The sequence below is a fragment of the Streptomyces sp. NPDC006372 genome (assembly GCF_040612515.1).
Classification (GTDB): Bacteria; Actinomycetota; Actinomycetes; order Streptomycetales; family Streptomycetaceae; genus Streptomyces.
Genome location: NZ_JBEXQJ010000029.1, coordinates 57,672 through 115,342, shown reverse-complemented (window position 1 = coordinate 115,342; position 57,671 = coordinate 57,672). Strand labels below are relative to the sequence as shown.

Below are 57,671 nucleotides of genomic sequence, written 5' to 3'. Positions count from 1 at the left end.
CCCCGATTCTCCTCAACGAACTGCCTTACGGAGCCTGACAGATGCAGCGTCATCTCATCTCGGCCGCCGACCTCACCCGCGACGACGCCGTCCTGATCCTCGACACCGCCGAGGAGATGGCCCGGGTCGCCGACCGGCCGATCAAGAAGCTGCCGACCCTGCGCGGCCGCACGATCGTCAACCTCTTCTTCGAGGACTCCACCCGGACCCGGATCTCCTTCGAGGCCGCCGAGAAGCGGCTGTCCGCGGACGTCATCAACTTCTCCGCCAAGGGCTCCAGCGTCTCCAAGGGCGAGTCCCTGAAGGACACCGCCCAGACGCTGGAGGCCATGGGCGTCGACGCCGTCGTCATCCGGCACGGCGCCTCGGGCGCCCCGTACCGGCTGGCGAACTCCGGCTGGATCGACGCGGCCGTCGTCAACGCCGGCGACGGCACCCACCAGCACCCCACCCAGGCCCTGCTGGACGCCTTCACCATGCGCCGCCGCCTGATCGGCCCGGACGCCGGTCTCGGCCAGGACCTCGCCGGCCGGCGCATCACGATCGTCGGCGACGTCCTGCACAGCCGTGTCGCCCGCTCCAACGTCGACCTGCTGCACACCCTCGGCGCCGAGGTCACCCTCGTCGCCCCGCCCACCCTGCTGCCCGTCGGCATCGAGAGCTGGCCCTGCGAGGTGTCGTACGACCTCGACAGCACCCTCTCCAAGTCCGACGCGGTGATGATGCTGCGCGTCCAGCGCGAGCGCATGAACGCCGCCTTCTTCCCGACCGAGCGCGAGTACTCCCGGCGCTACGGCCTCGACGGCGACCGCATGGCGCGGATGCCCGAGCACGCCGTCGTGATGCACCCCGGGCCGATGGTCCGCGGGATGGAGATCACCGCCGAGGTCGCCGACTCCGACCGCTGCACCGTGGTCGAGCAGGTCACCAACGGGGTGTCCATCCGGATGGCCGTCCTCTACCTGCTGCTGGGCGGAAACGAACCCGCCGTCACCCACACCCGTACCGAGGAGAAGTAAGACTCATGAGCAAGATCCTGATCCGCGGTGCGAAGGTGCTGGGCGGCGAGCCGCAGGACGTGCTGATCGACGGCGGGACCATCGCCGAGGTGGGCACGGGGCTGTCCGCCGAGGGCGCCGAGGTCGTCGAGGCCGAGGGCAAGGTGCTGCTGCCGGGCCTGGTCGACCTGCACACCCATCTGCGCGAGCCCGGCCGCGAGGACTCCGAGACCGTCCTCACCGGCACCCGAGCCGCCGCCTCCGGCGGCTACACCACCGTCTTCGCCATGGCCAACACCTTCCCGGTCGCCGACACCGCCGGGGTCGTCGAGCAGGTCTGGCGGCTCGGCAAGGAGCACGGCTACTGCGACGTCCAGCCGATCGGTGCCGTCACCGTCGGCCTGGAGGGCAAGAAGCTCGCCGAGCTGGGCGCCATGCACGAGTCGGCCGCCGGGGTCACCGTCTTCTCCGACGACGGCAAGTGCGTCCACGACGCCGTGATCATGCGCCGGTCCCTGGAGTACGTGAAGGCCTTCGGCGGCGTGATCGCCCAGCACGCCCAGGAGCCGCGGCTGACCGAGGGCGCCGAGATGAACGAGGGCGTCGTCTCCGCCGAGCTGGGGCTGGGGGGCTGGCCGGCGGTGGCCGAAGAATCGATCATCGCCCGGGATGTCCTGCTCGCCGAGCACGTCGGCTCCCGCGTCCACATCTGCCACCTGTCGACCGCCGGGTCCGTGGAGATCGTCCGCTGGGCCAAGTCCCGCGGCATCGCCGTCACCGCCGAGGTCACCCCGCACCACCTGCTCCTCACCGACGAGTTGGTCCGTACGTACAACCCCGTCTACAAGGTCAACCCGCCGCTGCGCACCGAGCGCGACGTCATGGCCCTGCGCGAGGCGCTCGCCGACGGCACGATCGACATCGTCGCCACCGACCACGCCCCGCACCCGCACGAGGACAAGGACTGCGAGTGGGCCGCGGCCGCCATGGGCATGGTGGGCCTGGAGACCGCCCTGTCGGTGGTGCAGGAGACCATGGTCGAAACAGGCCTGCTGGACTGGGCCGGCGTCGCCGACCGGATGTCCGTCAAGCCCGCGCAGATCGGACAGGCCACGGGCCACGGCCGTCCCGTCTCGGCAGGTGAGCCCGCCAACCTCACCCTGGTCGACACGGCATACCGTGGGCTGGTGGAACCCGCGGGCTTCGCCTCGCGCAGCCGCAACACCCCCTACGAGGGCCGCGAGCTGCCGGGCCGTGTGACGCACACGTGGCTGCGGGGCAAGGCCACGCTCGTCGACGGGAAGCTCACGTGAACCCTGCACTTCTGCTGGCCGCCGAGAAGGAATCGGCGCAAGTGACCGACTGGGCCGCCCGCATCGGCTGGGTCGTCGGCCTCGCCCTGTTCGTCGCGCTCGTCTACTGGCTGATGCGCGAGGGCTGGAAGTGGCGCGGCACCCTCCAGGGCGACCTGCCCGAGCTGCCCACCACCCCCGACGAGACGGGCCCGGCCCGGCTCACCCTGAGCGGCCGCTACCACGGCTCCACCACCGCAGGGCAGTGGCTCGACCGGATCGTCGCGCACGGTCTGGGCACCCGCAGCCGCGCCGAGCTGACCCTCACGGACGCCGGACTGGACGTCGTACGCCCCGGGGCGGACGACTTCTTCGTCCCGGCCGCGCAGCTCCGCGAGGCCCGGCTGGACAAGGGCATCGCCGGCAAGGTGCTCACCGAGGGCGGCCTGCTCGTCGTCACCTGGCAGCACGGCGACCGGCTGATCGACTCCGGGTTCCGCTCCGACCACGCGGCCGAGCACAACGAGTGGGTCGAGACCGTCAACTCCATGATCGAAACGAACACCAGGGAAGGCGCCGAACGATGACCACCTCCACCAGGGGAGCCGACAAAACTCCCGCCGTACTCGTCCTGGAGGACGGCCGGATCTTCCGCGGCCGCGCCTACGGGGCCGTGGGGGAGACCTTCGGCGAGGCGGTCTTCTCCACCGGCATGACCGGCTACCAGGAGACCCTCACCGACCCCTCGTACCACCGCCAGGTCGTGGTGATGACCGCCCCGCACGTCGGCAACACCGGCGTGAACGACGAGGACCCCGAGTCCAAGCGCATCTGGGTCTCCGGGTACGTCGTCCGCGACCCCGCGCGCGTGCCGTCCAACTGGCGCTCCCGGCGCACGCTGGACGAGGAGCTCGCCGCGCAGGGCGTGGTCGGCATCTCCGGCATCGACACCCGCGCCCTCACCCGGCACCTGCGCGAGCGCGGCGCCATGCGCGTCGGCATCTTCAGCGGCGACGCCGTCCAGGACGACGGCGCGCTCCTCGCACGCGTGCAGGAAGCCCCGCAGATGAAGGGCGCCGACCTGTCCGCCGAGGTCGCCACCACCGAGGCGTACGTCGTCCCGGCCCACGGCGAGAAGAAGTTCACCGTCGCCGCCGTCGACCTCGGCATCAAGGGCATGACCCCGCACCGCATGGCCGAGCGCGGCATCGAGGTGCACGTGCTCCCGGCGACCGCGACCGTCGAGGACGTGTACGCGGTGAACCCGGACGGCGTGTTCTTCTCCAACGGCCCGGGCGACCCGGCCACCGCCGACCACCCCGTCTCCGTCATGCAGGGCGTCCTGGAGCGCGGCACGCCGCTGTTCGGCATCTGCTTCGGCAACCAGATCCTCGGCCGCGCGCTCGGCTTCGGCACCTACAAGCTGAAGTACGGCCACCGCGGCATCAACCAGCCGGTGCAGGACCGTACGACCGGCAAGGTCGAGGTCACCGCGCACAACCACGGCTTCGCCGTCGACGCCCCGCTCGAGAAGGTCTCCGAGACCCCGTTCGGCCGCGCCGAGGTGTCGCACGTCTGCCTGAACGACAACGTGGTGGAGGGGCTCCAGCTCCTCGACCGCCCCGCCTTCAGCGTCCAGTACCACCCCGAAGCGGCAGCCGGCCCGCACGACGCCGCCTACCTGTTCGACCGCTTCGTTTCCCTGATGGAGGGCCAGCGTGCCTAAGCGCACCGATATCCAGTCCGTCCTGGTCATCGGCTCCGGCCCGATCGTCATCGGCCAGGCCGCCGAGTTCGACTACTCCGGCACCCAGGCGTGCCGCGTCCTGAAGGCCGAGGGCCTCAGGGTCGTCCTGGTGAACTCCAACCCGGCGACGATCATGACCGACCCGGAGATCGCCGACGCCACCTACGTGGAGCCGATCACCCCCGAGTTCGTCGAGAAGATCATCGTCAAGGAGCGCCCCGACGCGCTGCTGCCCACCCTAGGCGGCCAGACGGCCCTCAACACGGCCATCTCGCTGCACGAGGCGGGCACGCTGGAGAAGTACGGTGTCGAGCTCATCGGCGCCAACGTCGAGGCCATCAACAAGGGCGAGGACCGCGACCTCTTCAAGGAGGTCGTCGAGGCCGTCCGCGGCAAGATCGGGCACGGCGAGTCCGCCCGCTCGGTGATCTGCCACTCCATGGAGGACGTGCTCCAGGGCGTCGAGACCCTCGGTGGCTACCCCGTCGTCGTCCGCCCCTCCTTCACCATGGGCGGCGCCGGCTCCGGCTTCGCCCACGACGAGGAGGAACTGCGCCGCATCGCCGGCCAGGGCCTCACGCTCTCCCCGACCACCGAGGTGCTCCTGGAGGAGTCCATCCTCGGCTGGAAGGAGTACGAGCTGGAGCTGATGCGCGACAAGCACGACAACGTCGTGGTCGTCTGCTCCATCGAGAACTTCGACCCCATGGGCGTGCACACCGGTGACTCGATCACGGTCGCCCCAGCGATGACGCTCACCGACCGCGAGTACCAGACCCTGCGCGACATCGGCATCGCCGTCATCCGCGAGGTCGGCGTCGACACCGGTGGCTGCAACATCCAGTTCGCCGTGAACCCCGACGACGGCCGCGTCATCGTCATCGAGATGAACCCGCGCGTCTCCCGCTCCTCGGCGCTCGCCTCCAAGGCGACCGGCTTCCCGATCGCCAAGATCGCCGCCAAGCTCGCCGTCGGCTACACGCTGGACGAGATCCCGAACGACATCACGCAGGAGACCCCGGCCTCCTTCGAGCCGACGCTCGACTACGTGGTCGTGAAGGCCCCGCGCTTCGCCTTCGAGAAGTTCCCGAGCGCGGACTCCACCCTCACCACCACCATGAAGTCGGTCGGCGAGGCCATGGCCATCGGCCGCAACTTCACCGAGGCCTTCCAGAAGGCCCTGCGCTCGCTGGAGAAGAAGGGCAGCCAGTTCACCTTCGTCGGCGAGCCCGGCGACAAGGACGAGCTGCTGCGCGAGGCTGTCCGACCCACCGATGGCCGGATCAACACCGTCATGCAGGCCATCCGCGCCGGCGCCACGCCCGAGGAGGTCTTCGAGTACACGAAGATCGACCCCTGGTTCGTCGACCAGCTCTTCCTGATCAAGGAGATCGCCGACGAACTGGCCGAGGCGCCCGAGCTGACCGCCGACCTGCTCGCCGAGGCCAAGCGGCACGGCTTCTCCGACTCGCAGATCGGCGAGATCCGCGGCCTGCGCGAGGATGTCGTCCGCGAGGTCCGGCACGCGCTGGGCATCCGCCCGGTCTACAAGACGGTCGACACCTGCGCCGCCGAGTTCGCCGCGAAGACGCCGTACTTCTACTCGTCCTACGACGAGGAGACCGAGGTCGCTCGCCGCGAGAAGCCCGCGGTGATCATCCTGGGCTCCGGCCCGAACCGCATCGGCCAGGGCATCGAGTTCGACTACTCCTGCGTCCACGCCTCCTTCGCGCTGAGCGACGCGGGCTACGAGACGGTGATGGTCAACTGCAACCCGGAGACCGTCTCCACCGACTACGACACCTCCGACCGCCTGTACTTCGAGCCGCTGACGCTGGAAGACGTGCTGGAGATCGTGCACGCCGAGCAGCAGGCCGGACCGGTCGCGGGCGTCGTCGTCCAGCTCGGCGGCCAGACCCCGCTGGGCCTGTCGCAGGCGCTGAAGGACAACGGCGTACCGATCGTGGGCACCTCCCCGGAGGCCATCCACGCCGCCGAGGACCGGGGCGCCTTCGGCCGTGTGCTCAAGGAGGCCGGTCTCCCGGCCCCCAAGCACGGCACCGCCACCACCTTCGCCGAGGCCAAGGCCATCGCCGACGAGATCGGCTACCCGGTCCTGGTCCGCCCCTCGTACGTCCTCGGCGGGCGCGGCATGGAGATCGTCTACGACGAGACGCGCCTGGAGGCGTACATCGCCGAGTCGACCGAGATCAGCCCCTCCCGGCCGGTCCTGGTCGACCGGTTCCTCGACGACGCGATCGAGATCGACGTCGACGCGCTCTACGACGGCCACGAGCTCTACCTCGGCGGCGTCATGGAGCACATCGAGGAGGCCGGCATCCACTCCGGCGACTCGGCGTGCGCCCTGCCCCCGATCACGCTCGGCGGCTTCGACATCAAGCGCCTGCGCGCCTCCACGGAGGGCATCGCGAAGGGCGTCGGCGTCCGCGGCCTGATCAACATCCAGTTCGCGCTCGCGGGCGACATCCTCTACGTCCTGGAGGCCAACCCGCGCGCCTCCCGGACCGTCCCCTTCACCTCGAAGGCGACCGCGGTGCCGCTGGCCAAGGCCGCCGCCCGGATCTCGCTGGGCGCCACCATCGCCGAGCTGCGCGCCGAGGGCCTGCTCCCGGCGAACGGCGACGGCGGCGAGCTGCCGCTGGACGCGCCGATCTCCGTCAAGGAGGCCGTGATGCCGTGGTCGCGCTTCCGCGACATCCACGGCCGCGGTGTCGACACGGTCCTCGGTCCGGAGATGCGCTCCACCGGCGAGGTCATGGGCATCGACTCCGTCTTCGGCACGGCGTACGCCAAGTCGCAGGCGGGCGCCTACGGCCCGCTGCCCACCAAGGGCCGCGCCTTCATCTCGGTCGCCAACCGCGACAAGCGCTCGATGATCTTCCCGGCGCGCGAGCTGGTCGGGCACGGTTTCGAACTGCTCGCCACCTCCGGCACGGCCGAGGTCCTCAAGCGCAACGGCATCAACGCCACGGTCGTGCGCAAGCAGTCCGAGGGCACCGGCCCGAACGGTGAGAAGACCATCGTCCAGCTGATCCACGACGGCGAGGTGGACCTCATCGTCAACACCCCGTACGGCACCGGTGGCCGCCTCGACGGCTACGACATCCGGACGGCGGCCGTGGCGCGCTCCGTGCCCTGCCTGACGACGGTCCAGGCGCTCGCGGCGGCGGTCCAGGGCATCGACGCCCTCAACCGCGGCGACGTGAGCGTCCGGTCGCTCCAGGAACACGCGGAACACCTGACCGCGGCCCGCGACTAGCAGCCCCGAGGGGGACACCGGAAACGGTGTCCCCCTCTTCGTGAGGACAGCATGTCTTCGTGAGGACATCATGTACAAGATCTTCTTCAGCCTGTTCTTCAAGCGGCTGGACCCGGAGCAGGCCCACCACCTCGCCTTCCGCTGGATCCGCCTGGCCGCCCGCGTCCCCGTGCTGCGCACCTTCCTCGCCGCCGCCCTCGCGCCCCGCCACAAGGAGCTGCGCACGGAGGCCTTCGGGCTGCGCATGCACGGCCCCTTCGGGCTGGCCGCCGGCTTCGACAAGAACGCCGTCGGCATCGACGGCATGGCGATGCTCGGCTTCGACCACGTCGAGATCGGCACCGTGACCGGCGAGCCGCAGCCCGGCAACCCCAAGCAGCGGCTGTTCCGGCTGGTCAAGGACCGGGCGCTGATCAACCGCATGGGCTTCAACAACGACGGCTCGCTCCGGGTCGCCGCCCGTCTGGCCTCCCGCACGCCCGTCTTCCGGACCGTGGTCGGCGTCAACATCGGCAAGACCAAGGTCGTACCGGAGGAGGAGGCCGTCGCGGACTACGTGAAGTCCGCCGAGCGGCTCGCGCCCTACGCCGACTACCTGGTGGTCAACGTCTCCTCGCCGAACACTCCCGGTCTGCGCAACCTCCAGGCCACTCAGGCCCTGCGTCCCCTGCTGAGCGCCGTCCGCGAGGCCGCCGACCGCACGGTGTCCGCGCGGCGCGTCCCGCTCCTGGTCAAGATCGCGCCCGACCTCGCCGACGAGGACATCGACGCGGTCGCCGACCTCGCCGTGGAACTCGGCCTGGACGGGATCATCGCCACGAACACCACCATCGCGCGCGAGGGACTCGGCCTGAAGTCCGACCCCTCCCTGGTCAACGAGACCGGCGGCCTGTCCGGAGCACCCCTCAAGGAGCGCTCCCTGGAGGTCCTGCGCCGCCTCTACGCGCGTGTGGGCGACCGGATCACCCTGGTGGGCGTCGGCGGCGTCGAGAACGCCGAGGACGCCTGGCAGCGCATCCTCGCCGGTGCCACGCTGGTCCAGGGCTACAGCGCCTTCATCTACGAAGGGCCCTTCTGGGGCCGGGCCATCCACAAGGGGCTCGCCGCGCGCCTGCGCACCAGCCCGTACGCCACGCTCGCCGACGCGGTGGGCGCCGACGTGAGGAAGACGGCATGAGTGGTCTCGAGCCCTTCGGTGCCCGCCTGCGCCGGGCCATGGACGAGCGCGGCCCGCTGTGCGTCGGGATCGACCCGCACGCCTCCCTGCTCGCCGAGTGGGGTCTGAACGACGACGTGGCGGGCCTGGAGCGGTTCAGCCGCACGGTCGTCGAGGCGGTGGCCGACCGGGTCGCCGTGCTCAAGCCGCAGAGCGCGTTCTTCGAGCGCTTCGGCTCGCGCGGGCTCGCCGTCCTGGAGACGTCGGTGGCCGAGGCGCGGGCGGCGGGTGCGCTGGTCGTGATGGACGCCAAGCGCGGCGACATCGGCTCCACGATGGCAGCGTACGCCGAGTCCTTCCTGCACAAGGACGCCCCGCTGTTCTCCGACGCGCTGACGGTCTCGCCGTACCTCGGCTACGGCTCGCTCAGCCCGGCCGTCGCGCTGGCCCGGGAGAGCGGCGCGGGGCTGTTCGTGCTGGCGCTGACCTCCAACCCGGAGGGCGGCGAGGTCCAGCACGCCGTGCGGGCCGACGGCCGGAACGTCGGAGCGACGATGCTCGGGCACCTGTCCGTCGAGAACGCGGGGGAGGAGCCCCTGGGGTCCTTCGGCGCGGTGGTCGGCGCGACCCTCGGAGACCTGTCGTCGTACGATCTGGACATCAACGGCCCGCTCCTCGCGCCCGGAATCGGTGCCCAGGGGGCGACGCCGGCCGATCTTCCCGAGGTCTTCGGCGCGGCCGTGCGCAACGTGGTGCCGAACGTCAGCCGGGGAGTGCTACGCCATGGTCCCGACGCGGTCGCTCTGCGTGACGCCGCGGAGCGCTTCGCGGAGGAGATCCGTCACGCCGTGGCCGCCTCCTGACCTTGTCCGGAGACCTCCGATGAGTGGTCCGGGGGGCTCTTGAATCTGAATACATCCTCAAATCCGGGGCAGTATGTCCTAAATGTCCGTTCAGATGAAGGCTGACCAGGACTTTTCCGCTGTTCTCGCTGACTCTGGCGGACTTGCCCGCTAGTCTCCGACGAGAGTGAACGGGCAAGCGTGTTGCTCGTAGCTCCCCAGGTGTGGGGCGACTAGGTTCCTCACCGGTCCGTATCCGACAGTTCGACATCCGAGGTGACGTAGGCGTGGCTCTTCCGCCCCTTACCCCTGAACAGCGCGCAGCCGCGCTCGAAAAGGCCGCCGCGGCTCGCCGGGAGCGGGCCGAGGTCAAGAATCGACTCAAGCACTCCGGCGCCTCCCTTCACGAGGTCATCAAGCAGGGCCAGGAGAACGACGTCATCGGCAAGATGAAGGTCTCCGCCCTCCTTGAGTCCCTGCCGGGCGTGGGCAAGGTCCGCGCCAAGCAGATCATGGAGCGACTCGGTATCTCCGAGAGCCGCCGCGTGCGCGGCCTCGGCTCCAACCAGATCGCCTCCCTGGAGCGCGAGTTCGGCAGCACCGGCTCCTGAACCGGGCACTCCGGGGAAGCGAGTCCCGGGCACTCCGGGATTGCTGGATAATCGCTGCATGGCTGGAACACCCCGGGGGACGACCCCCGTACCCCCGGACGTACGTCCGCGGCTGACCGTGCTCTCCGGCCCCTCCGGGGTCGGCAAGAGCACGGTCGTCGCTCATATGCGCAAGGAACATCCCGAGGTCTGGCTCTCGGTGTCGGCGACGACCCGCAAGCCTCGCCCCGGCGAGAAGCACGGAGTCCACTACTTCTTCGTCACCGACGACGAGATGGACAAGCTGATCGCCAACGGCGAGCTGCTGGAGTGGGCGGAGTTCGCCGGCAACCGCTACGGCACGCCGCGTGCGGCCGTGCAGGAGCGCCTGGAGAAGGGTGAGCCCGTCCTCCTCGAGATCGACCTGCAGGGCGCCCGTCTGGTCCGGGAATCGATGCCCGAGGCCCAGCTGGTGTTCCTGGCTCCTCCCTCCTGGGAGGAGCTGGTGCGCAGGCTCACCGGGCGGGGCACCGAACCGCCCGAGGTGATCGAGCGCCGGCTCGAGGCGGCGAAGATCGAACTGGCCGCCGAGCCGGAGTTCGACACCACCCTGGTCAACACCTCCGTCGAGGACGTGGCTCGCGAGCTGCTAGCCTTGATGGACGTGGTGTGACCATCGCTGATCGTCTCGATCCTCACTGGTCACCCCGACAGAATCTTTCCCATCCATCGGAAGGTAGAGCGTGTCCTCTTCCATCTCCGCGCCCGAGGGCATCATCAACCCGCCGATCGACGAGCTCCTCGAGGCCACCGACTCGAAGTACAGCCTCGTGATCTACGCGGCCAAGCGGGCCCGCCAGATCAACGCGTACTACTCGCAGCTCGGCGAGGGTCTCCTCGAGTACGTCGGTCCTCTCGTCGACACCCACGTCCACGAGAAGCCGCTCTCGATCGCCCTCCGCGAGATCAACGCGGGCCTGCTGACGTCCGAGGCCGTCGAGGGCCCGGCACAGTAAGTAGTATTTGCAGCTTGACGCTGACTTTTCCACAGGCCCGGCAGGCCGACTGCCGGGCCTGTGGTGTGTCATGGAGTCGTACGTTGTGCAGGGTGCCGAGGTCCGGGGAGAGACGGTGGACAAACCGAAGGTCGTTCTGGGGGTCAGTGGCGGCATCGCCGCGTACAAGGTCTGTGAGCTGCTGCGGCGGCTGACGGAGTCGGGCCATGACGTGCGCGTGGTGCCCACGGCCTCCGCGCTGCACTTCGTCGGCGCCGCCACCTGGTCCGCGCTCTCCGGCCACCCGGTCTCCACCGAGGTCTGGGACGACGTGCACGAAGTCCCGCACGTCCGCATCGGGCAGCACGCCGACCTCGTCGTCGTCGCCCCCGCCACCGCCGACACGCTCGGCAAGGCCGCCCACGGCCTCGCCGACGACCTCCTCACCAACACGCTGCTCACCGCCCGCTGCCCCGTCGTCTTCGCCCCCGCGATGCACACGGAGATGTGGGAGCATCCGGCCACCCAGGAGAACGTGGCGACGCTGCGCCGCCGCGGCGCCCTCGTCATCGAGCCGGCCGTGGGCCGTCTCACCGGCGTGGACACCGGCAAGGGCCGGCTGCCCGACCCGGGCGAGATCTTCGAGGTCTGCCGCCGGGTGCTGGCCCGGGGCGTGACCGAGCCGGACCTGAAGGGACGGCATGTGGTGGTCAGCGCCGGCGGCACCCGCGAGCCCCTGGACCCCGTCCGGTTCCTCGGCAACCGCTCCTCCGGCAAGCAGGGCTACGCCCTCGCCCGTACGGCGGCCGCCCGCGGCGCCCGCGTCACACTGATCGCGGCCAACAGCACCCTGCCGGTCCCGGCCGGCGTGGACGTCGTCCCCGTGGGGACCGCCGTGCAGCTGCGCGAGGCGGTCCTCAAGGCCGCCGCCGACGCCGACGCGGTCGTGATGGCGGCGGCCGTGGCGGACTTCCGCCCGGCGGCGTACGCGGCCGGGAAGATCAAGAAGAAGGACGACCAGGAGCCGGAGCCGATCATTCTGGTGCGGAATCCGGACATCCTCGCGGAGATCTCCGCCGACCGCGCGCGCCCCGCGCAGGTGGTCGTCGGCTTCGCCGCGGAGACCGACGACGTACTCGCCAACGGACGCGCGAAGCTGAAGCGCAAGGGCTGCGATCTGCTCGTGGTGAACGAGGTGGGCGAGCGCAAGACCTTCGGTTCCGAGGAGAACGAGGCGGTCGTGCTCGGCGCCGACGGCAGTGAGACCCCGGTGCCGTACGGACCCAAGGAAGCCCTGGCCGAGACGGTGTGGGACCTGGTGGCCGAGCGCCTCGGCTGATGTTTCCGTGACCCTGCGCGCCGGTGAAACCCGGCCGAACGGCGCGTGGCGCCTCTGGTCAATGCCGCTCGGCATTGGGCAGAATGCCCGTGCCGCAGGTCACAGCCCTCCCGAGTGTCGAGACAGGGGGGCCGTGGCCGAAGCGTGACCGATAAACTGTTCCACGGACGGCGCCCGGGTGCAGCCCCCGCCGTCCGCCAATGATCAGCCAGCAGCCGCTGCAACCCCAGGGAGCGTTGTGTCCCGTCGCCTGTTCACCTCGGAGTCCGTGACCGAGGGTCACCCCGACAAGATCGCTGACCAGATCAGCGACACCATTCTCGACGCGCTGCTGCGCGAGGACCCGGGCTCCCGGGTCGCCGTCGAGACCCTGATCACCACCGGCCTGGTGCACGTGGCCGGCGAGGTCACGACCAAGACGTACGCGGACATCGCGACGCTGGTCCGGAACAAGATCCTCGAGATCGGCTACGACTCCTCGAAGAAGGGCTTCGACGGCGCCTCCTGCGGCGTGTCGGTGTCGATCGGCGCGCAGTCCCCGGACATCGCCCAGGGCGTGGACACGGCGTACGAGTCCCGTGTCGAGGGTGACGAGGACGAGCTCGACAAGCAGGGCGCGGGCGACCAGGGCCTGATGTTCGGCTACGCGACGGACGAGACGCCGACGCTGATGCCGCTGCCGATCTTCCTGGCCCACCGCCTGTCGAAGCGCCTGTCCGACGTGCGCAAGAACGGCACGATCCCCTACCTGCGCCCGGACGGAAAGACGCAGGTCACCATCGAGTACGACGGTGACAAGGCGGTCCGCCTGGACACCGTCGTCGTCTCCTCGCAGCACGCCTCCGACATCGACCTGGAGTCGCTGCTGGCTCCGGACATCAAGGAGTTCGTGGTCGAGCCGGAGCTGAAGGCGCTCCTGGACGACGGCATCAAGATCGACACCGAGAACTACCGTCTGCTGGTCAACCCCACCGGCCGCTTCGAGATCGGCGGCCCGATGGGCGACGCCGGTCTGACCGGCCGCAAGATCATCATCGACACCTACGGCGGCATGGCCCGCCATGGCGGCGGCGCCTTCTCCGGCAAGGACCCGTCCAAGGTCGACCGCTCCGCCGCGTACGCGATGCGCTGGGTCGCCAAGAACGTGGTCGCCGCGGGTCTCGCCACCCGCTGCGAGGTCCAGGTGGCGTACGCGATCGGCAAGGCCGAGCCGGTCGGCCTGTTCGTCGAGACCTTCGGCACCGCCAAGATCGACACGGACAAGATCGAGAAGGCGATCGACGAGGTCTTCGACCTGCGCCCGGCCGCCATCATCCGCGACCTCGACCTGCTCCGCCCGATCTACTCCCAGACCGCGGCGTACGGCCACTTCGGCCGTGAGCTTCCCGAGTTCACCTGGGAGCGCACGGACCGCGTGGACGCGCTGCGCAAGGCGGCAGGGCTGTAAGCAAGGCCCCAGGGCATGAGAGGCCCGGCTCCCCTCGGGGGGCCGGGCCTCGCCGTGTCCCGGGCTGCTCCCGGGACGCCGTCGGTTGTCAGTGGGGTTTGGTAAGAATACAAGCGTGAGCAGCGAGAACGAGCACGGTGACGCTGGTGCCGGCGGCGTGGAGGGTGCGCCGCCCGAGCAGCTCGCGCTCATCCGGGAGAGCGTGCGGAAGGCCAGGACGCCCCGGGCCAAGCCGCGCACCTGGCGGGGCGCCGCGCTGGCCAAGGAACTGCCCGTCGCGCGGGTGCTCGTCGACAAGGGCGTGCTCCACCTCGACCGGTACTTCGACTACGCCGTGCCCGAGGAGCTGGACGCCGAGGCCCAGCCGGGCGTGCGGGTGCGGGTGCGGTTCGGGGCCGGACGGCACCGGGTGCGGGAAGGCCGGCGCGAGGGCGGTGGGCTGATCGACGGGTTCCTCGTCGAGCGGCTGCCCGAGTCCGACTACTCCGGGCCGCTGGCCGCCCTCGCCCAGGTCGTGTCGCCCGAGCGGGTGCTGAGCGAGGAACTGCTGGGTCTGGCCCGGGCCGTCGCCGACCGCTACGCGGGCAGCCTGGCCGACGTCCTGCAGCTGGCCGTCCCGCCGCGCAACGCACGGGCCGAGCAGCGCCCCTCGCCCGCGCCGCAGCCGCCGCCCCCGCCGCCCGGAGCGGGCTCCTGGCAGCGCTACGAGCGGGGAGCGGCCTTCCTGGAGGCACTGGCCAACGGCGGAGCGCCACGGGCCGTGTGGAACGCGTTGCCCGGCCCGCAGTGGAGCGAGGAGCTGGCACGCACCGTCGCGGCGACCCTGGCCTCCGGGCGCGGAGCGCTCGTCGTCCTGCCCGACGGGCGGGCGGTCGCCCGCGTCGACGCCGCGCTGACCGCGCTGCTCGGCGAGGGACGGCACGCGGTGCTCACCGCCGACGCGGGGCCCGAGAAGCGGTACGCGCAGTGGCTCGCCGTGCGGCGGGGGTCCGTACGGGCCGTGATCGGCACCCGGGCAGCGATGTTCGCGCCGGTCCAGGACCTGGGACTGGTCGCCCTGTGGGACGACGGAGACGACAGCCACAGCGAGCAGCACGCCCCGCAGCCGCACGCACGGGAGGTGCTGCTGCTGCGGGCCGCCCAGGACAAGTGCGGCTTCCTCCTCGGCGGCTGGGGCTGCACCGTGGAGGCCGCGCAGCTCGTCGAGACCGGGTGGGCCGGGCCGCTCGTCGCCGCACGGGACCAGGTACGCGCCGCCGCCCCGCTCGTCCGTACCGTCGGCGACGGCGACCTCGCGCGGGACGAGGCCGCCCGGGCCGCCCGGCTGCCGACGCTCGCCTGGCAGGCCGTCAGGGAGGGGCTGCGACAGGGCCCGGTGCTCGTGCAGGTGCCCCGGCGGGGGTACGTGCCACGCATGGCGTGCGCCGCCTGCCGGGCACCCGCGCGGTGCCGGCACTGCTCCGGGCCGCTGGAGGCGCGGGACGGCGGCGCGTTGTGCTGTGGCTGGTGCGGCCGGGAGGAGAGCGGCTGGCACTGCCCGGAGTGCGGGGGCTTCCGGCTGCGCGCCTCGGTCGTGGGGGCGCGGCGGACGGCCGAGGAGCTCGGACGGGCTTTCCCCGCGGTTCCGGTGCGGACCTCGGGTCGTGAACACGTCCTCGACACCGTGCCGGAGGCGCCCGCGCTGGTGGTGAGCACGCCGGGGGCCGAACCCGTCGCCGAGGGCGGTTACGCGGCGGCGCTGCTGCTGGACGGGTGGGCCATGCTCGGGCGGCCCGATCTGCGGTCCGGGGAGGACGCGTTGCGGCGGTGGATCGCGGCTGCGGCGCTCGTCCGCCCGCAGTCGGCCGGAGGCACGGTGGTCGTCGTGGCGGAGCCGACGCTGCGCCCCGTGCAGGCGCTCGTCCGGTGGGACCCCGTCGGGCACGCGGTGCGGGAACTGGCCGAGCGGGCGGAGCTGGGTTTTCCGCCGGTGTCGCGGATGGCGGCGGTGTCCGGGCCGCCGGAGGCGGTGGCCGACTTCCTCCGTACGGCCGAACTGCCGCCGGAGGCCGAGGTGCTGGGGCCGGTGCCGTTGCCCGTGACGCCTGCGGGGCGACCGCGGCGGGCGGGGGCGCCACCGCCCGGGGAGCAGTGGGAGCGGGCGTTGCTGCGGGTGCCGCCGGGGAGGGGCGCGGCGCTGGCCGCCGCGCTGAAGGCCGCGCAGGCTGTGCGTATGGCTCGCGGGAGTGGAAGCGGAAGTGCGAGTGCCGGCGCCCGGGGGAGTGCGGGTGCTCGGGGGAGTGGGGCCGGGAGTGCGGTCTGGGTGCGGATCGACCCGCTCGACATCGGGTGAGCGCGATGGGGGCGGTCAATGGGGGTGGGGTCCGGTGCCGCCTTTCCGGTGAGGCGTCGCCGCCCGCGTAGGCGGCTGCCCTCCCGGACCGGGGTCGGGAGGGCAGCTCCGGGTGCGGTGTCCGATCAGCCGCTGCGCGGGCCCGGGAAGGCCGTCGGCCTCGCCTCGTCGCGGAGGGCCGGGCTGCCGGCCGTCGGCTGGGTGGGCATGGAGCGGGCCGCGGGGACCGTCGGGACCGTGGGGAGGCCGGCGTTCACATTGACCGTGCGGTTGCCCGACGGCTCCGGGGCGCGCTCCGCCTCGGCCGCGGCTGGCTGGGCCGTGGTGCGGCGCGCGCCGTAACGGCGGTGGACCGCTTGCTTGGTGACGCCCAGCGCGGAGCCCACGGCGTCCCACGAGAAGCCGAGTGAGCGGTCGAAGTCCACGGCCGCAGTGACCAGGGTCTCGACGCTGTCGCGCAGCTCCTGGGCGAGACGTACGGTCGGGGCGGGCGCGCGTCCGTAGACGACGAAGCCCGTGGAGGGGCCGGAGCGGCGCGGGCGGTAGACGTTCCCCAACTGGGCGGTGAGCGTGCGCAGTGCGTCCACCTGCCGGCGGACCCGCTCGATGTCCCGCACCAGCAAGTGCAGGCTGGCCCGAGCCTGGGCGTCGTGGGTTGCGTGGTCGGCCATGAACAAGCCTCTCGAACCGGCGATGAAAGGAATTGGGCCGCGATGGCGGCCCGTTGTGGTCAACTCTGTCTTGACCAACGCGGATTCGCTCCGTGGGTCACGGTGTGGGGGCGTGGGAGCGTGTGCGTGCGCCTGTTTGCGCGGGGTGTGCGCCTCGGCCTTCGGCCTTCGGCTTGGTCTCCCACCCGCGCACCGCCCATAACTCACAGCTGAGAGGTCCGGTTCACCCGCGGGGGCCGGGCGCCGTCGGCGGCCTTCGGTTTCGGGCTCATAGACTTGGGCGTTGCCCGTCACAGTCCCCGCCCGAGAGGCCCCCACCACCCCATGAAGCTCGTCTTCGCCGGTACACCCGAGGTCGCCGTTCCCGCCCTGGACGCTCTGCTCGCCTCCGGGCGGCACGAGGTGGCCGCTGTCGTCACGCGGCCCGACGCGCCGGCCGGGCGGGGGCGCAGGCTCGTCGCCTCGCCCGTCGCCGAGCGGGCGGAGGAGGCCGGGATCGAGGTGCTGAAGCCCGCCAAGCCGAAGGACCCGCAGTTCCTGGAGCGGCTTCGGGAGATCGGGCCGGACTGCTGTCCCGTCGTCGCCTACGGCGCGCTGTTGCCCCGGGTCGCCCTCGACGTTCCCGCGCACGGCTGGGTCAATCTGCACTTCTCGCTGCTGCCGGCCTGGCGGGGTGCCGCGCCCGTGCAGCACGCCATCATGGCGGGCGACGAGATCACCGGGGCGTCCACCTTCCTGATCGAGGAGGGGCTCGACTCCGGGCCGGTGTACGGGACGGTGACCGAGGAGATCCGGGCCACCGACACCAGCGGGGACCTGCTGACCCGGCTGGCCTTCGCCGGTGCCGGGCTGCTCGCGGCGACCATGGACGGGATCGAGGACGGCACGCTGAAGGCCGTACCGCAGCCGGCCGAGGGTGTCACCCTGGCCCCGAAGGTCAACGTCGAGGACGCCCACCTGGACTGGAACGCGCCCGCGCTGCGCGTCGACCGGGTGGTGCGGGGCTGCACTCCGGCACCGGGCGCCTGGACCCTGTTCCGCGGTGAGCGGCTCAAGCTCGTCCAGGTCGCCCCCGTCCCGGACCGGACAAACCTCGCGCCGGGGCAGATCGCCGCCCAGAAGAACAACGTGTACGTCGGCACCGGCTCGTACGGCGTCGAGCTGCTGTGGGTGCAGGCGCAGGGCAAGAAGCCGATGCGGGCGGCGGACTGGGCACGCGGGGTGCGGATCGCCGAAGGGGAGCGGCTCGGGGGCTGACCCACCGGCTTCACGGGCTCACCCACCCGCGACCTGTTCGTGCCCGGCGCGGCGTAGGCTGGACGGCGCACTTCACCTCACCCCCGGAGCACCTTTTTCGTGAGCGACCAGTCCCGTCGGCCCCGTCCGTCCGGCAAGCCCTACCGTCGGCCCAAGAAGGACCCCGTCCGCATCCTCGCCTTCGAGGCGCTGAGGGCCGTGGACGAGCGGGACGCCTACGCCAACCTCGTGCTGCCGCCCCTGTTGCGCAAGGCGCGGGAGAACGACGACTTCGACGCTCGGGACGCCGCGCTCGCGACCGAGCTGGTGTACGGGACGCTGCGGCGGCAGGGGACGTACGACGCGGTGCTCGCCACCTGTGTGGACCGGCCGCTCGGGGACGTCGACCCGCCGGTGCTGGACGTGCTGAGCCTCGGCGCGCACCAGCTGCTCGGAACCCGGATCCCGACCCACGCGGCCGTGTCCGCCACCGTCGAGCTCGCGCGGGTCGTGCTCGGCGACGGGCGGGCCAAGTTCGTCAACGCCGTGCTGCGGAAGGTCGCGCAGCACGATCTGGACGGTTGGCTGGAGCGGGTCGCGCCGCCCTACGACGAGGATCCCGAGGAGCACCTCGCCGTCGTCCACTCGCATCCGCGGTGGGTCGTGTCCGCGCTGTGGGACTCCCTCGGCGGCGGGCGCGCCGGCATCGAGGAACTGCTGCGCGCCGACAACGAGCGGCCCGAGGTGACCCTGGTGGCGCGGCCCGGGCGGGCCGTCGCGGAGGAACTGCTCGAGGAGGACGCCGCCGTGCCCGGGCGCTGGTCGCCGTATGCCGTGCGGCTCAGCGAGGGCGGCGAGCCAGGTGCCGTCGCCGCCGTGCGGGACGGGCGTGCGGGCGTGCAGGACGAGGGCAGCCAGCTCGTCGCGATCGCCCTCGCGGGCGCGCCACTGGAGGGGCCCGACCGGCGGTGGCTGGACGGCTGCGCGGGGCCCGGCGGCAAGGCCGCGCTGCTCGGTGCCCTCGCGGCACAGCGGGGCGCGCTGCTCGTCGCCTCCGAGAAGCAGACCCACCGCGCCGGGCTCGTGGCCAGGGCGCTGGACGGGAACCCCGGGCCCTACCAGGTGATCGCCGCCGACGGCACCCGTCCGGCCTGGCGGCCCGGCAGCTTCGACCGGGTCCTGGTCGACGTGCCGTGCACCGGCCTCGGTGCCCTGCGGCGCCGCCCCGAGGCTCGCTGGCGGCGCCGGCCGGACGATCTGGAAGGGTTCGCGCCGTTGCAGCGCGGTCTGCTGCGCACCGCCCTGGAGTCGGTGCGGGTCGGCGGGGTCGTCGGCTACGCGACCTGCTCGCCGCACCTCGCCGAGACCAGGGCCGTGGTCGCCGACGCCCTCAAGCAGTACCCGGACACCGACCTCGTCGACGCCCGGCCGCTGCTGCCCGGCGTACCGGACCTGGGCGAAGGGCCCGACGTACAGCTGTGGCCGCATCTGCACGGCACGGACGCCATGTACCTGGCACTCATTCGCCGGACCGGCTGACGCGGGGGCCACCGCTACGGGCAGTCCGGATCTCAGGCCAGTACGGTGCCCACGGCCTGTCCGATCTGGCGCTTGACCAGGTACGACTCGGCGCGGTGGGGCTCGGCGCCGTTGTCGATCGTCCAGTCCGACTCCAGGGCTCCGTACGGGTCGGCGAACAGTTTCGCCAGGTCGGGTTCCGCCGCGACCAAGTCGTCGTGGTCGGCATAGTTGGCCCACCGGGCGACGCGGGGCGGGATCGTCTTCGCCTCGGGAATCCTGTCGTACACCAGGGTCCGCAGGCCGAGGGGTGAGCCCAGGGTCAGGAGCAGGGGTAGCCGGTGCCGCGATCGATGTGCCGCCTGGAACGCGGCCACCGAACCGAGGGAGTGACCGATGACGGCCACCGTCTCGGGGCCGATGTGCGCGGCGATCCGTCGCTGAACCTCCTCCTGGATTTTCTCCTCGGTCAGGTAACGGGTCACCTGGGCGAGGGCCCGGTGGACGAAGCGCTGGGCGAAGGCCATGCCCGCCGGTGCGAACAGCGCAGTCGGGCCAGGCCGTTCAGCGCCGGCCGTCCGGCAGCGCGTGCCCCCTGACGGCCGGGAGCGTCCGGGTCCAGAGCGCTGATCAGTCGGAATGCCTCGTCGCGGTCCGCTTCGCTCGCCGCGCGTTCCTCGGCGCGGTGGAGCCATTCCAGCGCCAACGCACTGGCCAGTTCCTGCTGGTCGGGGAGTAGATCGTCGACGCTCTGGCCGTCACCCATCTGCCCGGCGTCCAGGAAAAGGTCGCCGTAGAACACCATGCGGCAGTCCTCGTGACCGGGACGCCGGTCGCGCCACAGCCGGTCGGCGGCGCCGGAGTGGCCCGCGACCCGCAGTCCGCCGGCGAGAGCCGGCAGCCACCTGGACTCCAGCGTGTCTGCGGACTCCTGCTCCTGCCCGATGCCGTGTACGAGCACGATGCGACTCACACAACCCCCTTGAATGCCGCCCCCGCCGGGGCGTCGCCGGTTCCAGCAGCCTAACGACTGCGGCTTGCCCCCATACCGCCGAACTGAACGAAGGGAGCGAGCATTTGACATGGTGACCTGTGTGGCCATGCTGAGGTCATGAGCAACGGGGGGAACCGCTTCTCGCTGGTGATCGCATCGCAGTGCACGGCCCTGGGCGTGCACCGCACGCTGGGTCCGCTGGACGAGGCCGCGACGGGCCTCGACGCCGTCCTGCGTGACCCGCTGCGGGGCGGCTGCCGTCCGGCCCTCGCCGACGGCCGGACGCTGCTGCTGAACCAGGACCATACGACGACCTACGCGGCGGTGGCCGAGGCGGTGGCATGCGCGGGGCAGGCAGGTGGCACGCTGTTGCTCGTGTGGATCGGTCACGGGATGGCCGCCAACGGAGACTTCTACGCCCTTCCGGAGGGGTGTACCCCCTCTCCGGGGCACCCGGAGGGTCCGTACGCACTGGTGCGGCATCTGAAGGAACTGCTCGCCGCCCACCCGGATCCGGAGCTCGTCCTGCTGCTGGACGCGTGCATGTCCGGAGCGGGGCTGGCCGAGGCCGCGGCCGGCTGGACCGGACTGAACGCCGACCTGCGGCGCCGGATACAGATCCTCTCGGCGGCCAACCTCGACGAGCCTGCCTACGACTGCGGCTTCAGCCGGAGCACGGAGGGACTGCTGCGGTACGGCCACATCGCTTGGGGCGAGCGGTTCGTGGCGGACGACCTCAAGCGGGCTGCCGAGCGCTTCGAACGCCGGCAGCAACCCGCTCTGCTGTCCCTGAACGGCATCAAGGCCGGCGTGGCTCCGTGGGTGTCGCGCAACGCCGCTCTCGTGCCGCAGACCGGCTCATTGCCGGCCATGTGCCGGGCCGATCTCCCCGCGTTGCGCGAGGCCTTGCGGCACTTCCGGCCCACTGCATCGCTCTCGGAGCTGGTCAAGGCCTCTCGCTCGCACAAGTACGTCGTGGTGAGCGGTCCCGCCGGGTACGGGAAGACCACCCTGCTTGCCGCTCTGACCAGGCCGGAGGTGGCCACCGGCGTCGTGCCCCAGGGGTTCGTCCACGGGTTGCGGCTGTTCAGGCGGCAGGAGACGAGCGACCGGGTGGCCCGGGACCTCGCCTGGCAACTCGGCATCACGGTTCCCGGGTTCACCGAGGCCGTCGCCGACCACGAGGCCTCGGTGCCCAGTGCCGAGTGGGAGGAGCTGCCGCTGGCCGAACGGCTGCTGCTCGGCCCGTTGGGCCGGCTTCCGGGTGTCCTCGTCCGCATCGCCCTGGACGGCTACGACCAGCTCGCAGAGAGCGCCGCGGCAGAGATCACCGATCTGGTGGAGCGCCTTCGGTCCCGGTCCGGAGACGGGGCGGACGTACGTCTGGTGCTCTCGGCGCGCCCGGGGGCGGTTCCCACATCCGACGTCACCCTGAGACTCGAGGCGGCGCCGGACGCCGAGGTACGCCGGTCACTTGAGGACCAGGAAGTTCCCGAACACCTCCTGGACCCGATCGTCGAAGCAGCTGACGGCAGCTGGCTGGTCGCTTCCCTGCTGGCCGACCAGGTACGGGCCCACCCCTTCATGGCAGCGCACGAAGTGCCCCAGGGCCTGGGAGCCGTCTACGACCTGGTCCTCGACGAGGCTCTGGAGGGCGGCAGGGCCTGGGACGCGCCGGGCGCCCTGGTCAGGGCGCTGTTCACCGTACTGGCCGCCGCGGGCCCGGGCGCCGTCCTGCCCCGGGAACTCCTCCTCGCCGCCTGCGCCGAGATAGGAGCCACCGACATCGACGAGAGCCACCTCGACGACGGTCTGCCGAGCCCGCTGCGCCGCTTCGTGGTCCGGGCCCCGGTCGGCGGCGACACCTCCGACACCTGGCTGTACGGCCTTTTCCACTCCTCGCTCATCGAGCACCTCACGAACGGGACCGAGTCGGCCTACTCGCTGGACGTGGTCGCCGGGCACGGGGCACTGGCCGCAGTGCTCGCCCGCCTGGCCCCCGCCGCCGAGTACACCCCGGCCGTGTCCCATGAGCCCCTTCAGGACTACGCGCGACGGGCCGAGCCCGAGCATCTGTGGCGGTCCGGCGCCCACATGGAGGCTCTGGAGCGGCTCGCCGCGCGCCCGTCGCAGGTGCCCGCGGACAATGTGCGGCAGTGGCAGCACTGGCACCGAGTCATCGAGGAGACGTACGGCTCGGACCATCCCCTCACCTCCATCGCTCACCACAACGTGGCCGCGCACACCGGCATCGCGGGCGATCTGCAACAGGCCGTGGAGATGTACGCGGCCCACCAGGGAGCCGCGGACGGCAGCACCCTGAGCCTGCTCACGAGGGCCAACCTGGCAGCGGCGACGGGCGTGGCGGGGGATGCCGCAGGGGCGCTGAAGCAATGCACCGCCCTGCTGCCGGACATCGAACGTGTACTGGGCCCCGATCACGTCCTCACCCTCACCGTCCGCAGCAACATCGGCTTGTGGAGCGGAGAGGCCGGAAATCCAGCACGAGCCCTCGAACTGAGCCTCGAACTGCTCCCCGACCGTGTTCGTGTTCTGGGGCCGGATCACCACAGCACGCTCACCACCCGGCACAACATCGCCCTCTGGACGGCGGAGGCCGGTGACAACCGACGCGCCCTGGCGCTCTTCGAGGAGCTTCTGCCGGACCGTGTGCGGGTGCTGGGGCCCGACCACCTGGACACGCTGGCCGTGCGCAACAACATCGCCCTGCTGACAGGGGAGAGCGATGTCGAGCGGGCGTACGAGTTGTTCACCGAGTTGATGAAGGACCGTGAGCGGGTGCTCGGCCCGGAGCATCCCGACACGCTGATCACCCGCAGCAACCTCTCCCACTGCATCGCCTACCTAGGCGATCCACAGCGCGCGCTGGAACTGAGCGAGGACATCCTTGCCGCCCGGCTCCGGGTCCTCGGTCCCGATCACCCCAACACCCTCAAGGCCCGGTACGACATCGCGATCATGACGGGGCAGGCAGGTCGGCCACGAGAGGAACTGCGGCTGCTGACGGACTTGCTGCGGGAGGAGGAGCGCGCTCTCGGCCCGGACCACCCCGCCGCGCTCTCGACGCGTGCGGCCATCGCGGAGACGACCGGCAGGCTGGGGAACGCCCAGCAGTCAGTGAAGCTGTGGGCCGCTGTGATCGAGGCCCGGCGTCGGGTCCTCGGCCCGGAGCATCCGGCCACGCTCCAGGCACGTGCCTGCCACGCCCTGGAGACCGCGGGGGCGGGCAGCCCGCGGCGAGCTCTACGACTGCTCGACGAGCTTCTGCCCGACCACATCCGGGTGCTGGGTCCCGACCACCGCGACACGCTGAGCCTCCGTGTCGGCATCGCCGGCCTCACGGCGCGGCGCGACAGGGACCGCGGGTGCGCGCTCTTCTCCGATGTACTGGCGGATCAGGTACGTGTGCTGGGTCTGACCCACCCGGACACCTCGACCACCGCACGGCACATGAAGGCGCTGACGGAAAGTCCCCGGACCGGCGGGAGGCGCCGCTGAGCCCTGACCGACCGGCGCTCTCAGTCCGTGAGCTCTCTCGCCGCCCCCTGCTCGGCCAGGCGGCCCGCTCGCGCGCCGCCGTCCTCCCTGGCCAGCCGGTGCGGCCACCACACCTTAGGGCCCACGTCCAGGAACAACGACGTCACCAGGACCGAGCGCACGACGAACGTGTCGATGAGGACGCCGAGGGCGACCGCGAAGCCGATCTCGGCGAAGGCGACCATCGGGAGGGTGCCGAGGGCGGCGAAGGTGCCGGCGAGGACCAGGCCGGCGGAGGTGATGACCGCGCCGGTGGCGGCCAGGCCGGCGACGACGCCCGCTCTGGTGCCCTGACGGGCCGCCTCCTCGCGGATGCGGGTGGTGAGGAAGATGTTGTAGTCGATGCCCAGGGCGACCAGGAAGACGAAGACGAACAGCGGGAAGTCCGTCGCCTCGCCCGCATAGTCGAAGACGTGACGGAAGGCCAGGGCGCTGATGCCCAGGGCCGCCGTGAAGGACAGGATCACCGTCCCGACCAGCAGCAGCGGGGCGATCAGGGCCCGTAGCAGCGCGCACAGGATCAGCAGGACGACGGCCAGAACCAGCGGGATGATCACGATGTTGTCGCGGGTCGTCGCCTCGTCCATGTCGATGAGCCCGGCCGTGCCGCCGCCCACCAGGGCGTCCGCGTCCGGCACCGCGTGCACCGCGTCCCGCACCCTTTCGACGGTCTGCTTGGCCGCCTCGCTGTCCGCCGGGTCGGCCAGGGTCGCCTCGAACAGCACCTTGCCCTCGAACACGGGTCTCGTACCCGGGGGCAGGCCGAGCGAGGCCGGCACGACGCCCTCGGTCCCTGCGACCGCGCGACCCACCTGCCGCGCCTGCGCCTGGTCGGAGACGATGACGAGCGGGTTGCCGCTGCCGGCGGGGAAGTACCGCTCGGATACCTCCTGGCCGACGATCGAGTCCGGCTTGTCCGTGAAGGCGTCCGCGTTGCCGATGCCCGCCGCGCGCAGCTGGACGAGACCGAGCGAGCAGACCGCGAGGACGACAGCCGTCACCGCCCAGACCGTGCGCGGACGGCGGGCGATACCGCGGCCGGTGCGGGCCCAGAAGCCGCGCCCGGTGGGGTCGGCCGAGCCGAAGAGCGGGATCACCGGCCAGAAGATCCAGCGGCCGAAGATCACCAGCAGGGCCGGGAAGAGGGTCATCATCGCCAGCAGGGCGACCGCCACCCCGATCGCCGCGACCGGGCCCAGGCCGCTGGTGGAGTTCATCTCCGCGACCAGCAGCACCAGCATGCTCAGCACGACCGTCGCGCCGGAGGCGAGCACGGCGGGGCCCGCCCGGTGCAGGGCGAGCGCCATCGCCTCGTGCCGGTCCTCGTGGCGGCGCAGTTCCTCCCGGTAGCGCGCCACGAGCAGCAGCGCGTAGTCCGTCCCCGCGCCGAACACGAGCACCGTGAGGATGCCGGCGCTCTGCCCGTTGACCGTCAGGTCGGCGTGTTCGGCGAGGAGATAGATCAGCGCCTGCGCGGTGAACAGCGCGGCGATCACGGCGAGCAGCGGGACCAGCAGCAGGCTGGGACTGCGGTAGGTGATCAGCAGCATGACGATGACGACGCTCATGGCCGCCACCAGCAGCGTCGAGTCGATGCCCGCGAAGGCCTTGGAGAGGTCCGCCGACGTGCCGCCCGGCCCGGTGATGTGCACGGAGAGGCCACCGTGACTGCGGCCGGTGACGTCCCGCATGGAGTCGACCGCGGGCGCGATCCGCTCCCAGCCCTTCTCGTTCATCGTGATCGGTACGAGGATCTCCGCGGCCCGGGGATCGGCCGGCCGGTCGTAGACGGGCCCCCGGGTCTCCGTGCCCCGGATGCCGTGGTCGCGCAATTGCCTCAGCCGTGCCGCGTCCGCGGTGATCTGCGCGCGGTCCTGTGCGGTGAGCCCGCTGTCCCGGGCGTAGACGACGACCGCGGGGATCTGCTCGGGACGGAAGTCCTTCGACAGTTCCAGGACCTGGGTGGACTCCGCGGACCCCGGCAGCCAGGACGCCGCGTCGTTGTCCTGGGCGTCGGTGAGCTTCATCGCGAACGGCGCCGCCACGAACAGGACGACCACCCACAGACCGAGTACCAGCCACTTGGCCCGCCGCCCACAGACCAGATGCCCGATGCCCCGGTTGCTCGTCATGAAGACCTCCGCACCGATGCCCTTGAGGGGCGCGGGGCCGTGTCGATGGCGGCTCCGCCGCGCGGGCGCGACCAGCCACACACGACCCGCACCCGGCGGCGACCGCGAGTCCTGGGACCCCCACCGCCCAAGCACAGCGCAACGCATAGGCTAAGGACATGGCCGCGCAGATCAACCCCAGCATCCTGTCCGCAGACTTCGCCCGCCTCGCGGACGAGGCGAAGGCCGTGGAGGGAGCCGACTGGCTCCACGTCGACGTCATGGACAACCATTTCGTCCCGAACCTCACGCTCGGCGTGCCGGTCGTGGAGTCGCTCGCCCGAGCGACGGACACTCCGCTGGACTGCCATCTGATGATCGAGGCCCCCGATCGGTGGGCGCCGCAGTACGTGGAAGCGGGGGCCGGTTCCGTCACCTTCCACGTCGAGTCCGCCGCCGCCCCGGTCCGGCTCGCCCGGGAGATCCGCGCCAAGGGCGCCCGCGCCTCCATGGCGCTGAAGCCCGCGACCCCCATCGAGCCGTACGAGGACCTGCTCCCCGAGCTCGACATGCTGCTGATCATGACGGTCGAACCGGGCTTCGGGGGACAGGCCTTCCTCGACATCATGCTTCCGAAGATTCGCCGCACCCGCGAGTTGATCAGCAAGCACGGACTGGAGCTCTGGCTCCAGGTCGACGGCGGAGTTTCCGCTTCCACCATCGAGCGCTGCGCCGACGCCGGAGCCGATGTCTTCGTGGCCGGATCGGCGGTCTACGGGGCAAACGACCCGGCCGAGGCGGTACGTGCACTACGCACGCAGGCCGAGGCGGCGACGGCGAAGGCCTCCTGGGCCTGCGACCACTGAGCCACAGCAAAGTGAACGGCTCTCATCAGGGCTGATCGACCGCGCCGGATCTGCAAGGATGAACGGCGAATCCAGAGTGTGAACAGCAGTGAGGAGATCGCCGTGTCGGGTATGTCGGCGGGCCGGTCAGCCATGCGGATGGGACCCGCTGAGCTGGTGCAGGCGGCGGCCATGGCCCGCCGCTTCTACCTCGAGGGCAAGTCCAAGATCCAGATCGCGGAGGAGTTCGGCGTCAGCCGCTTCAAGGTGGCCCGGGTCCTGGAAACCGCCCTCGAACGGGATCTCGTACGTATCGAGATCCGTGTGCCTGCGGAACTGGACGCCGAGCGCTCGGACGCGCTCCGCGCCCGTTACGGCCTCAGGCACGCCGTCGTGGTCGAGTCCCCGGCCGAGGCCGAGGAGACACCCGACCCCGAGAACCTGGGAGAGGTGGCCGCCGACCTGCTCGGCGAACTGGTCAACGAAGGTGATGTGCTGGGCCTGGCCTGGGGCCGCTCCACCATCCACATGGCGGCGGCGCTCGACCGGCTGCCGCCGTGCACGGTCGTGCAGTTGACGGGTGTGTACGACGCCGGGACCGCCGAACGCGGCTCGGTCGAGGCCGTGCGACGGGCCGCCCAGGTGTCCGGCGGGGACGCCCACCCCATCTACGCACCGATGCTGTTGCCCGACGCGGCCACGGCCTCGGCACTGCGCAACCAGACGGGGATCGCCCGGGCCTTCGAGCACTTCGACAAGGTCACCGTCGCCTGCGTCTCCATCGGCTCCTGGGAGCCGGGCATCTCCACGGTGCACGACATGCTCACCGAGGAGGAGCGCGCGCACTACGCCTCTCTCGGCGTCGCCGCCGAGATGTCCGCGCACCTCTTCGACGCGGAGGGCCGCCGGGTCGGACGTGACCTGGGCGAGCGGTGCATCACCGTCAAGGCCGACCAGCTCCGCCGGGTCCCCGAGGTCGTCGCGATCGCGGGCGGGCAGCGCAAGGGGCCGGCGATCGACGCGGTGCTGCGGTCCGGGCTCGTCACCAGCCTGGTGACGGACACGTCGGCCGCGGACTACCTGATGACGGCGGGGCCGACGCCCAAGTCGGCGTTCAACCGGTCCGACCCGGACGGAGCCTGACGGATGGTCAGCGAGTCGCGAGGGGTGATGGACGACCCGGCGGGCCGGATCGTGGTCACCCTGGACCTCGACGGGGTCACGGACAAGGTGGGCCTCATGGACCGCTGCGCCCGTGACCTGGCCCTGCCCGAGTGGTTCGGCCGGAACTGGGACGCCCTCGCCGACTGCCTGTCCGACCCGGACCTCTGGCCCGAGGGGGCCGTGGACCGGGGGCTGCTGGTCGTCGTCCGGGGCTGGCGGGCCTACGCCGAGACGCGGCCCGACGAGTGGCAGGTCGCGGAGGAGATCTTCGCCGAGGCGACGGACCGGGGGCCGGGACTCTTCGTGACCCTGGGCCCTTCGTGAGGCTGGGCCCTTCGACCCTCGGGCTTGGAGCATCCTCCGAGGAGCCCCCTGACCAGCCTGGATGATCCGCCGGGGGCCGTCCGGAGCCCCGGCGTGGGAGAATGAAGTACGTGCTCTTTCCCCCTGGCCGGCCGGTCAGGGGGTCACCTCTGAACGACTGGGATGTGCAGCACGTGCGTTTCCTCAATGACATCCAGCCCGGGTACGACCTGACGTACGACGACGTCTTCATGGTGCCGAGCCGCTCCTCGGTGGGCTCGCGGCAGGCCGTCGACCTCAGCTCCCCGGACGGCACGGGCACCACCATCCCGCTCGTCGTCGCCAACATGACCGCCATCGCCGGGCGCCGCATGGCCGAGACCGTGGCCCGCCGCGGCGGCCTGGTCGTCATACCCCAGGACATCCCGATCGAGGTCGTCACCGAGGTCGTCTCCTGGGTGAAGAGCCGCCACCTGGTCCTGGACACCCCGATCATCCTGTCCCCCCACCAGACGGTCGCGGACGCGCTGGCCCTGCTGCCGAAGCGGGCACACAACGCCGGAGTCGTCGTCGACGAGGACCACAAGCCGATCGGCGTGGTCACCGACTCCGACCTGTCCGGCGTGGACCGCTTCACACAGCTGGCCGAGGTCATGTCCAAGGACCTGCTGCTCATCGACGCCGGCATGGACCCGGGAGAGGCATTCAACACCCTCGACCACGCCAACCGCCGCTACGCCCCCGCGGTGCACCCGGACGGCACGCTCGCCGGCATCCTCACCCGCAAGGGCGCCCTGCGCGCCACGCTCTACCAGCCGGCCACCGACGCGCAGGGGCGGCTGCGGGTCGCCGCCGCCGTCGGCATCAACGGCGACGTCGCGGGCAAGGCCCAGCAACTGCTGGAGGCGGGCGTCGACACCCTCGTCATCGACACCGCGCACGGCCACCAGGAGTCGATGGTCAGCGCCCTGAAGCTGGTGCGCGACCTCGACCCGCAGGTGCCGATCGCCGCGGGCAACGTGGTGGCCGCGGCGGGCGTGCGCGACCTGATCGAGGCGGGCGCCGACATCGTCAAGGTCGGTGTCGGGCCCGGCGCCATGTGCACCACGCGCATGATGACCGGCGTCGGCCGGCCGCAGTTCTCCGCCGTGCTGGAGTGCGCCGCCGAGGCGCGGAAGTACGGCAAGCACGTGTGGGCCGACGGTGGCGTCCGGCACCCGCGCGACGTGGCGATGGCCCTCGCCGCCGGTGCGTCCAACGTGATGGTCGGCTCCTGGTTCGCCGGCACCTACGAGTCCCCGGGCGACCTCCAGCACGACGCCCAGGGGCGCGCCTACAAGGAGTCCTTCGGCATGGCCTCCGCCCGTGCCGTGCGCAACCGCACCTCGGAGGAGTCGGCGTACGACCGGGCCCGCAAGGCGCTGTTCGAGGAGGGCATCTCCACCTCCCGCATGTTCCTCGACCCGGCCCGCCCCGGCGTCGAGGACCTGATCGACTCGATCATCGCGGGCGTCCGCTCCTCCTGCACCTACGCCGGGGCCGGCTCCCTGGAGGAGTTCGCCGAGAAGGCCATCGTCGGCATCCAGAGCGCCGCCGGCTACGCCGAGGGCAAGCCGCTGCACGCCAGCTGGAGCTGAGGCGCCCAGCGCTTTCGTGCATGCAAAGCCCCCGATGAAAAATCGGGGGCTTCGTGCGTGCGCACGGCCTACCGTCGTACGCCATGGAGATCACCGTGTGCCGGGCAGCCGACGTCGAGGTGCTCGACCGGTGCATCGGCTCCCCGGGCGCCACCTCGTTCCACGCGCGTCGCTTCGAGCGCCAGGAACGGGGCCTGAGCACGTATCTCGTCGCCTGGCACGGCCGGCGGCCCGTCGGTCATGCGGAGGTGCGCTGGGGCGGCTGTGACGACGCGACGGTGCGGGCGGCGCGGCCCGGCTGCCCGGAGATCAACGCGCTGAGCGTGTGGCCCGAGACGCTGCGTTCGCGCGGCATCGGCAGCGCCCTGCTCCGGGCGGCCGAGGAGCGGGCCCGTACGCGGGGGCGCACGGCCGTCGGACTCGGCGTCGCCGACGACAATCCGCGCGCCGCGGCCCTGTACGCCCGGCTCGGCTACCAGGCCCTCGCCCCCTACCTCGGCCGCTGGTCGTACGAGGACCACGAGGGCGTCACGCGCGAATGTGTCGAGAAGCTGACGTTCCTCGTGAAAGAGCTGCCCTGAACAAGCCCTGCGCAACGGACGAAAGCAACCGCGCAACGAACCTCCGGCCGATCGCGAGGAACGCAATGATCTTGCAGGACTGCGCAAGGTTGCTGCATTTCACCAGCAACGCCGATGCTCGTAGGCTGTCGCCTCGTACGTGGCGTGGCAGGGACCCCGCTCGGTGGGTCCCTGCTCTGGGGTGCCGCCGGTCCCTGCCGCCCTGACCGGCAGCGAAAAGGAGCCAGCGCGTGCTCGACCAAGGCGCACCCCCGCAGAACCCAGGCCAGACAGCCGCATCCGCATCCCCCGGCATCGGCGCGCGCCTCATGCGCCGCAAGCCGGTGGAACGCCTGGTGGCGGAGGGTGGCCAGGGCGAGGGAGGCTCGCTGCGGCGCTCCCTCGGGCTCTGGCAGCTCACCATGATCAGCATCGGTGCCACCCTCGGCACCGGCATCTTCGTCGTGCTCGGCGAGGCCGTCCCCAAGGCGGGCCCGGCCGTCACGCTCTCCTTCGTCATCGCCGGCCTGACCGCCCTGTTCTCGGCCCTGTCCTACGCCGAGCTGGCGGGCACCATCCCGGTCGCCGGCTCCTCGTACTCGTATGCGTACGCAACGATGGGCGAGCTGATCGCCTGGATCTGCGGCTGGTGCCTGGTCCTCGAGTACGGCGTCTCGGTCGCCGCCGTCGCCGTCGGCTGGGGCGAGTACCTCAACGAGCTGCTCGACGGCACCATCGGCGTCACCATCCCGGCCGCGCTGTCCGCCCCGCCCGGTGACGGCGGCGTGTTCAACCTGCCGGCGCTGATCGTCGTGCTGCTCGCGATGGCGTTCCTGCTGGGCGGCGCCCGCGAGTCCGCCCGCGCCAACACCGTCATGGTCATCGTGAAGATCGCCGCGCTGGTGATGTTCTGCGCCATCGGCGTCCAGGGCTTCCGCTCCGGCAACTACGAGAACTTCATGCCGCTCGGCATGGCCGGGGTCAGCGCCGCCGGTGCCACGCTGTTCTTCTCCTACATCGGCTTCGACGCCGCCTCCACCGCCGGTGAGGAGGCGAAGAACGCCCAGCGCGACCTGCCGCGCGCGATCATGCTGTCGCTGGTCATCGTCACGGCCCTGTACGTCCTCGTCGCGGCCGTCGCGGTCGGGGCCAAGCCGTGGAAGGGCTTCACCGACTCCGAGGCCGCCCTCGCCCAGATCATGCGCGAGGTCACCGGGCAGACCTTCTGGGGCACCCTGCTGGCCTTCTGTGCCGTCATCGCCATCGCGAGCGTCGTGCTGACCGTGCTGTACGGCCAGACCCGCATCCTGTTCGCCATGTCCCGCGACGGGCTGGTGCCGAAGGTCTTCTCCAGGGTCCACCCGAAGACCAAGACCCCCCGTGCCAACACCCTCATCGTGTCGCTGTTCTGCGGTGTCCTGGCCGCCGCGATCCCGCTCGGCCAGCTCGCCGACGCCACCAGCATCGGCACCCTGTTCGCCTTCGCGCTCGTCAACGTGGCCGTCGTGGTGCTGCGCCGCACCAAGCCGGACATGCCCCGCACCTTCCGGGTGCCGCTCTCCCCGGTCCTGCCCGCGCTGGGCTTCGGCTTCTGCCTGTGGATGATGGGCAGCCTGTCGGCCGTCACCTGGGTGGTCTTCGGTGTCTGGATGGCCGCCGGGCTCGTGTTCTACTTCGTGTACGGCTACCGCCGTTCCCGACTCGCACCATCCGAAAAGTGACCGACCCACTGTGCTGAACGATCTCGACGAACGCATCGTGCACGCCCTCGCCGAGGACGCCCGCCGCTCCTACGCCGACATCGGCCAGATCGTCGGCCTGTCCGCGCCCGCCGTGAAACGGCGGGTGGACCGGCTGCGCGCCACCGGAGCCATCACCGGCTTCACCGTACGGGTGGACCCGGGCGCCCTCGGCTGGGAGACCGAGGGGTTCGTCGAGATCTACTGCCGCGGCAACACCTCCCCGGAGACCATCCAGCGGGGCCTCGAGCGGTACCAGGAGGTCGTGGCCGCGTCCACCGTCACCGGGGACGCGGACGCGATCGCCCAGGTCTTCGCCTCCGACATGCGGCATTTCGAGCGGGTCCTGGAGCGGATCGCCGGGGAGCCGTTCGTCGAGCGGACCAAGTCCGTGCTCGTGCTGTCGCCGCTGCTGCGGCGCTTCTCGTCGGGATCGCCCACGTAAGTCTGTGGCCCGTCCCGTGTGACGCCTCTAGCCTGGGTGCCATGACCTGGCGACATTGATCCACCAGCCGTGCCTCCCGAGGACCGCCTCGGACGCCGTACCTCCGGCGTCCGATCCGTCCTTCCGGGAAGGCCTCATGACACTCTCACCCGCACGCGTGCCCGCGACCGGTGTCCGCCGACTGACGCGCACGCTGTACGGCTACGCGTTCCTCGACGACTTCGTCCTGCTCTACCCGGTGTACGCGCTGCTGTTCGCCGACACCGGCATGTCGCTCTGGCAGATCTCCTCCCTGTTCGCCCTGTGGTCGCTCACCGCGGTGGTGCTGGAAGTGCCCTCCGGGGCCTGGGCGGACGCCGTGTCGCGTCGCAGGCTGCTGTGGATCGGCCCGCTGCTCACCGCCGCCGGCTTCGCCCTCTGGGTGGTCGTCCCCTCGTACGGGGCCTTCGCGTTCGGCTTCGTCCTGTGGGGTGCGGGCGGCGCGCTCGGCTCCGGTGCGCTGGAGGCGCTGGTGTACGACGAGCTGGACCGGCTCGGCGTCGCCGGCCGCTACGCGCGGACCATGGGCCGGGCCCGGGCCGCGCGGCTGCTGGGCACCGTGACCTCCATCGGCCTCGCGGGGCCCGTCCTCACCCGGGGCGGCTACGCGGCCGTCGGTGCCGCGAGCGTCCTGGCCTGTGTGCTGACCGCCGTCACCGCCACCCGCTTCCCCGAGCACCGGACGCGGCCGGAGGCCGCCGGCGGCAGTTGGGCGACGACCCTGCGGACCGGGCTCGCCGAGGCCCGCCGGGACCGCTCGGTGCGCGGCGCCCTGCTGCTGGTCCCGGCCGTGGCCGCCGTGTGGGGCGCACTCGACGAGTACACCCCACTGCTGGTCCGGGACCTCGGCGTCGCCGAGGCGACGGTGCCCTACCTGATCATGCTCATCTGGGCGGGCGTCACCCTCGGCAGCCTCCTGGCCGGACCGGCCGAACGCCTCGGCACGGCCGGGCTCGCGGTGCTGCTCGCGGGCGCCGCACTCGCTCTGGCCGTGGGCGCGGCGGCCCGCTCACCGGCCGGCATCGTTCTCGTGAGCCTCGCCTTCGCCGGGTTCCAGCTGGCGGAGGTGCTGGCCGACGTCCGCCTCCAGCACCGGATCGACGAGTCCCGCCGGGCCACGCTCACCTCCGTGGCGAGCCTGGGCACTGAACTCGCCACGGTCGCCACGTTCGGTGTGTACGCGCTGCTCGGCTCGGGCCTGGCGCACAGCACCGTCTTCGCGGTGCTGGCGGTTCCCTACCTGGTGACGGCACTGGCGCTGGCTAGAGCTTGGGCTGCCACGGCACGACCTTGAAGTCGCCCGTCCCCTTCTTCACCTTCTCGAAGGGGGCGGCACTCGCACACTTCGGCGGCTCGTTCCCCTCGCCAGGACGGCCCGACGCCATCCAGCTGTAGCCGAGCCGGTCGTGACGGCCGAGGTCCTGGACGGTGACGCCGACCCGCTGGCCTTCGGCGTCCGGCAGATCGGAGTCGGTGATGATGCCGGAGACGACAGCGACCTTGCCGCCGGTCACCAGGCAGTCGACTCTCGCCTTCGCCCACGCGCCCTTGCCGTTCAGGTAGTGGCTGAACTCGAAGGTGCCGGTGGCCTCCATCGGGACGGCGGTGTCCTTCGCCGCCAGATGCGCGTCGAACGAGAACGTGATGTCGTCCCCGTCCGAGCGGTACAGCTTGGCGGTGCCGGTGAGCGCGGCGGCCTCCCGCTGCGGCGCCGGGGCTTCGGAGACGGCGACGGCCTCCGGTTGCCGGGACGGGCTGCCGGAGGCGGTGGCGGCCGAGGCCCCTCCGACGGCGAGCAGCAGGGCGGAGCCGAGCACGACGGTCTTCGTACGGCGGTTCATCGCGGTCCTTTCGGCAGGTCGAGCTGACGGTCTCAACTCTCGCCGGGCCCCGCCCGCGCCACATCGCACCCGAGTCGGGACCCCGCCTCCGCCGACCGGCGGGGGATCCCGGACCGCCCTGCACCCCAGGGACGAGCCGGCCTACGACCTCGGCGACGCAACGAATCGCCGTTCAGTCCGGGAGCACGCAACAAACCGCTCATCGGCGCGCAATGGCTTCTTCTTGTCCGCCCTGCTCAGCCGCCCGTACCGTCTACATGGCCCCCACAACCACCCTTCCGCCCGGTGAGGAACAGCCATGCGCACCGCCCTGCTCCAGAGCTCCGGCCGCCCCGGCTCCACCGTCGAGAACCTCAAGATCCTCGACGAGGCCGCGGACCGGGCCGCCGCCGCGGGCGCCGGGCTGCTCGTCACGGCGGAGATGTTCCTGACCGGCTACGCGATCGGTGACGACATCGGCCGGCTCGCCGAGCCCGCCGACGGCGACTGCGCGGACGCGATCGCCGAGATCGCCACGAACCACGGCCTGGCGATCGCCTACGGCTACCCCGAGCGCGACGGCGACGCCGTGTTCAACTCCGCCCAGATGATCTCCGCCGACGGCATCCGTCTCGCGAACTACCGCAAGACGCACCTGTTCGGCTGCTTCGAGCGCGACCACTTCACGCCGGGCGACCAGCCGGTCGTCCAGACCGAGATCGACGGTCTCCGTGTCGGCATCCTGATCTGCTACGACGTGGAGTTCCCGGAGAACGTCCGGGCCCACGCCCTGGCCGGCACCGACCTGCTGGTCGTCCCGACCGCGCAGATGCACCCGTTCCAGTTCGTCGCCGAGTCGATGATCCCGGTGCGGGCCTTCGAGAACCAGATGTACGTCGCGTACGTCAACCGCGTCGGTCAGGAAGGCGAGTTCGAGTTCGTGGGACTGTCCACGCTCGCCGGGCCCGACGGGGTCGCCAGGACCCGGGCCGGACGCGGTGAGGAACTCGTGCTCGCCGACACCGACCCGGCCTTCCTCGCCGCGTCGCGCGAGAACAACCCGTATCTGCGGGACCGGCGGCCCGGCCTGTACGGCCCGCTCGTCTGAACCCCCTGAACCTGTACCGCCCGTTCGTACCCGTGCAAGGAGTCCGCACCCCATGACGTCCACCGTGCCCAACGCCGTCGAGCACGCTGACGCGCAGCAGCCGCCGATCACCATGTTCGGCCCGGACTTCCCGTACGCCTACGACGACTTCCTCGCCCACCCGGCCGGGCTCGGGCAGATACCCGCGACGGAGCACGGCACCGAGGTCGCGGTCATCGGCGGCGGCCTGTCCGGCATCGTCGCCGCGTACGAGCTGATGAAGATGGGCCTCAAGCCGGTCGTGTACGAGGCTGACCGGATCGGCGGCCGGCTGCGGACCGTGGGCTTCGACGGGTGCGACGAGTCCCTCACCGCCGAGATGGGCGCGATGCGCTTCCCGCCGTCCTCCACCGCCCTCCAGCACTACATCGACCTGGTCGGCCTTCAGACGCGGTCCTTCCCCAACCCCCTGGCGGAGGCGACCCCGTCGACCGTCGTCGACCTCAAGGGCGAGTCGCACTACGCCGAGACGATCGACGACCTGCCGCAGGTGTACCGGGACGTCGCCGAGGCCTGGAACCGGTGCCTGGAGGAGGGCGCCGACTTCTCCGACATGAACCGGGCCCTGCGCGAGCGGGACGTGCCGCGCATCCGCGAGATCTGGTCCCGGCTCGTCGAGAAGCTCGACAACCAGACCTTCTACGGCTTCCTCTGCGACTCCGAGGCGTTCAAGTCCTTCCGGCACCGCGAGATCTTCGGCCAGGTCGGCTTCGGCACGGGCGGCTGGGACACCGACTTCCCCAACTCCATCCTGGAGATCCTCCGCGTCGTCTACACCGAGGCCGACGACCACCACCGCGGCATCGTCGGCGGCTCCCAGCAGCTGCCGCTGCGCCTGTGGGAGCGCGAGCCGGTGAAGATCGTCCACTGGGCGCAGGGGACCTCGCTCGCGAGCCTGCACGAGGGCGGCGAGCCCCGCCCGGCTGTGACCCGCCTGCACCGCACGGCCGGCAACCGCATCACCGTGACCGACGCGCAGGGCGACATCCGCACCTACCAGGCGGCGATCTTCACCGCCCAGTCCTGGATGCTGCTGTCGAAGATCGCCTGTGACGACTCGCTCTTCCCGATCGACCACTGGACGGCGATCGAGCGCACCCACTACATGGAGTCCTCGAAGCTGTTCGTCCCGGTCGACCGCCCGTTCTGGCTGGACAAGGACGAGGAAACCGGCCGGGACGTCATGTCGATGACGCTCACCGACCGCATGACGCGCGGCACGTACCTGCTCGACGACGGCCCGGACAAGCCCGCCGTCATCTGCCTCTCCTACACCTGGTGCGACGACAGCCTGAAGTGGCTGCCGCTGTCCGCGAACGAGCGGATGGAGGTCATGCTGAAGTCGCTCGGCGAGATCTATCCCAAGGTCGACATCCGCAAGCACATCATCGGCAACCCGGTGACGGTCTCCTGGGAGAACGAGCCCTACTTCATGGGCGCGTTCAAGGCCAACCTGCCCGGCCACTACCGCTACCAGCGGCGCCTGTTCACGCACTTCATGCAGGACCGGCTGCCCGAGGACAAGCGCGGCATCTTCCTCGCCGGTGACGACATCTCCTGGACGGCCGGCTGGGCCGAGGGCGCCGTCCAGACCGCCCTCAACGCGGTCTGGGGCGTCATGCACCACTTCGGCGGCACGACCGACCCGACCAACCCGGGCCCCGGCGACGTCTACGACGAGATCGCGCCCGTCGAGCTGCCCGAGGACTGACGGCGAAGCAGCGGCTCGCTCAGGGGCGTGAGCAGCATGCGCCCCGCGAAGCCCACCGCCGTGTCCAGGCGCTCGGTGAACTCCTCGGCGACGTCGGGAAAGTCGCGCAGCGCCCAGAGCGCCCGGGCCGCCGTCCAGGTGGCGTCACGGGCCCGGTCCAGACTCCATGAGCCGAGCAGGTGGGTCAGCGGATCGGCGATCTGGAGGAGGTCGGGGCCCGGCATCAGATCTTCGCGGATGCGCTCCTCCAGCGAGACGAGGAGATCGCCCACCGCGTCGAACTCGTCCTCCAGCTCGGCCGGTGCGCAGCCGAGCGTACGGCAGGTGTCCACGACGGCCAGCGCGAGATCGTGCCCGATGTGCGCGTTGATGCCCGCCAGCGCGAACTGCAACGGCCGTACACCGGGATGGCGGCGGAACTGGAACAGCGGTCTCCAGCAGGCGGGCGGAAGCCGTTCGTCCACCATCGCGTCGACGGCGTCCAGGTACCGCCGCGCGAACCGTACGTCCAGCGTGATCGCGGCGTACGGGTCCGCGAACCGCCCGGTGTCGACGTACCGGTCCACCGCCTCCGTGACCGAGAGGTAGACGCGATTGAAGACGGCCACCCCGTCCCGGGGGTGCAGGGCCGCGTCGAGGGCGCGCATACGGGAGATGACTGCGTCGACCGGAGTGTCCACGGCTGGGGGGACTTGTTCGCATCGCGGCATGCGGGCAGAGTCCCAGCTCTAGGCTGCCGGGAGTACTGGCGGGCCCGGCGCTTCCCCGAAACGGGGGAACACCGCCCGCCGCAGGGGGAGGGGGAGCGGCACCGTGTCAGGCTCACGTGCGCAGCGCCTGGCCGCCCGCCGGGCCGAGCGCAGGCGCGCCGCCCGGCGCGGCGCGATGGTCGTGGCGGCCTCGGTCGTGGTCATGGCCGGAGCGGTCGCGGGGGCCCTCTCCGCCGTGAGTGACAGGCGGGCCGCCGACGAGGCCGCACGCCCCGAGGTGTCGGCCTCGCCCCGCCTGGCGCCGCTGCCCGCCGAGCCGTCGACAGCCGCGTCGAGCGCCGCGGAGTCCGCTTCTCCCACGCCCTCTCCGAAGCGCAGCGCGAGCCCCACACCGTCCCTGTCACGGACCGGACGGGCCGACCAGGACAAGGAGCGCACCGCCGTGACCGGCAGGCTCTACCGGCACCCGGACTCCCAGGTGCTGAACTGGGTCCGGTCCAACTCCGGCGATCCCCGCCGCGCGGTCATCGCGTCCCGTATCGCGGAGCAGCCGGCCGCCGTCTGGTTCGCCGACTACGCGCCGGACACCGTCACCGCCCGGGTCGCCGCCGTGACCTCGGGCGGGGCCGCGCAGGGACGGGTGCCCGTCCTCGTGCCGTACGCGATACCCGGCCGGGACTGCGGCGGCTACTCCCGGGGCGGGGCGCCCGACCTCGACGCGTACGACGCCTGGATCGACCGGTTCGCCGCCGGGCTGGGCTCCGCCGAGGTCATCGTCGTCCTGGAGCCCGACTCCGTCGCCCAGACCGAGTGCCTGTCCGAGGGCCGGCGGGCGGACCGCTTCGCCTCGCTGGCCCGGGCCGGACGCGTGCTGAAGTCCGCCGACCCCCGGGCCCGTGTGTACTACGACGCGGGTCACTCGGGCTGGAACACGCCGGGGAAGCAGGCGGCATGGCTGCGGCAGGCCGGGGCCGCCTCGCCCGAGTCCTCAGACGGGATCTTCAGCAACGTCTCCAACTTCCACGCCACGGCCGCCGAGGTCGCCTACGACCGGCGGGTGCTCGACGCGCTCGGCGGCCCGGCGAGCCTCGGCGCCGTCATCGACACCAGCCGCAACGGCAACGGCGCCCCGGCCGACGGGGAGTGGTGCGACCCGGCCGGCCGCAAGCTCGGCCGGACCCCCACCCTCAGCACCGGCGAGGCCCGCATCGACGCCTACCTCTGGGTGAAGCTGCCAGGGGAGTCGGACGGCTGCAAGGGCAGGCCCGGGACGTTCACGGCGTCGTACGCCTACGACTTGGCGTCGTCGTAGGAGGAAGTGCCCTCGTCCAGCAACGGGTGCTGCGTCTTGAGGTGGGCCGGGGCGAAGGCCCGCAGCGCGTGGTAGCCGGTGATGACGACCAGGGTGCCGAGGGCGATGCCGCTCAGCGAGAAGGTGTCCGTGATCTTCATGGAGACGTTGCCGACGCCGACGATGATGCCCGCGGCCGCCGGGACCAGGTGGAGCGGATTGCGCAGATCCACCTTGGCGTTGATCCAGATCTGGGCGCCGAGCAGACCGATCATGCCGTACAGGATGACGGTGATGCCGCCGAGCACACCGCCCGGGATGGCCGCGACGACCGCACCGAACTTCGGGCAGACGCCGAAGAGGAGCGCGAAACCGGCGGCGGCCCAGTAGGCGGCCGTCGAGTAGACGCGGGTCGCCGCCATCACGCCGATGTTCTCGGAGTACGTGGTGTTGGGCGGGCCGCCGACCGCGGTGGACAGCATCGAGCCGACGCCGTCGGCCGCGATCGCCGTGCCGAGCTTGTCGTCCAGCCGTTCGCCGGTCATCTCGCCGACCGCCTTCACGTGCCCGGCGTTCTCCGCGACCAGCGCGATGACGACGGGCAGGGCGACCAGGATCGCCGACCACTCGAACGACGGGGCGTGCAGCGTCGGCAGCCCGATCCAGTCGGCCTTGCCCACGCCGGACAGGTCGAGCCGCCAGTGGTCGGTGAGCTTGCCGCTCGCGTCCACCGAGTGGATCTTGCCGAAGGCCAGGTCGAAGACCCAGGAGATGCCGTACCCGAAGACCAGCCCCAGGAAGATCGCGATCCGGGACCAGAAACCGCGCAGACACACCACGGCGAGGCCGGTGAACAGCATCACCAGCAGCGCCGTCCACTGGTCCTGCGGCCAGTACGTGGAGGCCGTCACCGGAGCCAGGTTGAAGCCGATCAGCATCACCACCGCGCCGGTCACGATCGGCGGCATCGTGGCGTGGATGATCCGCGCCCCGAAACGCCGCACGGCGAGCCCCACCAGGAACAGCGCTCCACCGACGACGAAGACCGCGCCGGTGACCGTGGCGCTGCTGCCGCCCTGCGCGCGGATGACCGCCGCCACACCGACGAAGGACAGCGAGCAGCCCAGGTAGCTGGGGACGCGCCCGCGCGTGGCGAGCAGGAACACGACGGTCGCGACGCCCGACATCATGATCGCGAGATTGGGGTCCAGGCCCATCAGGACCGGAGCCACGAACGACGCCCCGAACATGGCCACCACGTGCTGGGCACCGAGCCCGGCCGTGCGGGGCCACGAGAGCCGCTCGTCGGGGCGGACCACCGCGCCGGGCGCCGGGGTGCGTCCGTCGCCGTGCAGTTTCCAGCGGACGCCGAGATCCATGGTGCGGTTTCGCTTTCGTCGTGCGTGCGAGTGTCCGGACCATTGTCGGGGTGCGTCAGGGGCGGTGGTGACCGGGGCTGACCAGGACGGCCGGGGGTCCGCTCAGGGCCGCGGGTCCGGGACCGCCGCGTCCGGCCTGCTGATCTTCACCCGGTCACCGGGGCGCAGCACGCCCGCGAACGCCATCAGACCGCAGGACAGCAGCGTCACCAGGCAGAACGACACCATCAGACTGGTCGCCTGCGCCAGCATGCCGATCGCGCTCGGCGCGATCAGGCCCGAGGTGTACGTGATGGTCGCGACACCGGCGATGGCCAGGCTCGGATTGGAGCCACTGCGCCCCGCCGCCGCGAAGCACAGCGGGACGACGACGGCGATGCCCAGCCCCATCAGCGCGAATCCGGCCATCGCCACGGCCGGCTGCCGGGCGGCGACGATCAGCAGCCCGCCGAGGACGGCGAGCACCCCGCTCGCACGCACGGTCCGCACGGCGCCGAAGCGGTCCACGATCCGGTCGCCGGCGATCCGGGCGACGGCCATGGTGAGGGTGAAGCCCGTCGTGCAGGCCGCCGCGAGCCCTGCCGAGGTCTCCAGCTGCTCGCGCAGATAGACCGCGGACCAGTCCAGGCTCGCCCCCTCGGCGAACACCGCGCAGAACCCGATCGCACCGATGAGCAGCGCCGACCGGGGCGGCAGCGCGAACCTCGGCGGCGGCTCCTCGTCCTCGGCGGGCTGCAGGTCGAGCACCCAGCGGCAGGACAGGACACCGACGAGGGTGAGGACCGCGGCCGCCAGCGCGTGGTGCAGCCGGGCGTCCGACCCGAGGTGCGCGGCGAGCGTGCCGGCCGCCGAACCGATCAGGGCGCCCGCGCTCCACATGCCGTGCAGCCCGGACATGATCGACCGGTCGAGGCGGTTCTCGACCTCGACGCCGAGGGCGTTCATCGCCACGTCCGCCATGCCGGCGGTCGCGCCGTACGCGAAGAGGGCCAGGCAGAGCGTGAGGAGGTTCGGGGCGAGGGACGGCAGGATGAGGGACGTCGTCCACAGCGCGATCAGTCCGCGCAGGGCGTTACGGGCCCCGAAACGGTGGGTGACACTGCCCGCGAGCGGCATCGCCACGGACGCGCCCAGCGCCGGGAAGGCCAGGGCGATACCCAACTGCCCCGCACTGACGCCCGCGTGGTCCTGGATCCACGGCACGCGGGTGGCGAACGAGCCGGTCACGGCGCCGTGTACGGCGAACACGGCGGCCACGGCGTACCGGGACCGCTTCACCTCGCGCAGTGCGTCGACCACGTTGCCCATTCTGCGGTCCCCCTCCAGGCCTCTGCCGCGCTCATCAGGTGCATGCTGTGCGGGCGTAAACTATCAGGAACCCTGCCTGATAATAAGAGGGTTTCCAGCGGGCCACGGCCGAGGGCCCCGCCCATCTGGAAGGATCCCGGCATGCCCGCATCCCCGAGCACCGCCCGGGCCATCAACGACCGGCTCGCCCTGCGACTGCTGCAGCAGGAGGGCCCGCTGACGGCAGGGCAGTTGAAGCAGCAGACCGGTCTGTCCCGGCCGACCGTCGCCGACCTCGTCGAACGCCTCACCGCCGCCGGACTGATCGCGGTGGTCGGCGAGGCGGGGGAGCAGCGGCGCGGACCCAACGCCAAGCTGTACGGCATCGTCGCCGACCGGGCCCACCTCGCCGCGCTCGACGTACGCACCGAGAGCGTCGCCGTGACCGTCGCCGACCTGGTGGGCCGGATGCTGGCCGAGGCGTCGGCGCCGATCGGCGGTGACACGGGGACGGGGCCCGCGGTGGAGCAGGCGGTCGCGCTGGTCGAGCGCGTGGTGAAGGAGGCCGGTGCGGACAGGCTGCACACGGTCGGCATCGGGGCGCCCGGGCTGATCGACCCGGCCAGTGGCGAACTGCGCGACTCCTCCGGGCTGCCCGAGTGGCACCGCCGGTTCGTCGCCGCCCTCCAGGAGCGGCTGCCCGAGGCGCGGGTGATCGTGGAGAACGAGACCAACCTCGCGGCGCTGGCCGAGCAGCGCGACGGCGCGGCCCGGGACCGTGACACCTTCGTCCTGCTCTGGCTGGGTCACGGCACGGGCGCGGCGGTGGTCCTCGACGGTGCGTTGCGTCGCGGAGCCTCCGGCGGCACCGGCGAGATCGGTTTCCTGCCGGTGCCGGGCACGGCGGCACTGCCGTCCTCGACGGACTGTGAGGGCGGGTTCCATTCGCTGGCCTCGTCGGCCGCGGTACTGGAACTGGCGTCGGAGTGCGGCGTTCCGGTGGCGGCGGGGGAGGAGCCGGCGGTGGTGGGGGTGGTGCGGGCGGCGACGGGTGTGGTGCGGTCGGCGGCCGGGCTGGTGGAAGACGGTGGGACCCGTTCCGGGGATGTCGGCTCCGCCGCTCGTTTCCTCGACGCCCTCGCCGACCGGCTCGCCGTCGGCGTCGCCTCGGTCGTCGCGATCCTCGACCCCGGGTGCGTGGTGCTCGGCGGCGAGGTCGGCCGGGCCGGCGGCGACGAACTCGCCGCCCGCGTCCAGGAGCGCATCGCCCGGATGACACCCCTGCCCACGGAGGTGCGCACGACCACCCTGGGCGGCGGCGCGGTCCTGCGTGGCGCCCTCCTCACGGCCCGCGACCGCGCCCAGGAGGAGCTCTTCACGCCCGGGGAACGGCCGGTTCAGCCCTGGTAGATCGCCCGGCGTGGGAAGGCCCGACGGCGGGCAAGGGCCGTCGTCACCGCCGCCGGGCCGGTCTGCGGGTTGCGCCGACCCTAGAAAGGACTAGACCACACCGTCAATAGGTATGTACCGGTCCCGGGGCGGCCAAGGCCGGACATCCGCACCGCAGTTGGGTCCCGCTGTCGCGCTCGGGAAGGGCGGCGACACGTTCTGTGAGGCACCCCACATTCTGGTAGCCGATCAGGCATGGCACACTGGCCCTGTATCAACAGCAGCGCACTCCGGGGTCGGTGAAAGTCCGAACCGGCGGTTACAGTCCGCGACCCGGTCGCCTCCAGCGGCCGGTTGACCAGGTGAAATTCCTGGACCGACGGTTAAAGTCCGGATGGGAGGCAGTGCGCGGCGAGCGGGCATACGTGCGTGCCGCCGAGAAGTTCGCCCTCCGGGCGAACCGTATCCGGTGTCGCCCCCGGTGTCCCTGCTCGTACTTCTGTCGACATCGACAGCCCCGGAGTCCGTGCCCGAAGAGGCAGGAGGACCCGGGAAGTGTTCACCGGAATCGTCGAAGAGCTGGGCGAGGTCACCGCCGTCGAAACCCTCGACGACGCCTGTCGCTTCCGTCTGCGCGGCCCCGTCGTCACCCAGGGCGCCAAGCACGGCGACTCCATCGCCGTCAACGGCGTCTGCCTCACGGTCGTCGACCACGAGGGCGACGAGTTCACCGCCGACGTGATGGCCGAAACGCTGAACCGCTCCAGCCTCGGTGCCCTGAAGGCCGGCTCCCGCGTCAACCTCGAACGCCCCATGGCCGTCGGCGAACGCCTCGGCGGGCACATCGTGCAGGGCCATGTGGACGGCACCGGCGAGATCCTGGAACGCAAGCCGTCCGACCACTGGGAGATCGTGAAGATCTCCCTCCCCGCGGACCTCACGCGGTACGTGGTCGAGAAGGGCTCCATCACCGTCGACGGCATCAGCCTCACCGTCGTCGACGCAGGCCCCGACCACTTCACCGTCAGCCTCATCCCCACCACCCTCGCCCTGACCACGCTCGGCCACAAGCAGCCCGGCGACCCGGTCAACCTCGAGGTGGACGTCATCGCCAAGTACGTCGAGCGGATGCTGGGCGACCGAGCGCAGGAGGCGGCCAAGTGAACTGGCTCAACTCCGAGGCGTTCACGCTCTTCGGCCAGCACATCAAGTGGTCGGACATGATCGGCAACGTGATCGGCCTGATCGGCCTCGCCTTCGGCTGGCGGCGCTCCATATGGACGTGGCCCACCCAGTTCCTCTCCGGCCTCATCCTCTTCGCGGCCTTCGCCACCGCCCACCTCTCCGGCAGCGCCGGCAAACAGATCGTCGTCATGCTCGTCGCCGCCTACGGCTTCTGGCAGTGGAACCGCGGCCGGCAGCAGGCCCAGGACGGCACCATCGCCGTACGGTTCGCCACCTGGCGCGAGCGGGGAGTGCTGGCCGGCGCCGCCGCCCTCGGCACCCTCGCGGTCGGCGGTCTGTTCGCCGCCTTCCCGACGCTGTCCTGGGACCCCTGGCCGGACGCCTACATCTTCGTCGGCACCGTCGTCGCGATGTACGCCCAGGCCCGCGGCATGGTCGAGTTCTGGTTCGCCTGGCTGCTGGTCGACCTCGTCGGCGTCCCGCTGAACTTCGCCAACGGCTTCGCCTTCTCCGGCTTCGTCTACGTCCTCTACGGCGCGCTCGTCCTGTGGGGCCTGCGCGACTGGTGGCTGCGTTCCCGCGCGGCAGCCCAGCCCACCCTGGAAGGAGCGCCGGCATGAGTGCCGCAACCATCCTGTACAGCCACGACGACGTCGAGGACTTCACACTCGACCCCGTCGAGCAGGCCATCGCCGACATCGCCGCCGGCCGGCCTGTCGTGGTCGTCGACGACGAGGACCGGGAGAACGAGGGCGACCTCGTCATCGCCGCGGAGAAGGCGACCCCCGAGATCGTCGCCTTCATGATGAGCGAGTGCCGCGGCCTGATCTGCGCCCCCATGGAGGGCGAGGAACTGGACCGGCTGAAGCTCCCGCAGATGGTCGAGGACAACACCGAGTCGATGAAGACCGCGTTCACGGTCTCCGTCGACGCCTCCGCCGCACACGGCGTGAGCACCGGCATCTCCGCCTCCGACCGCGCCACCACGCTCCAGCTGCTCGCCGACGGCACCGCCGAGCCCGACGACTTCGTCCGCCCCGGCCACATCTTCCCGCTGCGCGCCCGGTCCGGCGGCGTGCTGACCCGCAACGGCCACACCGAGGCCGCCGTCGACCTCGCCCGCCTCGCGGGTCTGCGCCCGGCCGGCGCGATCGTCGAGATCGCCGGCGAGGACGGCCAGATGCTGCGCCTGCCCGAACTGATCCCGTTCGCCCGCAAGCACGGCCTGACGATCATCTCCATCGAGGACCTGATCGCCTACCGGCGCGGCAGCGAACCCACCGTCCGCCGCGAGGCCAGGACCCAACTGCCCACCGCCCACGGCACCTTCACGGCCTACGGCTACCGCTCCACCGTCGACGGCGTCGAGCACGTCGCCCTGGTGCACGGCGAGATCGGCGACGGCGACGACGTCCTGGTCCGTGTCCACTCCGAATGCCTCACCGGCGACGTGTTCGGCTCCGCCCGCTGCGACTGCGGGCCCCAGCTGGACGCCTCCCTGGCCCGCATCCAGGCCGAAGGCCGCGGAGTCGTGGTCTACCTGCGCGGACACGAGGGCCGCGGCATCGGCCTGATGTCCAAGCTGCGCGCCTACGAACTCCAGGAGCGCGGCCGCGACACCCTCGACGCCAACCTCGAACTCGGCCTGCCCGCCGACGCCCGCGACTACGCGGCGGGCGCGCAGATCCTGACCGACCTCGGGGTACGCGGTGTGCGCCTGCTCACCAACAACCCCGACAAGACCGACGCGCTCGTCCGGCACGGCATCGTGGTCAAGTCCCGCGTACCGATGCCGGTGGGTGCCGGCGAGCACAACCTCCGCTACCTGCGCACCAAGCGGGACCGGATGGGCCACGACCTGCCCTGGCTGGACACGAACCCCGTGCCGGCCTGCGGCAACCAGTAAGAGAGCACAAAGGGAGAGACGTGAGCGGCAAGGGTGCACCGGAGCTGTCCGTACGCAATGTGGGTGACCTCCGGGTCGCCGTCATCGCGGCACAGTGGCACGAGAAGGTGATGGACGGTCTGGTCGACGGCGCCCTGCGCGCCCTGCACGACCTGGGCATCGACGAGCCGACCCTCCTCAGGGTCCCCGGCAGCTGGGAGCTCCCGGTCGTCGCCAAGGTCCTCGCGGGCCGCGGCTACGACGCGATCGTCGCCCTCGGGGTCGTCATCCGTGGCGGAACCCCCCACTTCGACTACGTGTGCCAGGGCGTGACCCAGGGCCTCACCCAGGTGTCCGTCGACACCGGCGTCCCCGTCGGCTTCGGGGTGCTGACCTGCGACAACGAGGAACAGGCCCTGGACCGCGCCGGTATCGAGGGCTCCAACGAGGACAAGGGGCACGAGGCGGTGACGGCGGCGGTGGCGACCGCGGCCACCCTCCGCTCAGTATCCGAACCCTGGCGCTGACGGAAGCCGCGTGTGGCATAGGCTGAGCGTCACCATGTCCAAGAAGACGTTCGAGGAGCTCTTCACCGAGCTCCAGCACAAGGCCGCCCAGGGCGATCCCGCCACTTCCCGCACCGCAGAACTGGTCGAGAAGGGCGTCCACGCCATCGGCAAGAAGGTCGTCGAAGAGGCCGCCGAGGTCTGGATGGCCGCCGAGTACGAGGGCAAGGAAGCCGCCGCCGAGGAGATCTCGCAGCTGCTGTACCACGTCCAGGTGATGATGGTCGCGCGCGGCATCAGCCTCGACGACGTCTACGCCCACCTCTGAGCCGCACCCCGTTCCCGTAAGACACCACGCAAAGGAAGCCGACCTCATGCTGCGCATCGCCGTCCCCAACAAGGGTTCCCTGTCCGGCCCTGCGGCGGAGATGCTGCATGAGGCCGGCTACCAGCAGCGCCGCGAGTCCAAGGAACTGCGGATCGTCGACCCGACCAACGATGTCGAGTTCTTCTACCTCCGCCCCCGCGACATCGCCATCTACGTCGCCTCCGGCCAGCTCGACATCGGCCTCACCGGCAGGGACCTGCTCATCGACTCCGGGGCCGACGCCGAGGAGATCCTCGCCCTCGGCTTCGCCCGCTCCACCTTCCGCTACGCCGGCAAGCCCGGCACCATCAGCGGCCTCGCGGACCTCGCGGGCAAGACCGTCGCCACCTCCTACGAGGGCATCGTCGCGGCGCACCTCGCCGAGCACGGCATCGACGCCTCCGTCGTCCACCTCGACGGCGCCGTCGAGACCGCCATCCAGCTCGGCGTCGCCCAGGTCATCGCCGACGTCGTCGAGACCGGCACCTCGCTGCGCAACGCGGGCCTGGAGGTCGCCGGCGAGCCGATCATGCAGTCCGAGGCCGTGGTGATCCGCCGCACCGGCGCGGACGGGGACGACCCCAAGGTCCAGCAGTTCCTGCGCCGCCTCCAGGGCGTCCTGGTCGCCCGGACGTACGTGATGATGGACTACGACTGCCGAGTCGAGCAGCTCGAGAAGGCCGTCGCCCTCACCCCCGGTCTGGAGTCCCCGACCGTCTCCCCGCTGCACAACGAGGGCTGGGTCGCCGTCCGCGCGATGGTCCCGGCCAAGGAGGCGCAGCGGATCATGGACGACCTGTACGACATCGGCGCCCGGGCCATCCTGACCACGGCCATCCACGCCTGCCGTCTCTGAGGGGCGCCTTTCCGATGTCCGATCTGCCCACCCTGCCCGTCACCTTCCGGCCGGGCAGCACCCGCGCGGTGCTGCTCAGCGCCGCCGTCGCCATCTTCGTGGTGATCACGGCCGTGGCACTGCTGCTGAAGCAGCTCAGCCCCGGCGAGCGCGTCAGCTTCGTCTTCACGGCGCTGCTGCTGGACGCGGTGCTGCTCCTGCTGGCGCGGCCCAAGGTCGTCGCCGACGAGGACGGCGTCACTGTCGTCAATCTCACGAACAAGCGCCGGCTGGACTGGGCCGAGATCCTTCAGGTGACGCTCCGGCCCGGCGACCCCTGGGTGTTCCTCAACCTCAGCGACGGCACCAGCCTGCCTGCTCTCGGCATCCAGCCGGGCATCGCCAAGCAGCGCGCGATCGCCGACGCCCGTGCCCTGCGGGCGCTCGCCGAGGCCCGTTCCGTGGCGGACCCCGAGCGGCCTCAGGGCTGACTCGGGAAGATCCTCAGGGTGGTCACCCTGCCGCATCGGGCCATGTCTTGATTAATCTGTTTCCGGAGGCGCGAACGGATGCGCCTCCGCCCCTGCCGCCCCGCCCGGTGCGCCAGGGGCTCCTGCTAACCGAGGAGTGACCCTCTCCGGCGATGGACGGATCGTCCTGTAGTACCTGCGCCGCCCCCTGCCGACATAGCGCGAACCTTGTCTCCGAGGTACGCGACCGTGCGGAGGCGGCGGCATCATGACCACCCCCCTGCTGCTCCTGGCAGCCGCGTTCCTGCTGATCCTGGCCAACGGATTCTTCGTCGCGGCCGAGTTCGGCCTTGTGACGGTCGAGCGGCCGGAGGCCGAGAAGGCCGCCGCCGACGGCGACCGGCGCGCCCACCGCGTCGTCGAGTCCCTCAAGGAGCTGTCCTTCCAGCTCTCCGGCACCCAGCTCGGCATCACCATCACCTCCCTCGTCGTCGGCATGCTCGCCGAACCGGCGCTGGCCGAGCTGCTGCACGGCCCGTTCACCGCGATCGGCATCCCCGAGGGGGCCGTCTCCGGTGTCGCGGTCGTCGTCGGCATGCTCGTGGCCTCCGCCGTGCAGATGGTGATCGGCGAGCTCCTTCCCAAGAACTGGGCGGTGTCCAGGCCCCTTCAGGTCGCGCGTTTCGTCGCGGGCCCGCAGCACGTCTTCGCCCGGCTTTTCCGCCCGGTCATCGCCGGCCTCAACGCCGTCGCGAACCGGCTCGTGCGCGCCCTGGGCATCGAGCCCGCCGAGGAACTGGCCTCCGCGCGCACCCCCGGCGAGCTCGTCTCCCTGGCCCGCCACTCGGCCCTGGCCGGCGCCCTGGAACAGGACACGGCCGACCTCTTCGTGCGGACCCTGTCGCTGGGCGAGCTGACCGCACAGCACGTGATGACCCCGCGCGTGAAGGTCAGCGCGCTCCAGTCCTCCGCCACCGCCGAGGACGTGGTCAACCTGACCCGTGCCACCGGACTGTCCCGCTTCCCGGTCTACCGGGAGAAGATCGACGAGGTCGTCGGCATGGTCCACCTCAAGGACGCCCTGGCCGTCCCGGTGCAGGAGCGGCTGCGGACCCCCGTGGGCCGTATCGCCCGCCCGGCGCTGCTCGTCCCCGAGACCCTGCCCGTGCGGCCGCTCCTCGCCCGCCTGCGCAGCGAGCAGCCCATCGCGGTCGTCGTCGACGAGTACGGCGGCACCGCCGGTGTCGTCACCCTTGAGGACATCGTCGAGGAGATCGTCGGCGAGGTCCGCGACGAACACGACGGACACGACCTGCCCGAACTGGCCTCGGCCCCGCCCGAGGACGGAAGGCCCGCCTGGGACGTCGACGGCAGCTGCCGGGTCGACATCCTGCAGCGGATAGGCCTCGAGGCGCCCGAGGGTCCGTACGAGACCGTCGCGGGACTGATCGCCGACCTCCTGGGCCGGATCCCGGCCGTCGGCGACAAGGCGGAGCTGCCCGGCTGGCGGCTCTCGGTGCGCCAGGTCGGCCACTACCGCGCGGAGCGGGTCCGGCTCGTCCGGACGGCCCCGGTCGCCGTGATGGAGGCCGCCCGATGAGCGTGCTCCAACTGACCTTCGCCGCACTCCTGGTCCTCGCCAACGGCTTCTTCGTCGGCGCCGAGTTCGCGCTCGTCTCCGTGCGCCGCAGCCAGATCGAGCCCCTCGGCACCGCCCGGGCCCGGCAGGTCCTCTACGGCCTGGAGCGGCTGCCGCAGATGATGGCGGCGGCCCAGTTCGGCATCACGATCTGCTCCCTCACCCTCGGCGCGGTCGCCGAACCGACCGTCGCGCACCTGCTGGAGCCGGTCTTCGAGTGGATCCACCTACCGCACGGCATGATCCACCCGCTCACCTACGTCATCGCCCTCGCCGCGGTGGTCTTCTTCCACCTCGTCATCGGCGAGATGGTCCCGAAGAACCTGGCGATGGCGGCCCCCGAGAAGGCCGCGCTGTGGCTCAGCCCCGGCCTGGTCTGGTTCGCCCGCTTCTGCAAGCCGATCACCGCCGCGCTCGGCGCCGTCTCCCAGGGCATCCTGCGGCTGTTCCACGTCGAGCCCAAGGACGAGGTCGAGGCCGTCTTCACCAGCGAGCAGCTCAACCGGCTGGTGGAGGACGCCGGCCAGGCCGGTCTGCTCGACCCCGAGGAGGCCGAACGCCTGGAGGACGCCCTGGAGCTGGGCTCCCGTCCGGTGACGGACGTCCTGCTGAAGCGCGAGTCACTGGTGACGGTCAGCCCGTCGGTCACCCCCGGGCGCATCGTCGAGCTCACCGCCCGCACCGGGTACTCCCGCTTCCCGGTCGCCGCGGAGAACGGCGCGTTCATGGGCTACCTGCACGTGAAGGACGTCCTCGACCTGGAGCACTCGGACCGGGCGGTGCCGCAGCAGCTGTGGCGGCCCATGACGACGCTGCGGTCCGAGCTGCCGTTGGACGACGCCCTGACGGTGATGCGCCGGGCTGCGACACACCTCGCCCAGGTGGCCGACGGATCGGGGAAGGTACTCGGTCTGGTCGCCCTGGAGGACGTGCTGGAGCTGCTGGTGGGGGAGGTGCGGGATCCCGCGCACCGGGAGGTGCGTGAGGTCCGGCTGACCGAGCCGAGGTCGGGAGAAGAGGTGCTGGCGACCTAGCACCGTGGCCGCGGGCGCGACCAGCCCCCACCGGCCCGCGGCCGATGAACTCACAGGGCCGACGGATCCTGCGGCCCCCGCCCCGACAAGACCTCTCCGTACGCCTGCATCAGATCCGGCAACCGCAACGTCGCCAGGTCGTCCCGCCCCAGCACCCCGGGGTACACGGACAACCGCAGATCCCGGTACGCGCAGCTCTTCTCGTACAGCGTCCGCAGGAACCGCCCGTTGCCCAGCTCGTCGATCCACCCCTGGTCCACCACGTGCCCCGCGATCGACCGCAGCTCGTCGAGGGACTCCTCGTCCCAGAGGTCACCGTTCTCCGCCGCGAGCACCTTGCCGATCTCGGTCAGCTCCAGGGGACGGTAGGAGGGAAAGTCGACTCGGGTGGTGAAGCGGGAAGAGAGCCCGGGGTTGGCGGCGAGCAGGCGGTCCATGCCCTCGGGGTAACCGGCCAGGATCACCACGAGATGGTCGCGGTTGTCCTCGGCCCGCTTCAGCAGCACCTGCAGCGCCTCGTCGCCGTACGCGTCCCCCTTGCCGTAGCCCGAGTTGGACAGCGAGTACGCCTCGTCGACGAAGAGCACGCCGCCGAGGGCGGAGTCGATCAGTTCGTTCGCCTTCACGGCCGTCTGGCCCAGGTACTCGCCGACCAGATCCGCCCGCTGCGCCTCCACGAGATGGTCACCGCCGAGCAGCCCGAGGGCGTAGAACACACGGCCGAGGATCCGGGCGACGGTGGTCTTGCCGGTGCCGGAGGGGCCGGAGAAGACGAAGTGGCGTTTCGGCGGCTGGACCGGAAGCCCCTGCCCGGCGCGCAGCCGCGCCATGTTCAGCTGCGCCGACAACGCCTTGACCTGCCGTTTCACCGGCTCCAGCCCCACCATCCGCTCGAGCTCGGCAAGCGCCTCCTCCAGTAACGCGGGATCGGTGGGTCCGGCGGGCAGGGACGGTGCCGGGCCGGCCTTCTCGCGCACCGCCGGGTCGGCGAGCGGAGGCAGCGGAGCGGAGATCGGCGGCTCGGGGTCGGGCAGTCTCAGATCGCGGCCCTCGCCGAAGAACGGGTCGAATCCGTCCGGGCCGTCCGCGGTGTCCTGACCGGTGCCGGTGAGCGTGATCGCCGCGAGGTCGGTGGTCTCGTCGTAGCCGTCTGCCTCGGCTATCGCGGCGAGCCGGGCCGAGGTGTCCATGAAGGCCGGGTCGACGCGGTGCACGGCCCGGTACAGGGGGAGCGCGGCGGCGCTGCGGCCGGTGCCCTCGTGCGCCCGGGCCAGCCAGTAGCGGAGTTCCTTGCGCTGCGGCTGCTCGCTGCGACAGCGCATCAGCGCGGCGGACAGCAGCGGTTCGGCCTGTCCGTACATCTCCAGACGGACCCGGGCCATGCCGCCGAACAGACCCGCCTCGATACCGAGCACCGGGTCGTCGACGAGCGGGTCGGTGTGCCGGACCAGCTGCTCCCAGTCCTTGACCAGGTAAGCGCGGCAGGCGTGCAGGAAGCGGACCTGGGCGTCGGTGTCCACCGGCGGCAGCCCGGCCAGCGCCCGGTCCAGCTCGGGGACGTGGCGGCCGTCCAGCCAGTGGGAGGCGTGCGCGAGCAGCAGGTCGCGCGGGCTCTCCAGCACCGGCTGCACCCACCAGCCGAGCCAGTACCAGGAGTTGAGGGTGCGGCGGTACCGGGTGCGCTGCTCGCCGAAGCGGTCACGGTGCCGGAACATCCTGAGCAGCGCCGTCGTCGTGTCGACGCGCAGCGCGTGCAGCCCGAGCCAGCCGTCGGCCATGCCGGGGTCCATCCGTACGGCCGCGCGGAACTCCTCCTCCGCCTGCGGATAGGCGCCCATGGTGTAGGCATCCACGCCTCGCAGCCAGGCGAGGTCGGCCGGGGCCTGAGGGCCCTGCGTGCCGAAGTCCATCACGTCCCCCACAAACCGTGCCCCCGTCGGTATCCCAACGAGCCGTCCCCCCAGCCGGCTGTCCTGCTCGAACCGCTGTGCCACGGACCGGAGTTGAACGGTGCACGAAGCAACCGTCCGTTGGTCGCGACGAGGGCATCGTACCTGCGGGGGCGGCGGCCCCGTAGAGGGCCGCAGGGGCCGTTCGACGAGGTGGGAGCGGATGCGGCGGAGCCGCGCACGGTGACCGAGGGTGAGCGCTGCGCACCGCGCGGCGCCCGGGAAACCGGCAGAGGACAGAACGAAGCCCCCGATCACGGGGGAACAACCGGGGGCTTCGCGTCTGTGGGCGGCTCCAAATGGCCGCACATTGAGAACGTAAGTCCTGTACGGCCCGGCGGTCAAGCCGAGTTGAAGCACTCCTGCGAGTTGTCCTGCAAGCGCATTCACAAGTTCAGCACACAGCGGGCGGTTCGTCACCGTGCGTGAGGCGCTGGTCCGGTCCAACGGTCCCAGCGGGCCCCGGAAGCACCTCGAACCCCTTCTCTCGCTGCCGTACCAGGAGGTCGGCGAAGGGCCGCGAGGGGTCGTCGGCGAAATGCCGGCGTTCCGCCGGGATCCAGCCGTTCCAGAACTCCCGCTGCTCCTCCCCGTCGCGGGACCGGCCCCGCGCCCAGGCCTCCTCGCGCGCCAGCTCCATCCACAGCAGCAGGGCCAGATGGGGCCGCAGCGCCCGGCGTCCCGCGCCGACGCCTTCGACGAGGATCACCGGAGCGGGCGGCAGGGGGCGCGGGGGGCCGAAGCGGCGGGCTCGCCAGTCGTAGGCGGTGTACTGGGCGGTCCGGCCATGGGTCAGCGGTTCGATCACCTGATCGAACAGGCGCTCCGTCCAGTCGAACAGTTCGTCGTGGCTGGCGATGTCGTCGAGGCGCAGCACCGGCGCACCGCCCAGCGCTGTCGCCAACTGCCCGGCGAACGTGGTCTTTCCGGAGCCCGCGTGGCCGTCGACGCCGACGAGACGGACCGGGCCGCAGGAGGGCGGGAGCCCACGGATCCGGGAGGCCAGGTCGCGGACGGCCGGTCCCGGGGCGTGGCGGAAGGGTGGATTCATCTCGCCCAGCACTCTAACGACGGCGCCGTCGGCCCGTGCCACTGGTCGACGCCAATATTGGTCGGGCGTGGCGCGCGTCGAAGTGCTGGCGGGACCCCGCGGGCTGTGCTCATATGTGGCGCATACACGTGTGCGACCGGCCGTGCAGCGGACCGCCTCGCGCGTGCCCGACTCGACAAACCGGGGGTCACTGCCATGAGCAGAGCCGAACAGCCCTCCCGCAGAACCGTCCTGGCCGCCGCGGTCGCCGCCGCCGTCGCGGCGGGCGCGGGCCGGGCGACCGCCGTCACCGAGGCTCCCATGACGACCGACGCCGCAGATTCCGCCCGCGCGGTCCCGGCCCGCACCGTGGACAACCGGGCGTGGCTCTCGCACGGCGACTGGCACGGCGGCACCCTCAGGGGCACGCGCGCCGTCGCGGGCGCCCGCCCGGGCGTGGTGATCGCGACGCCCGCCGGCAGCACCGTCTACACGGACCCGCACACCGGCACCACGGCCTCCTGGGAGTACGGCACCTGGACGTCCCCAGCTCACCGGTTCGCCGTCCCCGCGACGGAGGCGATCGTCTCCTGGAACGCGCACACCCCGGCCGGTACGTGGCTGCAGGCCGAGCTTCAGCCCGACTACACCGACGGCACCAGCGGTCCCTGGTACGTGATGGGCCGCTGGGCGGCCGGCGACCAGGACATCCGGCGCACCTCGGTCGACGACCAGAGCGACGGCAAGAGCAGCGTCTGGACGGACACGCTGGCGATCGACGACCCGTCGACCGGGTTGCGCCTGGCCTCCTGCCGGCTGCGCCTGACCCTGTACCGCAGGCCGGGCAGCAAGGCCACGCCCACCGTGTGGCGGCTCGGCGTGATGGGCTCCGACGTGCCCGACCGGTTCACCGTCCCGGCGTCCGTGCCCGGCCTCGCCAGGGAACTGGCCGTGCCGCGATACTCGCAGGAGGTCCACAAGGGGCAGTACCCCGAGTACGACAACGGCGGCGAGGCCTGGTGCAGCCCGACGTCCTCCCAGATGGTCATCGAGTACTGGGGAGGCCGGCTCACCCCCGAGCGGCTGGCCTGGGTGGACCCGTCGTACGCCGATCCGCAGGTGTGCCACGCCGCCCGGTTCACGTACGACTACCAGTACGCGGGCTGCGGCAACTGGCCGTTCAACGCCGCCTATGCCGCCACCTTCAAGGACCTCCAGGCCGTGGTCACCCGGCTCGGCTCGCTCGACGACCTGGAGACGCTGATCGCGGCGGGCGTCCCGGCCATAACGTCCCAGTCCTTCCTGAAGGAGGAGCTGACCGGCGCCGGGTACGGCACCGCCGGGCACCTGATGGCGATCGTCGGCTTCACGGCCGAGGGCGACGTGATCGCGTGCGACCCCGCCTCGGAGAGCAACGAGGCCGTGCGGCGCGTCTACCGGCGGCGGGAGTGGGAGAACATCTGGCTGCGGACCAAGCGGTACAACGCTTCCGGCAAGGTCGTCTCCGGTACCGGCGGCGTCTGCTACCTGTACTTCCCGGTGCGCCCGACCGCGGCCCAGCGCAAGGCGCTGACAGCCGTCGGCGTGCGCGCGTGACCCTGCCGCGGACCACTGTGACCTGACCCACGACAGGGCCCTCCGACCTGCCATACTGCGGGTGTCCCGCCTCGCCCGCCCGTTGGAACCAGGGTCGAAATTGAATATCAGTCAACAACCTGCCGCGCGTCCCAGGGCCCGCGGCACCGAGCGCTCGCTGGCGCGCCGAGCCGAACTCATCGCCATCGGGCGGAGGTTGTTCGCCGACACGTCCTACGACGCCCTGTCGATGGACGACATCGCCCGGCAGGCGCACGTCGCCAAGGGGCTCATCTACTACTACTTCCAGTCCAAGCGCGGCTACTACCTGGCCATCATCCAGGACTCGGTCACCGACCTGGTCACCCTGGCGGCGAGCGGACTCGAACTGCCCCCGGTCGACCGTGTCCAGCGCACCATCGACCGCTATCTGCGCTACGCCGAGCACAACCAGGCCGCGTACCGCACGATCGTCAGCGGGGGTGTCGGCTTCGACACCGAGGTGCACGCCATCCGTGACGGGGTCCGCGAGGCCATCGTCGCCACCATCGCCGAGGGCGCGTACGGCCGGGTCGACATCACCCCGCTGGCACGCATGGGGCTGCTGGCCTGGGTGTGCAGTGTCGAGGGTGCCACCCTCGAGTGGATCGACCGTCCCGAGCTCTCCCGCGAGACCATGTGCGAGCTGCTGGTGAAGGGGCTCGGCGGCGCCCTGCGGGCGATCGAGGACCTGGACCCCGCCTACCGGGCCCCGGAGGCCGCCCGCCAGGGGGCGTGAGAAGGGCGGAGGGATCCTGCGCGGCCCCTCCGCCCGGCCGGTCGGCGCGGTCTACTTGATGGCCTTGATCAGCTCACCGTTCGTCGTGTCGCCGCTCAGCTCCCAGAAGAACGTGCCGCCCAGGCCCTGCTGGTTCTTGTAGGTCATCTTGGTGCCGACGGTCGCCGGGGTGTCGTAGCTCCACCAGTTGTCGCCGCACTTGGCGTACGCCGTGCCGGCCACCGTCCCCGTCGCCGGGCACTTGGTCCTCAGCACCTTGTAGTCCTCGATGCCCTGTTCGTAGGTGCCCGCCGCCGGGCCGGTCGCGGTGCCGCCGGGCGCCGCCTGGGTGACGCCCGTCCACCCGCGTCCGTAGAAGCCGATGCCGAGCAGCAGCTTCGAGGCGGGGATGCCGAGCCCCTTGAGCTTCGCGATGGTGGCCGAGGTGTGGTAGTTCGCCTTGGGGATGCCGGTGTGCGAGGTCAGCGGCGAGTGCGGGGCCGTCGGGCCTGCCGCGTCCCAGGCACCGAAGAAGTCGTACGTCATCGGGTTGTACCAGTCGACGTACTGGGCGGCGCCCGCGTAGTCCGCCGCGTCGATCTTGCCGCCCGGCGTGGCGTCGGCGGTGATCGCGGCGGTGACGAGGCCGCGGGAGCCGAAGGCGGCGCGCAGTGCCTGCATCAGGTTCCGGAAGGCCGCCTTGCCGCTGGTGTCGCAGGTGGCACCGCAGGCGTTCGGGTACTCCCAGTCGATGTCGATGCCGTCGAAGACGTCGGCCCACCTGGAGTTCTCGACCAGGTCGTAGCAGGACCGGGCGAAGGCGGCCGGGTTCCTCGCGGCCTCGCCGAAGCCGCCCGACCAGGTCCA

The 57,671-nt window shown here is 71.5% G+C and carries 50 protein-coding genes and 1 riboswitch (1 of these 51 only partly in view); of the genes, 39 read left to right on the top strand and 11 right to left on the bottom strand.

The genetic code is table 11. The annotated features are described in order from the left end of the window. The first annotated feature begins 41 nt into the window (after positions 1-41). From ABZ016_RS32370 to ABZ016_RS32310, 13 genes are all read left to right on the top strand, one after another. Entirely contained in the window at positions 42-1,019 is a 978-nt protein-coding gene (locus ABZ016_RS32370) for an aspartate carbamoyltransferase catalytic subunit (protein WP_356920249.1), read from the top strand. Between the two features lie 5 nt (positions 1,020-1,024). Next, on the top strand, positions 1,025-2,311 hold the full coding sequence (locus ABZ016_RS32365; protein ID WP_356920248.1) for a dihydroorotase: 1,287 nt from the start codon (positions 1,025-1,027) through the stop codon (positions 2,309-2,311). Then, positions 2,308-2,877 (top strand): hypothetical protein, encoded by a 570-nt coding sequence (locus ABZ016_RS32360; RefSeq protein ID WP_356920247.1) that lies wholly within the window; start codon positions 2,308-2,310, stop codon positions 2,875-2,877. The genes ABZ016_RS32365 and ABZ016_RS32360 overlap by 4 nt, the downstream gene beginning before the upstream one ends. Further along, the gene (gene carA / locus ABZ016_RS32355; RefSeq protein ID WP_356920246.1) at positions 2,874-4,016 is read left to right on the top strand and encodes a glutamine-hydrolyzing carbamoyl-phosphate synthase small subunit; all 1,143 of its coding nucleotides are present in this window, start codon (positions 2,874-2,876) and stop codon (positions 4,014-4,016) included. The genes ABZ016_RS32360 and carA overlap by 4 nt, the downstream gene beginning before the upstream one ends. Continuing rightward, complete coding sequence (gene carB, locus ABZ016_RS32350) at positions 4,009-7,317, top strand: carbamoyl-phosphate synthase large subunit (RefSeq protein ID WP_356920245.1); 3,309 nt, start codon at positions 4,009-4,011, stop codon at positions 7,315-7,317. The genes carA and carB overlap by 8 nt, the downstream gene beginning before the upstream one ends. A 70-nt stretch (positions 7,318-7,387) precedes the next feature. Further along, on the top strand, positions 7,388-8,494 hold the full coding sequence (locus ABZ016_RS32345; protein ID WP_356920244.1) for a quinone-dependent dihydroorotate dehydrogenase: 1,107 nt from the start codon (positions 7,388-7,390) through the stop codon (positions 8,492-8,494). Next, positions 8,491-9,336, top strand: coding sequence for an orotidine-5'-phosphate decarboxylase (gene pyrF, locus ABZ016_RS32340; protein ID WP_356920243.1), 846 nt, complete (start codon positions 8,491-8,493; stop codon positions 9,334-9,336). The genes ABZ016_RS32345 and pyrF overlap by 4 nt, the downstream gene beginning before the upstream one ends. A 266-nt stretch (positions 9,337-9,602) precedes the next feature. Next, positions 9,603-9,926 carry an integration host factor gene (locus ABZ016_RS32335; protein WP_003977346.1) on the top strand — a complete coding sequence of 108 codons (324 nt, stop codon included), beginning with the start codon at positions 9,603-9,605 and terminating at the stop codon, positions 9,924-9,926. A 58-nt stretch (positions 9,927-9,984) separates the two neighbouring features. Continuing rightward, positions 9,985-10,578, top strand: coding sequence for a guanylate kinase (gene gmk, locus ABZ016_RS32330; RefSeq protein WP_356920242.1), 594 nt, complete (start codon positions 9,985-9,987; stop codon positions 10,576-10,578). A gap of 70 nt (positions 10,579-10,648) precedes the next feature. Continuing rightward, positions 10,649-10,921: a DNA-directed RNA polymerase subunit omega gene (gene rpoZ, locus ABZ016_RS32325; protein WP_003988945.1), complete on the top strand. Its 273-nt coding sequence runs from the start codon at positions 10,649-10,651 to the stop codon at positions 10,919-10,921. A 115-nt stretch (positions 10,922-11,036) separates the two neighbouring features. Continuing rightward, entirely contained in the window at positions 11,037-12,239 is a 1,203-nt protein-coding gene (gene coaBC / locus ABZ016_RS32320) for a bifunctional phosphopantothenoylcysteine decarboxylase/phosphopantothenate--cysteine ligase CoaBC (RefSeq protein WP_356920254.1), read from the top strand. 238 nt (positions 12,240-12,477) lie between these two features. After that, positions 12,478-13,686 (top strand): methionine adenosyltransferase, encoded by a 1,209-nt coding sequence (gene metK / locus ABZ016_RS32315; protein WP_356920241.1) that lies wholly within the window; start codon positions 12,478-12,480, stop codon positions 13,684-13,686. 115 nt (positions 13,687-13,801) lie between these two features. Beyond that, the gene (locus ABZ016_RS32310) at positions 13,802-16,018 is read left to right on the top strand and encodes a primosomal protein N' (RefSeq protein WP_356920240.1); all 2,217 of its coding nucleotides are present in this window, start codon (positions 13,802-13,804) and stop codon (positions 16,016-16,018) included. 125 nt (positions 16,019-16,143) lie between these two features. Here the strand turns inward: ABZ016_RS32310 and ABZ016_RS32305 are convergent, their stop codons facing one another. Continuing rightward, the gene (locus tag ABZ016_RS32305) at positions 16,144-16,689 is read right to left on the bottom strand and encodes a hypothetical protein (RefSeq protein WP_356920239.1); all 546 of its coding nucleotides are present in this window, start codon (positions 16,687-16,689) and stop codon (positions 16,144-16,146) included. A 324-nt stretch (positions 16,690-17,013) separates the two neighbouring features. On the opposite strand from ABZ016_RS32305, the gene fmt reads away from it, so the two are divergent. After that, on the top strand, positions 17,014-17,946 hold the full coding sequence (gene fmt, locus ABZ016_RS32300) for a methionyl-tRNA formyltransferase (protein ID WP_356920238.1): 933 nt from the start codon (positions 17,014-17,016) through the stop codon (positions 17,944-17,946). A gap of 99 nt (positions 17,947-18,045) precedes the next feature. After that, on the top strand, positions 18,046-19,464 hold the full coding sequence (locus ABZ016_RS32295; RefSeq protein WP_356920237.1) for a transcription antitermination factor NusB: 1,419 nt from the start codon (positions 18,046-18,048) through the stop codon (positions 19,462-19,464). 32 nt (positions 19,465-19,496) lie between these two features. Here ABZ016_RS32295 and ABZ016_RS32290 read toward each other — a convergent pair whose 3' ends face one another. Both ABZ016_RS32290 and ABZ016_RS32285 read right to left on the bottom strand, forming a co-directional pair. After that, positions 19,497-19,970: a hypothetical protein gene (locus tag ABZ016_RS32290; protein ID WP_356920236.1), complete on the bottom strand. Its 474-nt coding sequence runs from the start codon at positions 19,968-19,970 to the stop codon at positions 19,497-19,499. Continuing rightward, positions 19,925-20,416, bottom strand: a complete 492-nt coding sequence (locus tag ABZ016_RS32285) for a hypothetical protein (RefSeq protein WP_356920235.1) — start codon at positions 20,414-20,416, stop codon at positions 19,925-19,927. Before ABZ016_RS32285 ends, ABZ016_RS32290 begins: the two co-directional genes overlap by 46 nt. A gap of 138 nt (positions 20,417-20,554) precedes the next feature. On the opposite strand from ABZ016_RS32285, the gene ABZ016_RS32280 reads away from it, so the two are divergent. Continuing rightward, positions 20,555-23,956, top strand: a complete 3,402-nt coding sequence (locus ABZ016_RS32280; protein WP_356920234.1) for a tetratricopeptide repeat protein — start codon at positions 20,555-20,557, stop codon at positions 23,954-23,956. A 20-nt stretch (positions 23,957-23,976) separates the two neighbouring features. Here the strand turns inward: ABZ016_RS32280 and ABZ016_RS32275 are convergent, their stop codons facing one another. Beyond that, positions 23,977-26,127 (bottom strand): MMPL family transporter, encoded by a 2,151-nt coding sequence (locus ABZ016_RS32275; protein WP_356920233.1) that lies wholly within the window; start codon positions 26,125-26,127, stop codon positions 23,977-23,979. Between the two features lie 158 nt (positions 26,128-26,285). On the opposite strand from ABZ016_RS32275, the gene rpe reads away from it, so the two are divergent. The 8 genes from rpe (at position 26,286) to ABZ016_RS32235 (ending at position 34,132) form a co-directional block, all read left to right on the top strand. Further along, on the top strand, positions 26,286-26,972 hold the full coding sequence (gene rpe, locus ABZ016_RS32270; protein ID WP_356920232.1) for a ribulose-phosphate 3-epimerase: 687 nt from the start codon (positions 26,286-26,288) through the stop codon (positions 26,970-26,972). Positions 26,973-27,050: 78 nt separating this feature from the next. Continuing rightward, positions 27,051-28,094 (top strand): sugar-binding domain-containing protein, encoded by a 1,044-nt coding sequence (locus tag ABZ016_RS32265; RefSeq protein WP_003988936.1) that lies wholly within the window; start codon positions 27,051-27,053, stop codon positions 28,092-28,094. Between the two features lie 24 nt (positions 28,095-28,118). Continuing rightward, entirely contained in the window at positions 28,119-28,439 is a 321-nt protein-coding gene (locus ABZ016_RS32260; protein WP_356920253.1) for a barstar family protein, read from the top strand. A gap of 173 nt (positions 28,440-28,612) precedes the next feature. Further along, positions 28,613-30,055, top strand: a complete 1,443-nt coding sequence (locus tag ABZ016_RS32255) for a GuaB1 family IMP dehydrogenase-related protein (RefSeq protein WP_356920231.1) — start codon at positions 28,613-28,615, stop codon at positions 30,053-30,055. A gap of 83 nt (positions 30,056-30,138) precedes the next feature. Beyond that, entirely contained in the window at positions 30,139-30,636 is a 498-nt protein-coding gene (locus ABZ016_RS32250) for a GNAT family N-acetyltransferase (protein WP_356920230.1), read from the top strand. Between the two features lie 230 nt (positions 30,637-30,866). Next, entirely contained in the window at positions 30,867-32,336 is a 1,470-nt protein-coding gene (locus tag ABZ016_RS32245) for an amino acid permease (protein WP_356920229.1), read from the top strand. A 10-nt stretch (positions 32,337-32,346) separates the two neighbouring features. Further along, positions 32,347-32,799 (top strand): Lrp/AsnC family transcriptional regulator, encoded by a 453-nt coding sequence (locus tag ABZ016_RS32240; protein WP_003988931.1) that lies wholly within the window; start codon positions 32,347-32,349, stop codon positions 32,797-32,799. Positions 32,800-32,935: 136 nt separating this feature from the next. Continuing rightward, positions 32,936-34,132: an MFS transporter gene (locus ABZ016_RS32235; protein ID WP_356920228.1), complete on the top strand. Its 1,197-nt coding sequence runs from the start codon at positions 32,936-32,938 to the stop codon at positions 34,130-34,132. On the opposite strand, the gene ABZ016_RS32230 is transcribed toward ABZ016_RS32235, so the two are convergent. After that, a complete protein-coding gene (locus tag ABZ016_RS32230; RefSeq protein WP_356920227.1) occupies positions 34,101-34,679 on the bottom strand; it encodes a Repetin in 579 nt (192 codons plus the stop codon). The two genes, ABZ016_RS32235 and ABZ016_RS32230, sit on opposite strands and share 32 nt — an antisense overlap. A 298-nt stretch (positions 34,680-34,977) precedes the next feature. On the opposite strand from ABZ016_RS32230, the gene ABZ016_RS32225 reads away from it, so the two are divergent. Both ABZ016_RS32225 and ABZ016_RS32220 read left to right on the top strand, forming a co-directional pair. Continuing rightward, complete coding sequence (locus ABZ016_RS32225) at positions 34,978-35,766, top strand: carbon-nitrogen hydrolase family protein (protein ID WP_356920226.1); 789 nt, start codon at positions 34,978-34,980, stop codon at positions 35,764-35,766. A gap of 52 nt (positions 35,767-35,818) precedes the next feature. Then, complete coding sequence (locus tag ABZ016_RS32220) at positions 35,819-37,516, top strand: NAD(P)/FAD-dependent oxidoreductase (protein WP_356920225.1); 1,698 nt, start codon at positions 35,819-35,821, stop codon at positions 37,514-37,516. On the opposite strand, the gene ABZ016_RS32215 is transcribed toward ABZ016_RS32220, so the two are convergent. Next, positions 37,477-38,226 carry a DUF5995 family protein gene (locus ABZ016_RS32215; protein WP_356920224.1) on the bottom strand — a complete coding sequence of 250 codons (750 nt, stop codon included), beginning with the start codon at positions 38,224-38,226 and terminating at the stop codon, positions 37,477-37,479. The two genes, ABZ016_RS32220 and ABZ016_RS32215, sit on opposite strands and share 40 nt — an antisense overlap. 175 nt (positions 38,227-38,401) lie before the next feature. On the opposite strand from ABZ016_RS32215, the gene ABZ016_RS32210 reads away from it, so the two are divergent. Then, positions 38,402-39,538: a glycoside hydrolase family 6 protein gene (locus tag ABZ016_RS32210; RefSeq protein ID WP_356920252.1), complete on the top strand. Its 1,137-nt coding sequence runs from the start codon at positions 38,402-38,404 to the stop codon at positions 39,536-39,538. Here ABZ016_RS32210 and ABZ016_RS32205 read toward each other — a convergent pair. Together ABZ016_RS32205 and ABZ016_RS32200 are read right to left on the bottom strand one after the other, a co-directional pair. Beyond that, positions 39,517-40,896 carry a solute carrier family 23 protein gene (locus ABZ016_RS32205; protein ID WP_356920223.1) on the bottom strand — a complete coding sequence of 460 codons (1,380 nt, stop codon included), beginning with the start codon at positions 40,894-40,896 and terminating at the stop codon, positions 39,517-39,519. The genes ABZ016_RS32210 and ABZ016_RS32205 overlap by 22 nt on opposite strands. 102 nt (positions 40,897-40,998) lie before the next feature. Further along, complete coding sequence (locus ABZ016_RS32200) at positions 40,999-42,204, bottom strand: MFS transporter (protein WP_356920222.1); 1,206 nt, start codon at positions 42,202-42,204, stop codon at positions 40,999-41,001. Positions 42,205-42,345: 141 nt separating this feature from the next. On the opposite strand from ABZ016_RS32200, the gene ABZ016_RS32195 reads away from it, so the two are divergent. The 10 genes from ABZ016_RS32195 (at position 42,346) to ABZ016_RS32150 (ending at position 51,493) form a co-directional block, all read left to right on the top strand. After that, entirely contained in the window at positions 42,346-43,593 is a 1,248-nt protein-coding gene (locus ABZ016_RS32195; protein WP_356920221.1) for an ROK family transcriptional regulator, read from the top strand. Positions 43,594-43,853: 260 nt separating this feature from the next. Next, positions 43,854-43,984: riboswitch (FMN riboswitch) on the top strand. Positions 43,985-44,127: 143 nt separating this feature from the next. Beyond that, the gene (locus ABZ016_RS32190; protein ID WP_356920220.1) at positions 44,128-44,736 is read left to right on the top strand and encodes a riboflavin synthase; all 609 of its coding nucleotides are present in this window, start codon (positions 44,128-44,130) and stop codon (positions 44,734-44,736) included. Then, complete coding sequence (locus tag ABZ016_RS32185; RefSeq protein ID WP_356920219.1) at positions 44,733-45,377, top strand: nicotinamide mononucleotide transporter family protein; 645 nt, start codon at positions 44,733-44,735, stop codon at positions 45,375-45,377. The genes ABZ016_RS32190 and ABZ016_RS32185 overlap by 4 nt, the downstream gene beginning before the upstream one ends. Beyond that, positions 45,374-46,663 carry a bifunctional 3,4-dihydroxy-2-butanone-4-phosphate synthase/GTP cyclohydrolase II gene (locus tag ABZ016_RS32180; RefSeq protein WP_356920218.1) on the top strand — a complete coding sequence of 430 codons (1,290 nt, stop codon included), beginning with the start codon at positions 45,374-45,376 and terminating at the stop codon, positions 46,661-46,663. Before ABZ016_RS32185 ends, ABZ016_RS32180 begins: the two co-directional genes overlap by 4 nt. 20 nt (positions 46,664-46,683) lie before the next feature. After that, the gene (ribH, locus tag ABZ016_RS32175) at positions 46,684-47,169 is read left to right on the top strand and encodes a 6,7-dimethyl-8-ribityllumazine synthase (protein ID WP_356920217.1); all 486 of its coding nucleotides are present in this window, start codon (positions 46,684-46,686) and stop codon (positions 47,167-47,169) included. A gap of 34 nt (positions 47,170-47,203) precedes the next feature. Next, complete coding sequence (locus tag ABZ016_RS32170) at positions 47,204-47,476, top strand: phosphoribosyl-ATP diphosphatase (RefSeq protein WP_003988914.1); 273 nt, start codon at positions 47,204-47,206, stop codon at positions 47,474-47,476. A gap of 46 nt (positions 47,477-47,522) precedes the next feature. Beyond that, complete coding sequence (hisG, locus tag ABZ016_RS32165; protein WP_356920216.1) at positions 47,523-48,371, top strand: ATP phosphoribosyltransferase; 849 nt, start codon at positions 47,523-47,525, stop codon at positions 48,369-48,371. A 14-nt stretch (positions 48,372-48,385) separates the two neighbouring features. After that, entirely contained in the window at positions 48,386-48,841 is a 456-nt protein-coding gene (locus ABZ016_RS32160; RefSeq protein ID WP_356920215.1) for a PH domain-containing protein, read from the top strand. A 247-nt stretch (positions 48,842-49,088) separates the two neighbouring features. Beyond that, positions 49,089-50,420, top strand: coding sequence for a hemolysin family protein (locus ABZ016_RS32155; RefSeq protein ID WP_356920214.1), 1,332 nt, complete (start codon positions 49,089-49,091; stop codon positions 50,418-50,420). Next, the gene (locus tag ABZ016_RS32150) at positions 50,417-51,493 is read left to right on the top strand and encodes a hemolysin family protein (RefSeq protein ID WP_356920213.1); all 1,077 of its coding nucleotides are present in this window, start codon (positions 50,417-50,419) and stop codon (positions 51,491-51,493) included. The genes ABZ016_RS32155 and ABZ016_RS32150 overlap by 4 nt, the downstream gene beginning before the upstream one ends. Before the next feature lie 50 nt (positions 51,494-51,543). Here the strand turns inward: ABZ016_RS32150 and ABZ016_RS32145 are convergent, their stop codons facing one another. Beyond that, positions 51,544-53,403 carry an AAA family ATPase gene (locus tag ABZ016_RS32145; RefSeq protein ID WP_356920212.1) on the bottom strand — a complete coding sequence of 620 codons (1,860 nt, stop codon included), beginning with the start codon at positions 53,401-53,403 and terminating at the stop codon, positions 51,544-51,546. Positions 53,404-53,836: 433 nt separating this feature from the next. Next, positions 53,837-54,493: a hypothetical protein gene (locus tag ABZ016_RS32140; protein WP_356920211.1), complete on the bottom strand. Its 657-nt coding sequence runs from the start codon at positions 54,491-54,493 to the stop codon at positions 53,837-53,839. Between the two features lie 195 nt (positions 54,494-54,688). Between ABZ016_RS32140 and ABZ016_RS32135 the strand changes: the two genes are divergently transcribed. Then, entirely contained in the window at positions 54,689-56,068 is a 1,380-nt protein-coding gene (locus ABZ016_RS32135) for a peptidase C39 family protein (protein ID WP_356920210.1), read from the top strand. Between the two features lie 100 nt (positions 56,069-56,168). Next, complete coding sequence (locus ABZ016_RS32130) at positions 56,169-56,825, top strand: TetR/AcrR family transcriptional regulator (protein WP_356920209.1); 657 nt, start codon at positions 56,169-56,171, stop codon at positions 56,823-56,825. Between the two features lie 51 nt (positions 56,826-56,876). On the opposite strand, the gene ABZ016_RS32125 is transcribed toward ABZ016_RS32130, so the two are convergent. Next, a protein-coding gene (locus ABZ016_RS32125; protein ID WP_356920208.1) for a glycoside hydrolase family 18 protein crosses the window boundary here: on the bottom strand, positions 56,877-57,671 show its 3' portion. It continues 468 nt past the right edge of the window; the window shows 795 of its 1,263 coding nt (coding positions 469-1,263); the start codon falls outside the window, past its right edge; its stop codon occupies positions 56,877-56,879.

Excerpts from the sequence above, each read along its gene's own strand:
- ABZ016_RS32195 (WP_356920221.1), top strand. The coding sequence starts at position 42,346 with ATGCCCGCATCCCCGAGCACCGCCCGGGCCATCAACGACCGGCTCGCC.
- rpe (WP_356920232.1), top strand. The coding sequence starts at position 26,286 with ATGGCCGCGCAGATCAACCCCAGCATCCTGTCCGCAGACTTCGCCCGC.
- gmk (WP_356920242.1), top strand. The coding sequence starts at position 9,985 with ATGGCTGGAACACCCCGGGGGACGACCCCCGTACCCCCGGACGTACGT.
- ABZ016_RS32210 (WP_356920252.1), top strand. The coding sequence starts at position 38,402 with ATGGTCGTGGCGGCCTCGGTCGTGGTCATGGCCGGAGCGGTCGCGGGG.
- ABZ016_RS32150 (WP_356920213.1), top strand. The coding sequence starts at position 50,417 with ATGAGCGTGCTCCAACTGACCTTCGCCGCACTCCTGGTCCTCGCCAAC.
- ABZ016_RS32135 (WP_356920210.1), top strand. The coding sequence starts at position 54,689 with ATGAGCAGAGCCGAACAGCCCTCCCGCAGAACCGTCCTGGCCGCCGCG.
- ABZ016_RS32305 (WP_356920239.1), bottom strand. The coding sequence starts at position 16,689 with ATGGCCGACCACGCAACCCACGACGCCCAGGCTCGGGCCAGCCTGCAC.
- ABZ016_RS32215 (WP_356920224.1), bottom strand. The coding sequence starts at position 38,226 with ATGCCGCGATGCGAACAAGTCCCCCCAGCCGTGGACACTCCGGTCGAC.
- hisG (WP_356920216.1), top strand. The coding sequence starts at position 47,523 with ATGCTGCGCATCGCCGTCCCCAACAAGGGTTCCCTGTCCGGCCCTGCG.
- ABZ016_RS32225 (WP_356920226.1), top strand. The coding sequence starts at position 34,978 with ATGCGCACCGCCCTGCTCCAGAGCTCCGGCCGCCCCGGCTCCACCGTC.
- ABZ016_RS32145 (WP_356920212.1), bottom strand. The coding sequence starts at position 53,403 with ATGGACTTCGGCACGCAGGGCCCTCAGGCCCCGGCCGACCTCGCCTGG.
- ABZ016_RS32160 (WP_356920215.1), top strand. The coding sequence starts at position 48,386 with ATGTCCGATCTGCCCACCCTGCCCGTCACCTTCCGGCCGGGCAGCACC.
- ABZ016_RS32290 (WP_356920236.1), bottom strand. The coding sequence starts at position 19,970 with ATGGCCTTCGCCCAGCGCTTCGTCCACCGGGCCCTCGCCCAGGTGACC.
- ABZ016_RS32205 (WP_356920223.1), bottom strand. The coding sequence starts at position 40,896 with ATGGATCTCGGCGTCCGCTGGAAACTGCACGGCGACGGACGCACCCCG.
- ABZ016_RS32275 (WP_356920233.1), bottom strand. The coding sequence starts at position 26,127 with ATGACGAGCAACCGGGGCATCGGGCATCTGGTCTGTGGGCGGCGGGCC.
- ABZ016_RS32370 (WP_356920249.1), top strand. The coding sequence starts at position 42 with ATGCAGCGTCATCTCATCTCGGCCGCCGACCTCACCCGCGACGACGCC.
- ABZ016_RS32345 (WP_356920244.1), top strand. The coding sequence starts at position 7,388 with ATGTACAAGATCTTCTTCAGCCTGTTCTTCAAGCGGCTGGACCCGGAG.
- ABZ016_RS32155 (WP_356920214.1), top strand. The coding sequence starts at position 49,089 with ATGACCACCCCCCTGCTGCTCCTGGCAGCCGCGTTCCTGCTGATCCTG.
- ABZ016_RS32140 (WP_356920211.1), bottom strand. The coding sequence starts at position 54,493 with ATGAATCCACCCTTCCGCCACGCCCCGGGACCGGCCGTCCGCGACCTG.
- ABZ016_RS32250 (WP_356920230.1), top strand. The coding sequence starts at position 30,139 with ATGGAGATCACCGTGTGCCGGGCAGCCGACGTCGAGGTGCTCGACCGG.
- pyrF (WP_356920243.1), top strand. The coding sequence starts at position 8,491 with ATGAGTGGTCTCGAGCCCTTCGGTGCCCGCCTGCGCCGGGCCATGGAC.
- ABZ016_RS32220 (WP_356920225.1), top strand. The coding sequence starts at position 35,819 with ATGACGTCCACCGTGCCCAACGCCGTCGAGCACGCTGACGCGCAGCAG.
- carA (WP_356920246.1), top strand. The coding sequence starts at position 2,874 with ATGACCACCTCCACCAGGGGAGCCGACAAAACTCCCGCCGTACTCGTC.
- ABZ016_RS32235 (WP_356920228.1), top strand. The coding sequence starts at position 32,936 with ATGACACTCTCACCCGCACGCGTGCCCGCGACCGGTGTCCGCCGACTG.
- ABZ016_RS32170 (WP_003988914.1), top strand. The coding sequence starts at position 47,204 with ATGTCCAAGAAGACGTTCGAGGAGCTCTTCACCGAGCTCCAGCACAAG.
- ABZ016_RS32180 (WP_356920218.1), top strand. The coding sequence starts at position 45,374 with ATGAGTGCCGCAACCATCCTGTACAGCCACGACGACGTCGAGGACTTC.
- ABZ016_RS32280 (WP_356920234.1), top strand. The coding sequence starts at position 20,555 with ATGAGCAACGGGGGGAACCGCTTCTCGCTGGTGATCGCATCGCAGTGC.
- fmt (WP_356920238.1), top strand. The coding sequence starts at position 17,014 with ATGAAGCTCGTCTTCGCCGGTACACCCGAGGTCGCCGTTCCCGCCCTG.
- ABZ016_RS32200 (WP_356920222.1), bottom strand. The coding sequence starts at position 42,204 with ATGGGCAACGTGGTCGACGCACTGCGCGAGGTGAAGCGGTCCCGGTAC.
- ABZ016_RS32230 (WP_356920227.1), bottom strand. The coding sequence starts at position 34,679 with ATGAACCGCCGTACGAAGACCGTCGTGCTCGGCTCCGCCCTGCTGCTC.
- ABZ016_RS32365 (WP_356920248.1), top strand. The coding sequence starts at position 1,025 with ATGAGCAAGATCCTGATCCGCGGTGCGAAGGTGCTGGGCGGCGAGCCG.